49 protein-coding genes and 2 pseudogenes (1 of these 51 running past the window's edge) are annotated in these 57,671 nt (G+C 56.4%); 26 read left to right on the forward strand and 25 right to left on the reverse strand.

Annotation, left to right across the window (positions count from 1 at the left end):
- Positions 1–210, forward strand: a 210-nt coding sequence (locus GSQ80_RS23015) for a hypothetical protein (RefSeq protein ID WP_216850242.1), incomplete at its 5' end; no start/stop codon positions are given.
- A gap of 549 nt (positions 211–759) precedes the next feature.
- Here GSQ80_RS23015 and GSQ80_RS09250 read toward each other — a convergent pair.
- Positions 760–954, reverse strand: a complete 195-nt coding sequence (locus tag GSQ80_RS09250; protein WP_158787387.1) for a hypothetical protein — start codon at positions 952–954, stop codon at positions 760–762.
- Between the two features lie 462 nt (positions 955–1,416).
- On the opposite strand from GSQ80_RS09250, the gene GSQ80_RS09255 reads away from it, so the two are divergent.
- Positions 1,417–2,367, forward strand: coding sequence for an ArdC family protein (locus GSQ80_RS09255; protein WP_158787388.1), 951 nt, complete (start codon positions 1,417–1,419; stop codon positions 2,365–2,367).
- 240 nt (positions 2,368–2,607) lie between these two features.
- Here the strand turns inward: GSQ80_RS09255 and GSQ80_RS09260 are convergent, their stop codons facing one another.
- The gene (locus tag GSQ80_RS09260; RefSeq protein WP_254059548.1) at positions 2,608–3,219 is read right to left on the reverse strand and encodes an SOS response-associated peptidase; all 612 of its coding nucleotides are present in this window, start codon (positions 3,217–3,219) and stop codon (positions 2,608–2,610) included.
- Between the two features lie 411 nt (positions 3,220–3,630).
- Here GSQ80_RS09260 and GSQ80_RS09265 point away from each other — a divergent pair, with 411 nt between their 5' ends.
- On the forward strand, positions 3,631–3,918 hold the full coding sequence (locus GSQ80_RS09265) for a hypothetical protein (RefSeq protein WP_158787389.1): 288 nt from the start codon (positions 3,631–3,633) through the stop codon (positions 3,916–3,918).
- A 13-nt stretch (positions 3,919–3,931) separates the two neighbouring features.
- On the opposite strand, the gene xth is transcribed toward GSQ80_RS09265, so the two are convergent.
- A complete protein-coding gene (xth, locus tag GSQ80_RS09270; protein WP_158787390.1) occupies positions 3,932–4,696 on the reverse strand; it encodes an exodeoxyribonuclease III in 765 nt (254 codons plus the stop codon).
- Between the two features lie 22 nt (positions 4,697–4,718).
- Positions 4,719–5,084, reverse strand: a complete 366-nt coding sequence (locus GSQ80_RS09275) for a response regulator (RefSeq protein ID WP_158787391.1) — start codon at positions 5,082–5,084, stop codon at positions 4,719–4,721.
- A gap of 401 nt (positions 5,085–5,485) precedes the next feature.
- Here GSQ80_RS09275 and GSQ80_RS09280 point away from each other — a divergent pair, with 401 nt between their 5' ends.
- Positions 5,486–7,576: an ATP-binding protein gene (locus GSQ80_RS09280; protein ID WP_158787392.1), complete on the forward strand. Its 2,091-nt coding sequence runs from the start codon at positions 5,486–5,488 to the stop codon at positions 7,574–7,576.
- Positions 7,577–7,706: 130 nt separating this feature from the next.
- Positions 7,707–9,191 carry a hypothetical protein gene (locus tag GSQ80_RS09285; RefSeq protein ID WP_158787393.1) on the forward strand — a complete coding sequence of 495 codons (1,485 nt, stop codon included), beginning with the start codon at positions 7,707–7,709 and terminating at the stop codon, positions 9,189–9,191.
- Between the two features lie 204 nt (positions 9,192–9,395).
- Here the strand turns inward: GSQ80_RS09285 and GSQ80_RS09290 are convergent, their stop codons facing one another.
- The gene (locus GSQ80_RS09290; protein WP_158787394.1) at positions 9,396–10,529 is read right to left on the reverse strand and encodes an alpha/beta fold hydrolase; all 1,134 of its coding nucleotides are present in this window, start codon (positions 10,527–10,529) and stop codon (positions 9,396–9,398) included.
- A gap of 321 nt (positions 10,530–10,850) precedes the next feature.
- On the opposite strand from GSQ80_RS09290, the pseudogene GSQ80_RS09295 reads away from it, so the two are divergent.
- The 6 genes and pseudogenes from GSQ80_RS09295 (at position 10,851) to GSQ80_RS09320 (ending at position 17,080) form a co-directional block, all read left to right on the forward strand.
- A pseudogene (locus GSQ80_RS09295) lies at positions 10,851–12,006 on the forward strand (IS3 family transposase).
- A gap of 497 nt (positions 12,007–12,503) precedes the next feature.
- Positions 12,504–12,749 carry a hypothetical protein gene (locus tag GSQ80_RS09300; protein WP_216850244.1) on the forward strand — a complete coding sequence of 82 codons (246 nt, stop codon included), beginning with the start codon at positions 12,504–12,506 and terminating at the stop codon, positions 12,747–12,749.
- Between the two features lie 203 nt (positions 12,750–12,952).
- On the forward strand, positions 12,953–13,318 hold the full coding sequence (locus GSQ80_RS09305) for a hypothetical protein (RefSeq protein ID WP_158787395.1): 366 nt from the start codon (positions 12,953–12,955) through the stop codon (positions 13,316–13,318).
- A 233-nt stretch (positions 13,319–13,551) separates the two neighbouring features.
- Positions 13,552–14,487 (forward strand): Ku protein, encoded by a 936-nt coding sequence (locus GSQ80_RS09310; protein WP_158787396.1) that lies wholly within the window; start codon positions 13,552–13,554, stop codon positions 14,485–14,487.
- Between the two features lie 253 nt (positions 14,488–14,740).
- Positions 14,741–16,807, forward strand: coding sequence for a cation:proton antiporter (locus tag GSQ80_RS09315; RefSeq protein WP_158787397.1), 2,067 nt, complete (start codon positions 14,741–14,743; stop codon positions 16,805–16,807).
- A gap of 84 nt (positions 16,808–16,891) precedes the next feature.
- Complete coding sequence (locus tag GSQ80_RS09320) at positions 16,892–17,080, forward strand: hypothetical protein (protein WP_158787398.1); 189 nt, start codon at positions 16,892–16,894, stop codon at positions 17,078–17,080.
- Positions 17,081–17,511: 431 nt separating this feature from the next.
- Here GSQ80_RS09320 and GSQ80_RS09325 read toward each other — a convergent pair whose 3' ends face one another.
- From GSQ80_RS09325 to GSQ80_RS09335, 3 genes are all read right to left on the reverse strand, one after another.
- On the reverse strand, positions 17,512–18,231 hold the full coding sequence (locus GSQ80_RS09325) for a DUF3341 domain-containing protein (RefSeq protein ID WP_158787399.1): 720 nt from the start codon (positions 18,229–18,231) through the stop codon (positions 17,512–17,514).
- 37 nt (positions 18,232–18,268) lie between these two features.
- The gene (locus tag GSQ80_RS09330) at positions 18,269–18,658 is read right to left on the reverse strand and encodes a BON domain-containing protein (protein ID WP_158787400.1); all 390 of its coding nucleotides are present in this window, start codon (positions 18,656–18,658) and stop codon (positions 18,269–18,271) included.
- A gap of 215 nt (positions 18,659–18,873) precedes the next feature.
- Positions 18,874–20,991, reverse strand: a complete 2,118-nt coding sequence (locus GSQ80_RS09335) for a catalase (protein WP_174241330.1) — start codon at positions 20,989–20,991, stop codon at positions 18,874–18,876.
- Between the two features lie 386 nt (positions 20,992–21,377).
- Here GSQ80_RS09335 and GSQ80_RS09340 point away from each other — a divergent pair, with 386 nt between their 5' ends.
- From GSQ80_RS09340 to GSQ80_RS09350, 3 genes are all read left to right on the forward strand, one after another.
- A complete protein-coding gene (locus GSQ80_RS09340) occupies positions 21,378–21,839 on the forward strand; it encodes a low affinity iron permease family protein (RefSeq protein ID WP_158787401.1) in 462 nt (153 codons plus the stop codon).
- 107 nt (positions 21,840–21,946) lie between these two features.
- Positions 21,947–22,744: a transporter gene (locus tag GSQ80_RS09345; RefSeq protein WP_158787402.1), complete on the forward strand. Its 798-nt coding sequence runs from the start codon at positions 21,947–21,949 to the stop codon at positions 22,742–22,744.
- A 176-nt stretch (positions 22,745–22,920) separates the two neighbouring features.
- Positions 22,921–23,679, forward strand: coding sequence for a sensor histidine kinase (locus tag GSQ80_RS09350; protein WP_158787403.1), 759 nt, complete (start codon positions 22,921–22,923; stop codon positions 23,677–23,679).
- A gap of 127 nt (positions 23,680–23,806) precedes the next feature.
- On the opposite strand, the gene GSQ80_RS09355 is transcribed toward GSQ80_RS09350, so the two are convergent.
- A complete protein-coding gene (locus GSQ80_RS09355; protein WP_158787404.1) occupies positions 23,807–26,107 on the reverse strand; it encodes a PAS domain S-box protein in 2,301 nt (766 codons plus the stop codon).
- A gap of 490 nt (positions 26,108–26,597) precedes the next feature.
- On the reverse strand, positions 26,598–27,605 hold the full coding sequence (locus GSQ80_RS09360) for an SDR family oxidoreductase (RefSeq protein ID WP_158787405.1): 1,008 nt from the start codon (positions 27,603–27,605) through the stop codon (positions 26,598–26,600).
- A 46-nt stretch (positions 27,606–27,651) separates the two neighbouring features.
- Here GSQ80_RS09360 and GSQ80_RS09365 point away from each other — a divergent pair, with 46 nt between their 5' ends.
- From GSQ80_RS09365 to GSQ80_RS09385, 5 genes are all read left to right on the forward strand, one after another.
- Entirely contained in the window at positions 27,652–28,491 is an 840-nt protein-coding gene (locus tag GSQ80_RS09365) for a PIG-L deacetylase family protein (protein WP_158787406.1), read from the forward strand.
- Complete coding sequence (locus GSQ80_RS09370; RefSeq protein WP_158787407.1) at positions 28,488–29,063, forward strand: SAM-dependent methyltransferase; 576 nt, start codon at positions 28,488–28,490, stop codon at positions 29,061–29,063. The genes GSQ80_RS09365 and GSQ80_RS09370 overlap by 4 nt, the downstream gene beginning before the upstream one ends.
- Positions 29,060–29,776: a glycosyltransferase family 2 protein gene (locus tag GSQ80_RS09375; protein ID WP_158787408.1), complete on the forward strand. Its 717-nt coding sequence runs from the start codon at positions 29,060–29,062 to the stop codon at positions 29,774–29,776. Before GSQ80_RS09370 ends, GSQ80_RS09375 begins: the two co-directional genes overlap by 4 nt.
- On the forward strand, positions 29,766–30,698 hold the full coding sequence (locus GSQ80_RS09380; RefSeq protein ID WP_158787409.1) for a hypothetical protein: 933 nt from the start codon (positions 29,766–29,768) through the stop codon (positions 30,696–30,698). The genes GSQ80_RS09375 and GSQ80_RS09380 overlap by 11 nt, the downstream gene beginning before the upstream one ends.
- A gap of 75 nt (positions 30,699–30,773) precedes the next feature.
- Entirely contained in the window at positions 30,774–31,982 is a 1,209-nt protein-coding gene (locus GSQ80_RS09385; RefSeq protein ID WP_158787410.1) for a Gfo/Idh/MocA family protein, read from the forward strand.
- A gap of 50 nt (positions 31,983–32,032) precedes the next feature.
- Here the strand turns inward: GSQ80_RS09385 and GSQ80_RS09390 are convergent, their stop codons facing one another.
- The 5 genes from GSQ80_RS09390 to GSQ80_RS09410 form a co-directional block, all read right to left on the reverse strand.
- Positions 32,033–32,761, reverse strand: a complete 729-nt coding sequence (locus GSQ80_RS09390; protein WP_158787411.1) for a zinc-binding dehydrogenase — start codon at positions 32,759–32,761, stop codon at positions 32,033–32,035.
- Positions 32,688–33,173 (reverse strand): alcohol dehydrogenase catalytic domain-containing protein, encoded by a 486-nt coding sequence (locus GSQ80_RS09395; RefSeq protein WP_254059549.1) that lies wholly within the window; start codon positions 33,171–33,173, stop codon positions 32,688–32,690. Before GSQ80_RS09395 ends, GSQ80_RS09390 begins: the two co-directional genes overlap by 74 nt.
- A 39-nt stretch (positions 33,174–33,212) precedes the next feature.
- The gene (locus tag GSQ80_RS09400) at positions 33,213–33,857 is read right to left on the reverse strand and encodes an SRPBCC family protein (RefSeq protein WP_158787413.1); all 645 of its coding nucleotides are present in this window, start codon (positions 33,855–33,857) and stop codon (positions 33,213–33,215) included.
- A gap of 35 nt (positions 33,858–33,892) precedes the next feature.
- Positions 33,893–34,684 carry an SDR family oxidoreductase gene (locus tag GSQ80_RS09405; RefSeq protein ID WP_158787414.1) on the reverse strand — a complete coding sequence of 264 codons (792 nt, stop codon included), beginning with the start codon at positions 34,682–34,684 and terminating at the stop codon, positions 33,893–33,895.
- Between the two features lie 1,289 nt (positions 34,685–35,973).
- Entirely contained in the window at positions 35,974–37,185 is a 1,212-nt protein-coding gene (locus GSQ80_RS09410; RefSeq protein WP_158787415.1) for an ATP-binding protein, read from the reverse strand.
- A gap of 140 nt (positions 37,186–37,325) precedes the next feature.
- On the opposite strand from GSQ80_RS09410, the gene GSQ80_RS09415 reads away from it, so the two are divergent.
- A complete protein-coding gene (locus tag GSQ80_RS09415; RefSeq protein WP_158787416.1) occupies positions 37,326–37,469 on the forward strand; it encodes a DUF3309 family protein in 144 nt (47 codons plus the stop codon).
- 574 nt (positions 37,470–38,043) lie between these two features.
- Here the strand turns inward: GSQ80_RS09415 and GSQ80_RS09420 are convergent.
- Both GSQ80_RS09420 and GSQ80_RS09425 read right to left on the reverse strand, forming a co-directional pair.
- Positions 38,044–41,712: a M1 family aminopeptidase gene (locus GSQ80_RS09420; protein ID WP_158787417.1), complete on the reverse strand. Its 3,669-nt coding sequence runs from the start codon at positions 41,710–41,712 to the stop codon at positions 38,044–38,046.
- A 57-nt stretch (positions 41,713–41,769) separates the two neighbouring features.
- Positions 41,770–42,774: an ABC transporter ATP-binding protein gene (locus GSQ80_RS09425; RefSeq protein WP_254059550.1), complete on the reverse strand. Its 1,005-nt coding sequence runs from the start codon at positions 42,772–42,774 to the stop codon at positions 41,770–41,772.
- Between the two features lie 75 nt (positions 42,775–42,849).
- Here GSQ80_RS09425 and GSQ80_RS09430 point away from each other — a divergent pair.
- Positions 42,850–43,988 (forward strand): annotated as a pseudogene (locus GSQ80_RS09430) (IS30 family transposase).
- Here GSQ80_RS09430 and GSQ80_RS09435 read toward each other — a convergent pair.
- The 5 genes from GSQ80_RS09435 to GSQ80_RS23285 form a co-directional block, all read right to left on the reverse strand.
- A complete protein-coding gene (locus GSQ80_RS09435; RefSeq protein ID WP_158787418.1) occupies positions 43,971–46,277 on the reverse strand; it encodes a xanthine dehydrogenase family protein molybdopterin-binding subunit in 2,307 nt (768 codons plus the stop codon). The pseudogene GSQ80_RS09430 and the gene GSQ80_RS09435 overlap by 18 nt on opposite strands.
- Positions 46,274–47,260, reverse strand: coding sequence for a xanthine dehydrogenase family protein subunit M (locus tag GSQ80_RS09440; protein ID WP_158787419.1), 987 nt, complete (start codon positions 47,258–47,260; stop codon positions 46,274–46,276). The genes GSQ80_RS09435 and GSQ80_RS09440 overlap by 4 nt, the downstream gene beginning before the upstream one ends.
- Positions 47,257–47,760, reverse strand: a complete 504-nt coding sequence (locus tag GSQ80_RS09445; protein ID WP_158787420.1) for a 2Fe-2S iron-sulfur cluster-binding protein — start codon at positions 47,758–47,760, stop codon at positions 47,257–47,259. Before GSQ80_RS09445 ends, GSQ80_RS09440 begins: the two co-directional genes overlap by 4 nt.
- 439 nt (positions 47,761–48,199) lie before the next feature.
- The gene (locus GSQ80_RS09450) at positions 48,200–49,381 is read right to left on the reverse strand and encodes a DUF885 domain-containing protein (protein WP_254059551.1); all 1,182 of its coding nucleotides are present in this window, start codon (positions 49,379–49,381) and stop codon (positions 48,200–48,202) included.
- Positions 49,357–49,983, reverse strand: coding sequence for a hypothetical protein (locus GSQ80_RS23285; protein ID WP_254059552.1), 627 nt, complete (start codon positions 49,981–49,983; stop codon positions 49,357–49,359). The genes GSQ80_RS09450 and GSQ80_RS23285 overlap by 25 nt, the downstream gene beginning before the upstream one ends.
- Before the next feature lie 569 nt (positions 49,984–50,552).
- Between GSQ80_RS23285 and GSQ80_RS23290 the strand changes: the two genes are divergently transcribed.
- Entirely contained in the window at positions 50,553–52,592 is a 2,040-nt protein-coding gene (locus GSQ80_RS23290; protein ID WP_254059553.1) for a PP2C family protein-serine/threonine phosphatase, read from the forward strand.
- 496 nt (positions 52,593–53,088) lie between these two features.
- Positions 53,089–53,763, forward strand: coding sequence for an HAD family hydrolase (locus GSQ80_RS09460; protein ID WP_158787421.1), 675 nt, complete (start codon positions 53,089–53,091; stop codon positions 53,761–53,763).
- 121 nt (positions 53,764–53,884) lie between these two features.
- On the opposite strand, the gene GSQ80_RS09465 is transcribed toward GSQ80_RS09460, so the two are convergent.
- Genes GSQ80_RS09465 through GSQ80_RS09475 form a run of 3 tightly spaced genes read right to left on the reverse strand, consistent with a single transcriptional unit; the run spans position 53,885 to position 55,402 of the window.
- Positions 53,885–54,319, reverse strand: a complete 435-nt coding sequence (locus GSQ80_RS09465; protein WP_158787422.1) for a hypothetical protein — start codon at positions 54,317–54,319, stop codon at positions 53,885–53,887.
- Between the two features lie 3 nt (positions 54,320–54,322).
- Positions 54,323–54,667, reverse strand: coding sequence for a DUF3147 family protein (locus GSQ80_RS09470; RefSeq protein ID WP_216850246.1), 345 nt, complete (start codon positions 54,665–54,667; stop codon positions 54,323–54,325).
- A 12-nt stretch (positions 54,668–54,679) separates the two neighbouring features.
- On the reverse strand, positions 54,680–55,402 hold the full coding sequence (locus tag GSQ80_RS09475; protein WP_158787423.1) for an inorganic diphosphatase: 723 nt from the start codon (positions 55,400–55,402) through the stop codon (positions 54,680–54,682).
- Positions 55,403–55,430: 28 nt separating this feature from the next.
- Here GSQ80_RS09475 and GSQ80_RS09480 point away from each other — a divergent pair, with 28 nt between their 5' ends.
- The 3 genes in view from GSQ80_RS09480 to GSQ80_RS09490 are tightly spaced (each overlapping or abutting the next) and all read left to right on the forward strand, a layout consistent with a single transcriptional unit that may run on beyond the window.
- Positions 55,431–56,933 carry a CHASE3 domain-containing protein gene (locus tag GSQ80_RS09480; RefSeq protein WP_158787424.1) on the forward strand — a complete coding sequence of 501 codons (1,503 nt, stop codon included), beginning with the start codon at positions 55,431–55,433 and terminating at the stop codon, positions 56,931–56,933.
- On the forward strand, positions 56,893–57,315 hold the full coding sequence (locus tag GSQ80_RS09485; protein WP_158787425.1) for a response regulator: 423 nt from the start codon (positions 56,893–56,895) through the stop codon (positions 57,313–57,315). Before GSQ80_RS09480 ends, GSQ80_RS09485 begins: the two co-directional genes overlap by 41 nt.
- Positions 57,300–57,671, forward strand: partial view of a hybrid sensor histidine kinase/response regulator gene (locus GSQ80_RS09490; RefSeq protein ID WP_158787426.1) — the beginning only. 1,503 nt of this gene lie beyond the right edge of the window; the window shows 372 of its 1,875 coding nt (coding positions 1–372); the start codon lies at positions 57,300–57,302; its stop codon lies beyond the right edge, outside the window. The genes GSQ80_RS09485 and GSQ80_RS09490 overlap by 16 nt, the downstream gene beginning before the upstream one ends.

Consider the following 57,671-nt stretch of genomic DNA (forward strand, 5'->3'; position numbering starts at 1 on the left):
GCGCAGCATTATGGGGATGAACGTCATCAGTTCCTGATAAATGGAGTCCACGGACGCGACTCATCGATCATATTGGGCGGATCCTTCCATGGAACGATTGACTTCGGGAGCGAGGCGCTCGTAGCGTCGGGATATGACGGTAAGACGGAAGGTGCTGAGGATGTTTTCATAGCGATTCTCCACGAAAATCTTCAGGACGATCACTCTTAGAAAACAAACGGCGGATTAGTCCAAATGCGCCAGTGTCCGCTTATCCTACCCCTGCTTTATGAGGTTCCGGGACACTGGCCGACTTGTCGCTACCTTACCCACGGTATCCCTCGCCCGCTCTAATCCGCACTCACTTCGAGGTCTGGCCTTATTGGCGGGAAACGAGGATGCGGACAACTCGTTGGGAGGCATCTAAACACGCCAGTGGCTACCAAGAAAAAACCGCCTGTGATGACGGAGTGCGAGGCGAAGGTGCGTGGACGTTGGCTCCCATGCACCCTCTACGAAGCGCTTACAGAACGCAATGAGATCATGCGCTGCAAATATTGTCATGGCCCAGTGCAAGCGCTCAAGGAATCGAGCCTCGGAGCCCGAGCCCACATCGAACACCTTCAACGGCACAGCGGCTGCCGATTCCCGGTGAGGACGTTCAGTGGAGTCGAATCAAAACATCCTCTCGCCTTGAAGTAAGGCGAAGCGCCGTGAAGATCGCTGCTACCGATGACTGGAACCAGTATTTCGGCCATCATGGAGCGTTGTAACGGCTGGTCACGGCCTCTTGGTAAGGCTCTCGCGCCAGTCGCCCGAATAGCCGAACAGGGGCGCTTGCTCGCTCTCCGTAAACCAGAAATCGGTGAACGCGGCGACGTTCGGTGACTTGAACCAATGAGCTATCCCATCAGCGTCCACGGCCCACCAATGAGCGGTTTTCGGAGCGGCTTTCCAGTCAACACCGTCGTGCATAAATAGCCTTCAAATGACGATAGTACCGGAGTGTTCGTGCAGACACTCTGCACAGGGAGGATGTTTCCTCCCCCGTTGCAGCCGCTGGCGCGTCTTCCACGCCCCACCTCCGCGGGACGTTCCTTCCCGCACGCCCTCCCCGGACCGACCGGCGCTGCGCGTTAGAAAACGTGAACAGACCTTTGCTAGTGGGCCCTGCCCCCCGCGCGCCGACAAGGGGATCCCCAATCTTCCGCGCTTGCCACCCCATCGGGCAGAAAACGCCCGCCGTGGACCCGTCTGCGTTTGTGCAGACCTCCGCTCACGCTCCGCCCTTTCCGTTCCGCCTTTGGCTCTCTTCAAGGGTGGGGAGACCCCTCCCCTTGCACCTTGCTACCCCCGCCTTCGCCAGGTGGCGTTCGGCATGTACATGCCGCATTCCAACGCGGACGTGCAGCAGCCAAACCCAAGGAGGAAGCACCCATGAAGACCACCACCCTCACCCCCATCAGCGAAAACCCTAAACAGCCGCAGCAACGGCAGACCGCCAAGGACATCATCGCCGCTAACATCCATAGCCTCATCGAGCAGCTGGAAGCGGGACACTCCGAGGCGCTCACCGCCTACCTCGACGCCATGAGCCGTTTTCATCACTACAGCTTTGGAAACATTCTCGAGATCGCACGGCAACGGCCGACCGCGACTCGCGTTGCTGGCTTTTACGCATGGACCCAGCTAGGCCGGAAGGTGAAGAAAGGCGAGAAGGGAATTCGGATTCTAGCACCGATCGTCGGCACCAAGCGCAAGAAGGACGAGGAAGCCGAGAAGGACATCAATCGGCAAAACACCCGCGTCTTGATCGGATTCCGCAACGCCTATGTCTTCGACGTGGAGCAGACCGAAGGTGCAGAGCTTCCCGCCTTACGGGAGATCACCGGAACGGTGGGCGAGAACCGCGATCGACTGATCTCCTTCATCGAAGGGCAGGGGATTGAGCTTTCCCTCAGCGAGAAGATCGCTCCCGCGCTGGGCATGAGCTATGGCGGCAAGATAGTGATTCTTCCCGGACAGTCCGAGGCTGAGGAATTTTCAACGCTGGTCCATGAACTCGCGCATGAGATGTTGCACAAGGCTGAGCGCAGGGCGGCCACGACCAAGGTAGTCCGCGAGACCGAGGCCGAGGCCATCGCCTTTGTGATCGGTAAGGCCGTAGGGCTCGAAACGGGTTCCGCCAGTGCAGATTATATCCAGCTTTATCAAGGCAACGCTTCGCTCCTGGCTGAGAGCCTGGAGGTCATCCAGCAGACCTCCGGAATCATCCTTGCCGCCTTGCAGCCGGCCAGCGCAGAACAAGCAGCGACGCCCGATGCAGAACGGGAAAAAGGTGGCTTAATGCGGACCAACCTTGGCATCCTCAAACACGCCGGAAGCTGACACCACAGCCGGTAACTTAAGATCGAGAAGTTCCCTCGACCCTTCCACTCTGGCCCCGGATTCGTTCGGGACCGCTTTGTCTCTCGACACGGCGTACAAACTGCGCCGGGAGACACCCCTTCGGTTTCTCCCAACCCCTCTTCCCGCTGTGCCGTCGGTGCCCCCGCTCGCCGGTGCGCTGCAGCAACGCTTTCCCTCTTCCTGCACCTTCTCCCTTCACTGCGCAGCGAACGCGCATTCCTACAAAGGCAACTGTCCAGATTCGGCGGCTCGCTCGGCCTGTTCCAACAGTTCGGGTCCGTTGTTGCGAACATTGTTCACTTTTGGGTTCGCCTCACGCATCTCCATTGCTTCTGATTCAAACGGCCGCAGCAGATCGAGCGGCAATCGTTCTGTCTCTTCCCGATCTAGCCAGCGGTCATAGTCTTTCGAGTGCAGGATGACGGGCATGCGAGGATGAATCTGTGACATTAACTCATTTGCCTCGGTAGTCACGATGGCGTACGACTGCAGCCAATGGCCCTCTCCGTCCTTCCAGCCATCCCAAATGCCGGCGAACGCAAACAAGCTACCGGTCGTCAGCTCGAATGCGTAGGGCTGCTTGGGAGGCTTACCCTCCTTCGGCCACTCATAGAATGCGTTCACCGGAATGAGACAGCGCCGCTTCTTCATCGGCTCCCGCCAGGTGCGCGACGTAGCGATCGTTTCCGCGCGGGCGTTGATGGTGGAAAGTCCCTTGATCTCTTTCAGGTCTTTTGTAAAGAACGGGACAAGCCCCCACCGGCCGAGAATCAACTCCCGTTCGCCGGTCTCCCGGCTTTGACGGATGATGGGCTGATGCGTAGTGGGCAACGTTATAGTCCGCCGCCGGCATCGGTAGATCTTGCGGGGATGGGCTTGCGTGAAAGTGCTCGGCAATCTTTTGCTTGTCACTTCGCCTTACGTATCGTCCACACATGGCTAAACTTCACCACAAAGCGCGCATGTTTGCACATGGTCTGCGAACGCGTCCCACTCAGGAATTCCCACAAACGCAGAATTGCGCAGATCGCTGAAATCCTTCGGCTCGAGGAATGTATTGTCTCGAGGCGGGGCTTCGGCGAATTGCTCAAGCAGCCGGCTTCCGGCTTCACAAAAGGAGACCCGCACCATTCGGCCTTCGCGCGGGATCGCATTGTGGGCCATCAATACCTCCGGAGGAGCCGCGCTCCAGCAGATATTCTATTCTGACATATTCGCCTATTCTTCGCCTATACTTTCGCCATGAAGCAGATTGGAACACAGTGGAAAACCGATTGGCCAAAGATGGGGCCATCGATCCTCATCGCTACTGCCCTGATTGTCGCAATCCGTACGGCGAAATGGGCAGCGAAGGCCGCGGGGGATCCGCTGTGCTCCAACGTGGATGGTGATCTTGATCGGGAGGTCAGCTATGCGGCGAGTATCACCATCCGCGTCATGCACGAGCTTATGAAGAAGCATGAAGGCCTCTTTCCAGGAAAGAAAGAGCCGATCTTCGATGGCACGTACGATGAAGACGTGGCCGAGTAGCTTGATCGAATCGTCAGTCCAAGGTCAGAACGATCGGGGTGTGATCGGAGGGCTTCGGCAGGGATCGTGGACCCTTATCGATCTCGCATGACCTCAACCGCCCGACCAGTTTAGGTGATAACAAGAAATGATCGATGCGAATGCCTCGATTATGTTCAAACGCCTGGCGGAAGTAATCCCAGAAGGTAAACTGCCCCTTATCGTCCGGATGTAAGGAGCGAAAGGCATCGACGTATCCCATATCCTGAAACGCTCGATACCGTGCACGAGGTTCGGGTTGAAACAGCGCATCCTTGATCCATGAAGCCGGTTTGTGACAGTCGATGTCCTCGGGGATCACGTTGAAATCGCCGCCTACGACCGTCGGAATATCGCTAGCCAGCCAGCGCTTCATCTGCCCCCGAAGCCGATCCATCCAATCCAGTTTGTATTCGAACTTTTCTGTGCCGATCGGATTGCCGTTTGGTAGATAGATGTTCACAACGCGGACATCTCGAATGATGACCTCGAGGAAGCGCGCGTGGGTGTCCACCTCGAGTCCGGCCAAACTCTTGCTCACTGCCTTGATCGGCGAGCGCGATAGAATCGCAACGCCGTTATAGGCCTTTTGGGTGACTGCAATGCTTTCATAGCCCAAACCGCGAAACGTCTCGGAAGGGAATTCAACTCCCTTCAGTTCTTGCAGAAGCAAGACGTCTGGGGAATGCTCTTCAAGCCAGTTCTTAACCTGGTCCAGTCGTGACTTAATCGAATTGACGTTCCAGCTTGCGATCTTCATGACTTAACAACCGCTCCGACGTTCATTTCCGAAGTTTGGCGAGAAGATCTGCAGGATGAACAGGTTTTGCCAAGAGGTCGAAGTCATATCCTTGTTCGCGCGCTTTTTGAAGTAAATCCGCGGTTGCCGCTTGCCCTGAAAAGAGCAGAATTTTGCAGTCGGGCTGTGCTTTCCGAAAGAGGATCGCTAGCTCAACGCCGGTCATTTCGGGCATCATCACATCGCTAATACGGAGGTCGGGAGCCATGTGCGCGCGAGCGGCTAGCGCCTTCTCCGGGTGGTCAAAAGCGTGTGCCTCAAAACCCGCCCGATTAAGAATGGCGGCGAGGGTTTGGGAGATCACCGGCTCATCATCGACGACAAAAATTACGTGACTCGAGTCGGGCACGCGCGCTCCTTTAGTAGGTCCAGCATAGTCTATCTGCCTGCGGAACTGCTTTTCCGGGTAGCCCCCAAAAGGGACTCAACCTTCTTAGGGCGCCTTTTCGCAAACAAAGCGCGACCCTACCAGTCACCATTCCCGGGGAGAATACGTATGTACTAGCCCTGACAAACCTACATGTGCTGTTCTACGAATCGGCGAGGACCGGGATGCACTGATGAGATTTCTCGCCAAAATGCGGGGTTATCTTCTGTGCACGTTCGCAGTATCCCGAATCGAAAAATTCGCATCAAACTGCTGGATCTGGCCAAGGTCCCTCGTTCGCGGGAAAGAAGCGCTCTGAGCAACAAATGTACGAGAGGAGGCTAGGGGAGCGGATTCTGCAAAAAACGAGTGTGGATCAATCAATGGAGAACCCGGACGTCCCATCGGAAGCGCACCTTAAGACGCTGCTGATGCGCGGTGATGGAGAGATGGCCTCCCGCATGCGCAGTTTGGATTGGAATCAGCTTCCTGCTGGTCCTGTGTCGTCCTGGCCTGAAGAACTAAGAAACGCCGTCAGTCTTTGCTTGGCCAGTCGGCACCCTATCGAAATTTGGTGGGGACCAGAATATCTCCGCTTCTACAATGACGCATATCGCCCAATCCTGGGCGCGACCAAGCATCCGCAGTTCATCGGGCGACCGGGACAGGAGATGTGGGCGGAAATCTGGCATGTGGTCGAACCGCTTCTCCGTTCGGTGCGGGAGACGGAGGAAGCAATTTACCAGGAGGACCTGCAACTTTTTGTGACCCGCAACGGGTACCTGGAAGAGGCGTATTTCTCGTTTTCCTACGGTCCGATTTTCCGAGGCGGCGAGGTTGCAGGAATATTCAGTCCTTGCACCGAGACCACGGCCTACGTGCTTCAGCGCAGAAGGCTGAGCCTCTTGCGGAGGGTGGCTGGGTTGAGTCCGGCCGCGAGCCTGGAGAAAGCGGCTTTAGACTGCATCCATCTGCTATCTGAGAGTGCTTTAGACGTGTCGTTCGCAGCGATCTACCTTTGTGACTCAGAGAGTGAGCCATGCACTCTCATTTCACAGACCGGCCTTGATGGCCCGTCATACTTGCCGAACGAGATCAACCCCGAAAGGGCTCTTGCCGGTAGATATTTTGACGTTCTGCGCAGCCGAAACGCTGTAGTAATGGGTGACCTTCCGCTCTCTCTCGGGGCCCTCAACGGCGGAGCATGGCATGAGCAGCTGCATACGGCCATCTTGCTGCCGTTACGAGGTGCCGCAGATTCCTCTATCGTCGGAGTCCTCCTGGCCGGACTCAGCTCTCGCCTTCCTTACAACGAAGAGTACAGGGTTTTCTTCGATCTTCTGGCAGAGCACATTTCGACTGTACTTTCTAGGACCTCGGCACTCCTCGAGGAGCGCAGACAAGCCGAGCTGTTCTCGTCGATGTTCAATAACGCGCCAGCATTCATTGCCGTTCTGCACGGGGCCGAACATGTCTTTCAGTTCGCAAATCCGCCATATATGCAGCTGGTTGGTAACCGCGATCTGTTAGGGAAATCGGTTGCAGACGCTCTTCCAGAGGTTCGTGAGCAAGGATTCGTGGATTTGCTTAATGGCGTTTTCAGGACTGGACTACCGTATCGCGGTGACTCTATAAAAATCGATCTGCGGCGCGCTGAAGGAGAATCTCTCGAAAGCAGATTCGTCACCTTCGTTTATCAACCTACCAAGGACAAGAATGGCCAGGTTGATGGCATCTTCGTGCTCGGGATGGATGTGTCGGCTACCGTCGCAGCTCAGGAGGCGTTACGAAGGTCAGAAAAGCTCAGCGCAGCCGGCAGGCTTGCGGCAACGATCGCCCACGAGGTCAACAATCCGCTGGAAGCCATGACCAATCTCTTATTCCTCGCACAAGAGGGCGTTAGCTCAGAAAGCGCAATCTACCTCACAATGGCCGAGGAAGAGCTCAGCAGAATTGCGCACATTACCAAACAGACACTGGCTTTTTACAGAGAGTCTTCAGATCCGGTTCGTTTCGATCTGAGTGACACGGTCGAGTCGATCGCGGTTTTTTATCGGAAGCAGGCACAGCGGGCCCATGTCGAATTGCACGCCCATCTGGAGGGTGGTTCCACGATCCTCGCAGTTGAGGGCGAAATTAAGCAGGTCCTATCTAACTTGATCGCGAATTCCCTCGACGCTCTCGCGGGCCGCTCAGGCTCGATCTCGATTCGAACACGCACGCGAGGAGGTCAAGTGCGCCTCGCGGTCTCAGATACCGGGAGCGGCATACCGGACAACGTGTTGAATCGCATTTGGGAGCCTTTCTTTACTACGAAAGCGGCGGTAGGTACGGGTCTTGGACTTTGGGTTACGCGCGATCTTGTGGAGAAACATCACGGAACCTTGCGGGTACGCACGCGGACTACGGGGCCATGGCGTGGCACACTCTTCCTGATTAACTTCCGGCGCGCACCGGATGCCAGTGAGGTGTAGGTCTGGTTGAGAGGGAGAACGCGCAGGGCCGCACAACGGGCTCGCTTGCGCTTGTAACGAAACGATCTTGTGCCGCACGGGATGGCAATGCGCTAAACTGTCGTGCATCCCTGTTAGTCGTACCCAATCAATGGACGAACCCGATCTGAAGATCCGTCTGTCAATCGCAGCACTTTGCGGAGCCCTCGGCGTCGCCAGCGGTTACGCGATCTTTCTGAAGTACGATGAGATCTGGGCGCAGCCGTGGCGCTACTTCGCGGCGCTTATTGGTGCGGCCGCCGTTTCGTACGTCATCGACTTGATTCGCGACGTTATCCGCGACGGCGAGATAGAACCCGAAACCCATCCGATCGTCCGCTCTCTGGAAACCTTTGTCGTGGTTCTTTTGTTCGAGCTCTTCATCGGCGGATTCGACGCGGGTCTCGAGCGAGGCTTGGGCGATATCCTGAAGATCGGCGTCTCTTTGCTTGGGGACGACGCTGCAACGGTTGAAGGCACTCGCTGGACCATTGGTCTGGTGTCGGGCATGTGGATCTTTGTTGGCGCACAGTTGACTTGCTGGCTCAGCCTGCAGATTCGGCTCGATGAAGACGAGCCGACCGCTCGCCACGTGATGAGAAGCGCACGTTGGGGGACCATTGGCGGCGTGGTCATCGCGCCGGCCCTCATCTTTCTCTATATTCTGGGTGGCCGGACCCTTGTCGCGCTGCAGGACTTCAAGACGAACGCACCGGCCGCAAGCGGACCGTATGTCAGTTTCGTGACGTGGTTTCAGTCGTCGAACAACAATTTTTATCTGATTCTGCTCGACCTGCCCACCGAGCTTCTGCGCCTCGCCGGGAAACGGGGTCTGCCCTTCTTCTGGTGCTGCTACGCGGGCCTAGTCGTCGTCCTGCTGATCCTTGTCCCCTTACGAGAGCACAGAGCAGTTCGTAAGAACTTCAGTGGCTTCTTCAACATTGTTATCTTCGGCGTCTTGTACTGCATCTTCAACCCGATTGTTCGATCAATATGGGCCGTTCTCGTGCAGCTCAACCAGCACAAGTCCTGGCCGGACGTGTTCGGGGCGGTGTTGCTAGGGGCAGCGGTCTGGGGAATACCCGGGCTCCTACTTGGTGGCCTCGTGCCCCTGCTGAAACGTGCCGGCCGTAACCCGCAAAGCTGGGCTTTCATCGGATACGGAGCCGCAGCTCTTCTTATTCTTGCGAGCATTCTGACGGGGGCAAGATGGCCTATCATTCCGGCACTGGTTGCGTTGCTCTCGGGTCTACTCTTCCAGCGGGGCATGCCCGTCAAGCAGTTCTGGCCGTTTGCTGCGCTGTGCGTCGCGATCGGGATATCGGGTGCAACATCAGTTTCGCAAAGGTTTACCTTCAGCGGTGTGCTGATAAAGCTTCATCATATTGACGAACTGACGCTCAGGCCCCCCGACGCGTCGCACCGTGTGGCACAGGCTTCTCCCAAAGCTTGCGAGGATTCCGAAAAAGCAGAGAAGGACGCCAAGGTTTTGGAGATTGCTATCACCGGTTCCGTCGGGTTCTGGACGACCGTGGGCTTGCTGGCCTGCTGGTCCTTGTATGAGCGCGAACATCCGGCGAAGAGTGAACAGGTGTGAATAACCCTATACCTTGCTACGTTGTATTTAGGGGCCATCAGACTCGAACTTGATCGCACTCCTTCTGCTGGGCCCAGGCGCTTATTCGGTCGAACGTCCCGAAAATCGCTTTTAGCTCTTGTTTTCAATGAATGTCGGTGTGAGCTGAGTGTTGCGTCGACCCATTGAGACCACCCGACTTTGCGTGAAGGTTTCGAAACCTCATTACACACCGACTTCAGGACGCCGATCGGCGGCCTCTTTGTGCATTAAGTACGGGCTGCCGATGAGCCACACACCCGATGCTGAACCGACAGCTGATGTCAGGGTTAGAGGCCGCACCTGTTCGATGAGCACCTTCAGGGTCACAGCCCATGAGGTCGCAGACTCTTCATGCCCCGTACCCGGAACCAGATAGAACTGCTTGCGCGGAGCCTTGATGCTGTCGAAATAGGCCTTGGCCAATACTGGAGCGGCGGTCAGGTCTTCCTGGCCTTGGATAATAAAAATTGGAATCGCAAAGGTGGTCCCTAGCGCTGGAAGATCGACCTTCGTAAACGGTCCGGACAAGGTTTCTCCCCAGAAATGCAAGAAGGAAAAGTCATCTGCTGCCTCGTACTGAGCCTGCTCCTCAGCCGAGGCGTAGTCGGGACTGATGACCATGGAATCTGGTGGAGCGGTCACCAGCTTGGCCTGGTAGATTCTTTCCCATTTTCGATATACGGGCCACTTGGCAACTAAATGCCACGGCGGAGGACCAATTGCTATCAGCGCAGTGATTGCCTGCTGATCGCCGGCCGCACCCGCCATTTCCAGCACACGCGCATAGCCGGCAGACAAATCTTCCTGCCAATTCACCATCTGGGCAACGCCCACATAAGCGTAGAAGAGGTCCGGTCTTGCATGGGCCATGTAAACACCGAGGACAGAACCCCAGGAGCCACCTAAAATAATGATCTTTTTCTGGTGAAGATGCGTGGTCAGGAATTCAGTAACTTCGATACCATCCTGGGCCATGCGCTCGACACTCATCGTCGGCTCGATGGATGGCCCATTCTTCGTGAAGGTTCTTCCAGCGCCCCGTTGGTCCCATTGCACCAGCGTGAAGGACTTGTCCCATCCTACGTACATCGAATCGGCGTACGGGCTCAACGCGTCTCCCGGACCACCATGCAGAAAGAGCACAACCGGGTTGCTGCGATCCTCGCCCTTAATTGTGATCCATTGCGGGACGCCGCCGATCTGGACGAACATCTGTTCGGAAATAGTCTCTGATGCACGGGCACGCGCCACTTGTCCTTCCAGACTGTGAGGAGGGGAAATCCAGGCGCCGAAGACTGGCCAAACCACGAAAAACATCCAGCATGATCTCATGATTCTCCTTACGCAAGCTCGAAAGGACTTGTTCCATAAGTCCACACCATCAATCACCTGCGCCCACGGACGACGCCCTCAGGTTTACCACTGGAATACCTGTCACGTCTACGATGCTCGACAAGTTGCCGATTGCATCTCGCCCGAATCGCCGCTCCTGGAAGTCATCCAAGAATGAGCAAGACACATACTTCTCATCATTTCATTTCTGCTCTCTCGGCAACCCACGAGGAGCACTGCTTGGAAATGGAGTGCCCGGCTTGAAATGTGCCAGTGGAGAAGAGAGACACTGGACAAGGAGAGCATATGGGACGAGGCAAGAAGTACCAGCCCGAGCAGGTGGTGAACCTGCTGCGGCAGATCGAAGTGGCCGTAGCGAACGGCAAGACGACGGCTTTGGCGTGTAAGGAAGCCGGTATCGTGGAGCAGACGTACTTCCGCTGGCGTAAGGAGTACGGTGGGCTTCAGGTGGACCAGGCGAAGCGGCTGAAAGAGTTGGAGCAGGAGAACTCCAAGCTGAAGCGTCTGGTTGCGAACCTGAGCCTGGACAACCTTGTGTTGAAGGACTTCGCCTCGGGAAACTTCTAAGCCCTGAGCGACGACGGATCGCATCAGACCATGCACAGCAGAAGCATGGGATGACGGAGCGCAGGGCATGCCGGCTGTCCAACCAGCCTCGCGGCACGCAGCGCTACCGTGCGATCCGGCGGGAAGACGAAGATGCACTCACGCAGGCGATCGTTCAGCTTGCCAGCCAGTACGGCCGTTATGGGTATCGCCGGATCACGGCGTTGCTGAAGCGGGCCGGCTGGCGGGTAGGCAAGGATCGCGTGGAGCGTATCTGGCGTCGCGAGGGCTAAAGGTTCCACAGAAGCAGAAGCCACGGGGCAGGCTGTGGCTCAACGATGGATCGTGCGTGCGGCTAAGACCGGAGCGGCGGAACCATGTATGGAGCTACGACTTCGTCAGTGCGCGGACGCATGATGGCCGCAGCGTACGGCTTCTCAATCTGATCGACGAACACACGCGCGAAAGCTTGCTGGTGCGTGCGGAACGCCGCTGGTCAAGCGCCAGGGTCATCTCAGCACTGGCCGATGTGATGGTGATGAAGGGAGTGCCGGAACACCTTCGCTCGGACAATGGGCCGGAGTTCGTCGCGAAAGACCTACGGAAATGGCTGGCCAAGACAGGAGCAAAGACGTTGTACATCGAACCCGGTTCGCCGTGGGAGAACGGCTACTGCGAGAGCTTCAACTCCAAGCTCAGGGACGAGTTCCTGAACGGTGAGATCTTCTACTCGATGAAAGAACTGCGCGTGCTGGCCGAACGCTGGCGCGTCCACTACAACACGATCCGGCCACACTCCTCGCTGGGCTACAGGTCACCGGCACCGGAAGCATGGCTGACATCCAACACCCCCGACGGCGGCTACTTGAACTCAGAAATAGCTGCGTTACACTAACTCATCCAACGGCACAAAAGATCGGGCACTCCACCGTACGTTCCGTTTTATACTGAAGCAGCCTGAGGTCTGATCCAAGTTCCACTGTCGCCACCCCGCGTCCCGATGACTGCGCGTCGGGTTGGGCCTTCATAAGGCCGGCCGAAAACTGGCAGCGTCGACTTCTCCCTCTGACCCCATCCCGTCACAGAGCCACCAACGGCTCACTCAAAGTGCGAATAGAAACACGGTGGAGAGGCAACAGCAACAGGCAACATCAACCGCAAAGACCAACACGCTATTAAGGAAAACGACCAAAGCAAATACCCCTTGACACAAATCGACCTGCTCATAGAAATCCGACTTTCGAGGAGTATGCTGAGCGGGTTCAAGAATTTGAGGGCGTCCGAATGTCTAGATACCTCCTTGCTTTCCTCGTGCTTGCGGGTCTCTCTGCTCACGCCCAATCCTCCACCTTGAATCACGGTCCTGATTGCAGCGCAGGATGGCCAACGATTATGGCTCAATCGGTGCTGAAGAACGCGGGACTTCTGACGAACGAGGAGATGGATTTTGAGAAGACGAAAACGGTCCGCTTAGCATCCGAGAGAGTCGGCAAAGACCTTTGGCACCAGGTCTACTTAGTGAAATTCTTCAAGAAATCGGGCGGCGGTCTGGAGGCGGTTGCGATTCACGATGCGTCCATGGAGGAGTGCTCTATGACAGAAGTGCGGGTCTTGGTGATCTCAAGGCACCTCAAGTAGCAAGCGGGCCCCCGTAGAAGCCTAGACTGGGTCTGCTGCTCTCGCCGATGCGCGCAAAACGGGGTTTCATCCAAGTTCGGCCCACTTGGACGAGTGGCGCGCCGTAGTTGCTCAAAACCGACTTTCGGGGCACGCGCGGAATATTGGTCAACGCAAGCGCGTTTATCGTTATCTGAGGAGCCACCAAGCTGTTTAGGAGAAACATGATGATTTCGGTTCTACATATCGGTTTACCTCTTGTGCCGCCCTGGCTGACGCCGGAAGAAGGCAAAGAGATTGCAGTCCGATTAGCAGGCATACGCCAGCGCATGGAGGTGGCCGGATTCCGGTACGACATCCTGCATGCATCACCGGACACAGGGCTAGCCGCGTTCCGCGAAAGACTGCGGGCCGAGCGGGTCGACGCCGTACTCATCGGCGGTGGCGTGGCCGGCGATCCCAAGCTGGCTTCCTTCAAGCAAGACATCATCAATGCTGCTCGATACGAGGCGCCGCAGGCGAAGGTGTTGGAGTTCGACCATGCACTAGACGTACCGGGCCAGGTCGGACGAGCACTCGGCATGCTCTAACGGATCGGCGACGCGCGGAGCCCCATTTCAGTAACCCGGTGAACTCCACCGGGTGCCCCATCCATGCTCGCGCATTTGTGGCATGGGTGGGCCGCCACAGAGGCACCAGGCCCACATAGAACCCTTCGCGAACCTTTGGCGTTCTTCGTGAGACGGCACGGGGATTGCTTTGTGTGTTCTTTGAGCATCTTGCGTCGCCTTGCCGGAATCAAAGCAGTAAACAGAGGTGCAACGTGGCGCGTCCTTATTGGTCAGGTCAACTACAGATATCTTTGGTCTCCTTCGGGGTGAGTCTCTACAGCGCAACCGAAACGAAAGAGAAAATTGCGTTTCACCAGATCAGCCGAAGCACTGGCGAACGTGTCCGCCATCAGAAGGTTCTGAATAGCTCCGTCGAACGTGGCAACGACGCGCCGGGCTCAGTTGTGCGGGCAGACGAAATCGTCAAAGGCTATGAATATAGCCGGGGGCAGTATGTCATCGTCGAACCCACCGAGTTGGAAAACCTACGCGTTCCGTCGAAGCGCGTTATTGAAGTGACGCAATTCATTCAAATGGCAGAACTCAATCCGGAATACATTGAAAAGCCCTACTTCGTGGTGCCGCAGAACGACGCTCAGGCGGAAGCGTTCGCCGTCGTCAGACGGGCTCTACTCAACGCAGGCAAGGCCGCGATTGGCAAGGTGTCCTTCTCCGGTCGCGAAAACATTGTGGCCGTGCTGCCAGCAGGACAGGACCTTCGCGGCATGATGGCATATACGCTGCGCTACCAAAACGAGCTGAAGAATCAGAATGACTTCTTCCGGGACATCAAGCCGGTCGAGATCAATGAAGAAATGCTTGAGTTGGCCGAGTCCCTGATAAAGAAAAAGTCGACCAGATTTGACATCAGCAAGTTCGAGGATGGCTACGAGTTAGCCCTGAAGGAACTTGTCACGGCCAAGATAAATCACCTGCCGGTTCCGAAGGACGAGGCGCCTACCAGATCCGGTGGCAAAGTAATCGGACTCATGGATGCACTGCGAAAAAGCATTGGTGTAAAGGACGCTGCTTCGCCAAAATCGGCAAAGAAGCCGCCTGCACGGGTCACCGCCAAAGAGATTGGTCGGCAGGGAATTGGCTTGGTAAAGCCGGCTTTGAGATCGACAGCGCGCCGAAAGTCTGCATAGCTATCGGCTCGCCTCGGACGAACCGGCTACATAGCTACTCCGGTGATGAAGCTATAGGCCCAGCCCAACCTAATGGGAGCTAGATGTAATTTGACCGGCGCGGTCTTTCTCCTCTGAGTCACTGGCACCATGTAGGATCGAACGATCCCAGACTTGAACATTGAAGGGCGTACCTACGTTGCATGGACTGACAGAAAATGATGTACTTCTCTCGTTGGTGGCGTTCGCAATTCTTTTGCTCGCAACACGGGCCATGGCGGAGCTTGCTCGCCGTTTGGATCAGCCTGAGGTCCTCGGGGAACTTTTAGGGGGGTTTCTCATCGGCCCCTCCGCTCTAGGTGCCATATTCCCGACCTTCTTCCATCATGTCTTCGGTCAAGTCGTGGTGTCTCAAGGAATGTCTCTTCTCTCATGGATTGGGGCAATTTTATTGCTTCTGATTGCCGGAATTGAGGCAGATCTAGTTATCCTTCGTGAGAAGGCTGTCCCTGGATTTCTTGCTGCCGCTGGCGCGATTGGTTCTTCGTTAATCGTCACCACGTTGGTTGCGGTGAAGCTGATGCACCGGACGCCGCAAAGTGGCTTTTGCTTAGGCCTGGTGTACTCCGTTACTGCCGTCAGTGTTGTCGCGAAATTGCTGATCGAACGTGGAACGCTGCGAAGAGGCTACGCACAGGTGATGCTAGCCGCAGGTATCGCGAGCGAGGTGCTCGTTTGGCCGCTGATCTCAGTGGTGTCATCGCTTCACAGTGGAGGGAATGCCTGGGCCGCCGGTCTGAGATCGGCTGCTTTGGCCATCGCATTCTTTGCGTTCATGCTGACACTCGGTCGCAAATTTACCTTTTGGGCGATGCGGCGGGTCACGGATGTGACAGGGATTGTGAATGGAGAACTGTCGCTCATCCTGCTTTTGGTGAGTTTGTCGGCCATTGCGACTGCCGCGGCCGGTCTACATCCTCTACTCGGAGCGTTTGTCTTCGGTGTCTTACTGAGCCGTGCTCCGAGGGCAACGGTAGCTCTTAAGGACAGAATCCAGGCCCTGACCGTTTCATTCTTCGCGCCGATCTTCTTTGGACTGGCTGGTATGCGCGTCAATCTCTTTGACCTTCACGGAGTTCAATCGATCGAAGGCATCCTCTTGTTGCTCCTCGCGGTTGGGTCGCTGAAGGTCTTCTTTGGCTTCGTAGGTGCCAAAGCTGGCCGTATGACCGTCTGGGAGTCCGCTTCGATCGGTGTCGGTCTCAATCTGAAAGGTGGCTCCGATGTGGTGGTCGCCATCGTCGGAACAGAGTTAGGGTTGTTGTCTTCCGATCTTTATACGATGTACGCCGTGGTCGCCATCCTAACCGTGCTGATTACGCCTCCCGTATTGGCTAAACTGTCCGCGAAAGCCATTCCTGATGAACTCGAGATCGAACGCCTGAATCATGAGGAGGCTCGAAGGCGAGCCTACTTCGCAGATATGGAGAGAATTCTCATCCCACGCGTTCCAGAACTCAAACCAGAGCTAATCGTCAGCCTGATCGAGCAGATCGCAAAGGCGAAGAGTCAACAGCGTGAAATCTTCGATATTACCGAGCTATCAACCCACCTTGACGAAGCGAGCGAAACAGCCCAAAGCGCGGAGGCGGAACAAGTTTTGCGATGGCTTACTCGCGCTGTGAAGCATGAACACGTTGGATTGGAACAGCGACTCATCGCCAAGGACCCTCTAGAAGCTGTCTTCGAAGCTGCGAAAAACCAACAAGTCATCTTTATCGGGAGCACTGCGGTTCGCGATAGTACGTCCAGCCTTAGCTTCGGGCCGATGCACGATGCATTAGTACGCGACGCCGCGTGCGACGTGCTGGTGACGGTACACACGGGGACGGTCCTTCCGTTGCCGAAACGAATCCTTGTGCCCGTCAATGGGCTGGAGCACTCGCTGGCAGCCGCAGATGTAGCGGCATACATCGCTACCGCAAACAATGCGGAGCTCGTCTTGTTCAACGTTGCGCATACGCGCGAAGAAGCGATGTTCTGGAAAGGCGGGGGACAACGAGATGTACTTCAGCGAGGCTATACGGTGGTACGAGAGGCTGAGTTCAGAGTGGCTCGACTTGGGGCTTGGGTTAACACTCGAGTTCGATTAGGGCCAGACCCCGCGCTGACCATTCTTGAGGAACTGAAGCGCCGGCCATACAGCATGATAGTTATGGGCGCGATAGGGCGCACTGCGGATGGGGGACTCGCACTTGGTAGTACCATCGAGCACCTTATGCGCGAGGCGACCGTACCGCGGCTCCTTCTTGTTTCGCGGAACACAGACGGAAGCGAATGAGAATCTCGCATTCATTTGTCCCAAAGGCGTTGACACACTCGGACTGTTTTGCATCATAAAAGCCAAGACAGTTAAGGAGGCCATATGGCTGCAGAAGTGCAGATCGAGACAAGAAGTACTTTGAGTAAAGTGGTTTTGTACGCCACGATCATTTCCGGGGCTGTAGCAGCTTATCTGATGTACAGGCGAGGTGAATCCGTATTCTCAATCGCGCGGAAGACTGTAACCAACCCCGTCGGATCGTTTGTTTCGGAAGTCAAGAATGTCGTCTAGTTTGGTTCAATATGGAAAAGCAAGAACGCAGCAGCCACGAAGCATTTCCCTTGCCTGCAGTGTGACTTTGAGGCTTGTGGCCATATTCGCGGCAAGCTTCTTAGCTTTAGGCTTATCCGGTTGTTTGGTGGTGGGATATTCAACTGGCAGAGGCTGGTTCGTATGGCCCGGAAGCCTGGTTTTTATTGTCGTGGCCATACTAGTAGTTTTCTTAGTACGCCGTCGGTAATGATTCAGACCACGAGGAAACTCGGGATTGAAGCTCTTAGGACTTTCGTTAGCGCAGTGGTCTCAGTCATAACCAGAAATTTGCTTCATTGCTCCAAGCGGAAAGCAGTCTTCGAGCCCCGGCGGAACGCTCGGAACGACGCTCACTCGGTTCGGAGCCAGATGGGGCCTACCTCAATGAGATAAGCCCCACCCGGACGAAATTAATACTTGGACGTGGTGTGAGTGCCTCTGACTAAGTCATCGTCTTCAACGATCCTTTCATCGTCCAAACTACGACCAGTGATCGGACCCTCTCCAACACCGTGGGAGGATTCAAACACATCGTCACGATCGTGAACAACTTTAGCGTCACCCTCCGATATGTTGCCGAAGGTGCCGCGACCGCCGGCCGTATCCTTCGAGCCCGCTTCACTCGTAGAGGAAATGTCGGTCGCTCCTGTTTCTTTGAGAGCGGTCTTGGCTATCTCCACCTGTTCTGATGTGTCACAGTGGACCGAAAGCAACGTTCCGCCGTCTTTCACCGCGCCCTCATAACGCTTTGCTTCGTATTCGGGAATACCCATTCCCACCAGTGCGCCGACGAAGCCGCCGACCGCTCCCCCGATACCGAGGCCAGCAAGCGATGCCATGATGGGGCCGGCCGCGATCAGTGGGCCAACACCAGGTATGGCTAGTGCCCCAATCCCGGCCAGCAGGCCTAGAGAACCGCCGATAACGCCGCCAGCCGTAACGCCGGTAGCGGTTCCTTCGGGGGCTTTAGTGTGCTTTTCATGAGCGAAGGCGCGTGTGCTCTCGTCGTCTGGGAGCAGAACAGAGATAGCCGCGTCCGTGAAACCTTTGGAAAGCAAATGATCAACAGCCGCTTCTGCGGTGCTGGGAGTTGCGTAGAGTCCGAATACGGCAGTATTTTTGCTTGACATAAAATTCTCCTCGCTGCTCATGGCAGCAGAACGGCTCTTACTGTTTAACGGTTAGTTCGTTCGTGAGTTTATCGGCAGAAACTACGCTCGTTGCGTCCGACGCGACTTTCTGTTTTTCATCCTCTGACGAAACGGGCCCTTTGAGCGTCACGGCGCCATTCACCGTGATGATCTTGACGTTATGAGCGTAGGTGGAAAGGGACTTGTCAGCGATGATAGCTTTACGGATTTGAGCGGTAGTCTGCAGATCAGAGTTGGCGTTCGATTGGGCGTCTGCAGTGCTTTGCTGATTCTTGTTTTGACCAGAGTTATCTGGTGCGGTTTGGTTTGTTGACTGGGTCACAGTCGCAAACGAATAGGAGGGAACGATCACGAGAGAAGCCGCCAGCAACATACAGGCCGAGACGGTGGAGCGAGTAGCTTTCATGGATGGCAAACCTTTCTGACGGGGGCACGCTTTCTGGAATGCCGCTGTAAATGCGACTCAAATTGACGATCGCTCTCACCGCGGCACATCCTGAGATGAGGGGGCCGGTATGCGAGTTGTTCTGATGAAAAAAATAGAGCCCCTCCTTGCGGAGGGGCTTCGCCGTAATATTCGAGGCACAAAATATGCCAATGGAACCGATATTCACATGATTCCTAGTAAATGGTTCGGACGGAAGGCTCTCTTTCCCATATGCGACCCATTGCGGCCCGAGTGAGAAAGTCATCTATTGGCGCACCCTTTTTGTTTGCAGAAACGACGCCCTTGTCTGCCAACACTCCCGCTTTGTCAAGCAAAGGCTGGGCGTCCGGTGTAGCACCGATCACCTTCAAGTGGGAAAAAGCGTCATGTACAAAAGCCACGGCCGCGGCTTCACTAGAAAGAGCGGCGGCGCCTTCCGGCGACAGGGCGAGGAAGATGCAGTCGAAAAGAACCGACGGCCCCCCCGCTAACTGGAAATCAGCCTCAATAACCGCACCATTTTTTGCGATTGCCCCACCTATTTTCGGGGCGATCATCTTAAGATCTGCGCCGGCCTTTTTCGCGCCTTTACGAAGATTGGCGACGACCGTTGCTTCAGAACCGTCCGCAATCAGGCAGCCGATCAGCTTGCCTTCTAACGACTTCTTCGCCTTTTTGAGAATGCTGAGGGCAGGGGACTCAGGAAGATCTTCGCGGGCCGGAACAGTCGTGGCGACCTTTTCGATCTTCCCCTTTATTCCTAGGCCATTGGCAACTCGCTGAGCGATCCCATTATCAACATTTGCAAGTTGGCCAAGTACCCGCAATCGGACTGCCTCCGTTTCCACTTTGCTCAACTCAAAGATGAATGCCGAAACGATGTGGTTCTGCTCGGTTTCAGTCTGCGAGAAGAAGAACTGGCGAGCCTGGCTGAAGTGGTCCGCGAAGAGTTCAGGACGCACTCTCAGCTTATCCCCTTCAACATGCTCCTTGGCCGAAGTGAATCCAGTGCGTGGATCCTCCCGAGCGGTGTTCTGCTCCAAAGAACTTGGGGAATATGAAACTCGTCCTGGAGGAGTCTGGAATTGCATATGACCGTCGCGCTGAAAGTTCATCATGGGGCACTTCGGGGCGTTGATCGGAAGCTGCGCGAAGTTAGGACCTCCAAGACGGGAAAGCTGCGTATCCAGATATGAGAAATTTCGTCCCTGGAGCAGGGGATCGTTGGAGAAATCGATACCCGCAACAACGTTCTGCGTCATGAAGGCAACTTGCTCTGTCTCAGAGAAGTAATTTGTGGGGTTACGATCGAGAACCATTCGTCCGATGACGCGAAGCGGCACCTGCTCTTCCGGGATTAGCTTGGTCGCATCGAGGACATCAAACTCAAACTTATCGACGAAGCGTTCGTCGAACAGTTGCACCGCCAGCTCCCACTCTGGAAATTTACCTTCATTGATCGAATTCCAAAGGTCACGGCGGTGGTAGTCAGGATCTCCGCCATTGATCTTCAGAGCCTCATCCCAGATGACTGATTGTAGGCCCGCCTTCGGCCGCCAATGAAACTTGACGAAAGTAGTCTTCCCAGCCGCGTTAATCAACCTAAAAGTGTGAACACCAAATCCCTCCATGTTTTTAAACGCGCGCGGGATCGCCCTGTCCGACATGATCCACATGAGCATGTGCGTGCTCTCTGGGGTCAGGGAGACGAAATCCCAGAACGTGTCGTGGGCGGTCTGAGCCTGCGGGAATCCGCGATCCGGCTCTTGCTTGGCTGCATGAATGAGGTCAGGAAATTTGATTGCATCCTGGATGAAGAAAACAGGTATGTTGTTTCCAACCAAGTCCCAGTTTCCTTCTTGGGTATAGAGTTTGACCGCGAACCCGCGAACGTCTCGTGCCAGATCCGGTGAGCCGGCATTTCCGGCAACGGTAGAGAATCGAGCGAACACGGGAACCTTTTCGCCCACCTGACTCAGCACGCGCGCTTTGGAATACTTTTCAAGAGAATCGGTCAGCTCAAAATACCCGTGGGCTGCGGCACCCCGTGCATGCACAATGCGCTCCGGAATGCGCTCATGGTCGAAGTGATTAATCTTTTCACGCAGCACAAAGTCTTCAAGGAGTACCGGACCTGGACGCGCCGTATTCGATAACTTGAGCGAGTTCTCGTCATCAGAGATCGCCTGTCCCTGCTGGGTAGTGAGTTGGGCATGGGTTCCGCCACTGAATTGATGAAATTCCCCGCCGTTACCGGTGCCCTCGCTCGTCTTTTTGGCCACGGTTGACTTTAGAGCTGGTTGTTTTTTCACTGTGATCCCCTTTGGACCGGATAGCTCAGAGCCAAAGACGGCTGCCGATCAAAATCCAGTAGTCCATGAGATGCGAAGGACACATAGTATGTCTGGCGATCCCGAACTCCACATTTTCGGGTTCACCTGGACGGTACTCATAATGAGCCCGTCAGAATCACCGATACGCCCCGCGCGAACTGTTGGACGTTTAGGCAGTTGCTACCAACCGCTTCGTGAAGTTTCCATCCCGAGAGAGAAAATAAAGCTCGAAACGGGGCCCGAGTGAGTGCCGCCTGGAAACAGATGTTCTTCCCAAGATCCTCCAAGTCGCAGTCCCTAGCGAAGGGTCCGGCAACCTAGTCGGGCTCACGTTCATCTCATTGCTCGACAAAGGGTGGACCAGCATGAATGACAAGAACGCAAAGGACTTGCACACTCGAGCTCTGGCCGAATCGAAGCAGTTTGCCACGAAGAACTCGAATCACGACGCCTTCGGCACCTTCGCCGCCAAGGCTTCGGGATGGCTCGGTTCAAAGTGGGCCTTTCTAGGCGCGATCCTCATTATCATTGCCTGGGCATGTTGCGGTCCGCTGTTCCATTATTCCGATACCTGGCAACTCGTCATCAACACCGGCACAACCATCGTCACCTTCCTCATGGTCTTTCTCATACAAAACACGCAGAATAGGGATGCAAAGGCGATCAACCTGAAGTTGAATGAGCTGATCTACGCAACGGCAGCAGCAGGCGATCAGATGCTAGATATCGAGAAGCTGAGCGACGAAGAACTGGATACTATGCAGGCACGATATGAGCAAATTCGTGCTGAGTGCATTCGTCGTGAAGGCGCCACGCCTAAGCACTGATTACGCGCGTCGGCTGAAGATGCGGTAGCAAACGTCCACTCGCCGCGAACCCTGAAGACGATCTCTCTCATTGCCTTCCGTTGTTGCTCCACTGAGAATCTCATTCGATGCCCCCGGCTATCTGCACTCTTTTATTGCTCCTCACGGTGCTCGGCAGCTCAAACTCGCTGTATGCTCAGCTGCCTTTCTATACCGACGACCCTAGTGTCACGGCGCGCGGGAAATGGCACCTCGAGTTCTTCAATGAATACGACGCCCTTCAACTTCAGTACCCAAACCTCCGTCAGAACACCTCCAATCTAAAAATCAACTATGGCCTACGACACAACCTGGAGTTGGACTTGGACGCTCCGTACATCTACATCCAGCGCTCCGCCGGGAAGGAGCCCTCCAACGGTGTCGGCGACACAAACCTGGGAGTGAAGTGGAATTTCCTGAAGGAATCAGAGGGCAGCCGGCATCCAGCGCTTAGCGCGAGTTTCTACACGGAGTTCCCGACCGGAGACGCCAGCCAGCAACTTGGTTCTGGACTGACCGACTATGCCCTTAACGTGATCTTGCAAAAATCCCTATCGAAAGAAACCAGGATCAATGGAAACGTTGGGATTCTCTTCGCGGGCAATACCAGCACCGGCGTAATCGGAACCGAGAACACGCGTGGGCAGGTCTACACATACGGCCTTTCGCTACTGCACGACCTCAACGATCGCCTATCGCTGGGAGGTGAGATTTACGGCGCGTATACGGATAGCGGCGATCTGGGCAGAAGCCAGCTGCAGGGAATGTTTGGCGGCCAGTATAACGTCCGCAAGAACGTTGCCCTGTGTTTCGGTCTCCTCGGAGGCGTTTACATCGCAAGCCCGCGAATCGGCGGACAGATCGGCGTATCGGTCGACTTTCCCTGAGAGGAGTGCACTAACATCGCTCGTGCATTGAGAAGCGAACAACCTGCTTTCATCCAACAGATTCCACGGGTGATGCATCTCACACGCCAAGCTGTTCGCTGGACCACACGGTCTTATGTCGGTACAAGGCCAAAACGTCTTTTCCAGAGCTTGTAAGCCTTGAATAGGGGGTAGCTATGGAATCGGACATTGTTCGAGATTTGCGCTCGAAGCTTGATATATCGGCGGAGGCACTACGGAAGGCGGGAGAGCAGGCATTGGCGGGGCGGTTCGCTCTCGAAGTGATGCATGAAATCCGCAACCCACTCGAGGCCGTGGGCTACCTGATCCACCTTGCGCACGAGGAAGATGACCCGCTTACTGTACGCGAACACCTGCGTCAGGCGAACGAGCAGATGGCAACCGTACATCAAATCGCAGCCCAAACATTAAGTTTGGCTCGGATCCTACCTGCACCAATGGAGACAGACTTGGTCGAGGTCGCCGAAGCCGCTATCCGCATTCATCATCGACGCATTACCGCTCAGAAGATCCATCTCGTGCGCGACTTCTCTGAAGAAACATCTGCCGAAATCTACACGGGAGAAATACTGCAGGTGATCTCTAATCTATTGGCGAATGCCCTCGACGCTGTTCCCGACGGCGGAACTATTTCTTTTCGCCTCAGAAAGCGCGGCGCCCATGTGCAGTTGCTCGTTGCCGATAATGGCCAGGGTATGGGACCCGAACAGGTTGCGCGCTTGTTCGAGCCGTTTTTCACGACCAAGGAAAACAGAGGGACCGGTCTGGGACTGGCGCTGTCGAAGAAAATTGTCGAACGACATGCCGGGACAATCTCAGCCCGTAGCAGCGCATTGCCGCGCAGAAACGGAACCACGTTCAGAATTTCATTGCCAGTCAGACGTCCTGCCGACGCCGTTACGTCTGCAGATTAGCTTGCGTGCATTCTTAGGGTCGTTCAACTTCATACAACGTAGGCTTTCGATAACTCAACTTCTAATGAACAGAAAAGGATTTCACCAGCTCTGACGCGATTCTCAAGCACTGTCCATTGACCCGATTTCACGCGCATTGTGCGACTTCGTACGGCGTTCGTAGGGGTATAAATATCCGGATTGTTGTGCCGTGGTTTTCCGCGTCATTTTGGCTCGTGATGCTTATTTGTCCTCCATGGCCCTCGATAAACTGCTTCGCAACAAATAGCCCAATTCCAGTCCCAACCGTGGTACGGGTCGTAAAGAAGGCCTCAAATACCCTGGGAAGATCCTCCGATGCGATGCCCACGCCATCGTCCGAAATGATCATTCCAATTCCACTCCCAGGTTTCTCGGTGTCCTCTACGACGACGGATAGATTGCCTCCGGTCGGCATAGCGTAGATGGAGTTCGCCAATAGATTAGAGATAACCTGCATCATTTCTCCTCGCCGCAGTGTCACGCTACGCGAAGATCGGAACGAGGTGCTGATCTTGATGCCGGCCGAGTCGCATCGCGGCTCGTAGATCGTGACTGCATGCTGCGCTATCTCACACAAAGATGCCAAAGTCGCCGCGGCGTGTTCGCGATAGTACCCGAGCGTCTGCTTCGCGATATGGGACACGCGACCAAGTTCACCTTCGGCGGTGGAAAGGTAGTTGAGGCCGTCTTCGTCGCTGATCTTCGAACGAAGTAGGTAGAGCAAATTCATGACTGCTTCTAGAGGATTATTGATCTCATGCGCGATCGTCGCTGCCATACGACCCGTAGCCGCAATCTTCTCCGCCTGCAGGAGAGATCGCTCCATCCGTTTGCGGTCGGAAATATCACGGAGAATCTTGGAAGCTCCAATAATGTTGCCTTCTTCATCCTTCACTGGCGAGATCGTGAGCGAGACATCCAGCAGGCCGCCGTCTTTCTTCATGCGCACTGTCTCGAAATGCTCTAAACGACGTCCAGCGCGAATCTGTTCAATGATGGTCTTCTCGTCGGAGTGAAGATGCTCCGGAATAAGCTTCAGAATGGACGCGCCGATCATCTCCTCTGCAGAGTACCCGAAGACCCGTGTGGCGGCAGCGTTCCAACTCGTTATGATTCCGTTCAGGTTCTTACTGAGGATGACATCCTGAGATGTGTCAACGATTGCCGCAAGCCGCCGGAGCGACTCCTGAGCTTTTTTCCGCTCGGTCACATCGATTCCGACTACGATGACCCCCGACACGCGTCCGTCGGCCTCGCGTAACGGCTGATACACAAAGTCAACATAGCGCACATCTGGGGGAAGATCTGTGTCGGCTTGGATTTCAAATCGAAGGCCATTACCAACAAAGGGTTCGCCTTGGAAGACCTTATCGAGGATTTCGATGTGACCCTGTTTGACAGCCTCCGGAAGGACAACGCGCACGGGTTTGTTCAGGACATCGCGTTGATTTACGAGGCGCAGGTAGCGAGGATTGACCATGCTGAAGACGTGGTCAGGTCCTTGTAACAGGGCAAAGAAGACTGGGGCTTGCTGAAGCGCTTCGAACGCTCTAGTTCTCTCTTGCAGTGCGACCTGTTCAGCGAGCTTTCGCTCCGTGATGTCGCGGAAAACCAGAACTACACCGGTTAGTTTCCCATCATCATTCCAAATCGGTGCGCCGCTATCATCAATCGCGGTTTCGCCCCCATCCTTTCGTATCAGGATGGTGTGATTGGCAAGACCAACAATCGTCCCGAGACGGCGCACCTTCGCCGCAGGGCTCTCTACTGGCTCCCTCAGACACTCATCAACGATGTGGAACACGTTGCTCAAGTGCTGACCTCGTGCCTCGGCGATGTTCCAACCTGTCAGGCTTTCGGCGACGTGGTTCATGTCGGTGATGGAAGCATGTTCATCGGTCACGATGACGGCGTCCCCGATACTTTGCAAAATTCTGGAAGCGCGAGCTTCGCTCTCCGCCAGCTTGCGAACCGCGACGACCTCGCCTGTTACATCGTGGAGAGCGCCAAAGAGGCCGGCGATCGCTCCGTCTTGGAAGATGGGATTGAACGAGTAGTTCAGGTATGCGTCCCTGACGCCATCTAACGTTGGTAGGGGGACTAGGAGTTTCTCGTGGAAGACGGTCTTACCCGTTGCAAGCGCCTCCTCCAAAAGGGGTCCAACGACTGGCCAGGACTCGCTATAGACCTCGCGGGCTGATTTTCCCAGAGCTGAGGGGTGACGCGGGCCAGGAATCGGACGGTATGCGTCGTTATAGATCAAGATCAGCTGAGGTCCCCACATGGTCCTTGCGGGCGAGGACGAGGCTAGAGTCAGATTGACAATGGTGAGAAGTTCCTTGGACCAGGTATCGATTGGGCCCAGTGAAGTAGAGCTCCAGTCGTAACTGCGCACCAGATCTGCCATTTCTCCGGTGCCGATAATACGACTTTCAGACTGCTCCACCGTTCAGTTCTCCTGACGCAAGAGCCTATCGTAGCTGAGATCCGCAAGTAGTGTCTGCACGGTGTCAGCATTGCAGTCTGATAATGCCTGTATTTCGGCAAATCTGCCTTTCCTGATGGAATTTGCGCTCGAAGTCGGTCAGCCCTATCCTTAGGAGGAGCTTCGATCGAACATCGAAGCGTTTGCCGGTGCACCTCCTCCGTAGACCAAATCACCCCCAGACGGCCGCCGGGATCCAGAATAGCTTGGTGTTTTCGAAGCTTCAGCCCTGGGGAACGGAGGAAGCGATCTGCTTGAAACGCATGGCAGTTCCTGCGATACGGCCCCTGCGATACGGCCTTTTTGGCAAGTCAAGCCAAATCGACAACGCCGACTTGGACAACCCTCCCACGGAAACGCGTCCCCGTGACCACTGCGAAAGGGATCCATCCAACTTAAGGGCAGTGCCAGTCTACGGCTGACCCATTCCACCCCCGGCACCATAAATGTTGCCGGTTGTGTAGCTGGCATCATTGGCCGCGAGCTGAACGTAAATGCTGGCGAGCTCTGCAGGCTGCCCCGCGCGTCGCAGGGGATAGGTTTGCCCGAAGTGAATGAGGTGATCCTGCGTGGCACCACCGGAAACCTGGAGCGGCGTCCAGATGGGGCCGGGAGCAACGCCATTGACACGGATGCCCTTGGGACCAAACTGCTTGGCGAGGGACTTGACGTAATTCATGGTGGCGGCTTTGGTCTGAGCGTAGTCGTACAAATTGGCCGCCGGATCATAGGCCTGCTCGGAGGTCGTTGCGATGATGGAGGAGCCGGGTTGCAGGTGAGGGAGGGCTGCCTTGATGATCCAGAAGGGCGCGTAGATGTTGGTCTTCATCGTTGCGTCGAAGGCTTCCGTCGTGAGCTGGAGGATGTCCTCGCACTGCTGCTGACGGCCAGCGTTGCACACGACGATGTCGAGGCCCCCGAGTGCGGCTGCTGACTTGCGGACCAGCTCCTCGCAGTACTTTTCGTCGCGCAGATCGCCTGGCATGGGGATGGCCTTGCGCCCCGCCGCTTCGATCAGCTGAATTACCTCGCGGGCGTCCGAATCTTCGGTGGGGTAGTAGCTGATGACAACGTCGGCGCCTTCGCGAGCGTAGGCAATAGCGGCTGCGCGTCCCATGCCGGAGTCGCCGCCGGTGATGAGGGCCTTGCGTCCCAGCAGTCGGCCGGAGCCTTTGTAGCTGGTCTCGCCGTGATCCGGACGAGGATTCATCTTGCTGGCGAGGCCTGGCCACGGCTGCGATTGGCCGGGGTAGGGAGGCTTGGGATATTTTGTGGTGGGGTCGACGAACGGTGCGGCAGTGGAGGCGCTGGATGTCTGCGCGGATGCGGAAGGGACTGCCGCGGTTAGTGCAGCGCCTGCCATGCCTGCGCTTAGGTTGGCGACAAGGTTGCGTCGCGAAATCGTTTTATCAGAAGTCATCGTAGATCTCTTTTTTGCAGTGGGATGGAGAGTGCACCAGGACATCGTGCATTCTGAAATCTTGATGTTCGGACACCAGGCGCGGACTAAGAATTGCTTCGCGCGGTGGGCCGTCGATGCCGTCAAAGAAACTAAGAGAATTTGTCATCCCACTGTTGCAACACGGCTCCTGGACGCATTTCTGCATCTGATTCTCGTTATGGTCGTCCCGTTGTTCAGTGAAACCGAGTGGAAGCGCCGGCTGAACGGCCTCCCCGCCTGGCAGCCGGACTGCGCGCCGACCCTCGTCGTGGTTCCGCATCCAGATGATGAAACGCTGGCCGTCGGTGGAGTGATCGCGGCATTGCGAATGATGGGTGCAGACATTACTATCGTCGCGGTTACGGACGGCGAGCATGCCTATACGGAGAACGAAGGACTAGCCGAGCTCCGGAAGAAGGAACAAACGCGTGCGCTGGAAAAGCTGGGAGTGGCTGAGCACAAAATCGTGCGGTTGGGGTTGACCGACAGTGGCGTAGCGACTCAAGAGGGTGATTTGGTGGCTCGGCTCGGCACGTTGATTTCCGCCGAGACCCAGGTGTTTGCCCCTTGGGCTGGAGACTTTCATCCTGACCATGAGGCATGCGCGCGAGCGGCTGCGTCGGTGGCTCACAAGGTCGGAGCAAAGCTGATTTCCTACTTCTTTTGGACATGGCATCGAGGAACGGTCGCGACGGTGGAGGGTTTGGCATTGAGGATGTTTCCACTCAATGAAGACATGATGGAGGCGAAGCTTGGGGCGCTGGCGTGTCACGCGTCGCAGCTCAGACATGAGCCGGAGCCAGAGATTCTTCCGGAGAATTTGCTGTGGCCGGCGCGTATGCCCTTTGAGGTGTTTGTCCTGTGAATGCTTCGACCACCAGCGCGGAATTCTTCGAGCAGAAGTATCGCGAGAACGCGGACCCGTGGGATTTTGCGCGGAGTGAGTACGAGCGATCGCGTTACGGCGCGATCATTTCCGCGTTAGGGGAACGGCGATATGAGCGGGCGTTTGAGCCCGGGTGCTCGGTGGGCGAGTTGACGTGGCGGCTGGCGTCGCATTGCGAACTCGTGGATGCCATGGATATATCCGCGACTGCGATTGATCGAGCAAAACTTCGATGCTCCGGGTTATCCAACGTAACCCTGCATGCGGGCGGTCTCCCGCATCACATTCCAGACGGGTTCTTCGACCTAATCGTATTTTCTGAGATTGGTTATTACTTCGACGAGGCTCGTCTGCGGGAGTTGGGCAAATCGCTGGTGAACCGTATTTCATCGTCCGGAACACTGTTGGCTGCGCATTGGCTGGGCACGTCGAAAGACCATGTATTGAGCGGCAATCGTGTGCACAAAGTTCTCGGCGGGCTAAGTGAATTGCGGCTGAGTTGCTCGGAGCGTTACGAGAAATTTCGGTTGGATCGGTGGGATCGGATATGACCAATATGTGGCACATCAGCGTTTTGATTCCTGCGAGAGACGAAGAAGATTTGCTGCCGCGCTGCCTCCGATCCGTGTTGGAGGCCCGGGCTGCGCTGGAAGGGAGAGCGACTTGCGACGTGATTATCGCAGTGGATCGCTCGATCGACAGCAGTTTCGAGATTGCGCAGACGATCCTGGACGGTGCCGGCTCCGTCATTCGTAGCGAAGCAGGCATTGTGGGGATTGCGCGCGCGATGGCTGCCAAAGAGGCGCTCAAACGACGCACGCTCGGTGCTTCGACGTTGTGGCTGGCGAACACGGATGCGGACTGTTGGGTTCCGAGCACGTGGCTCACTGATCAACTGGAAATCGCGATTGCAGGGATTGAGGCTGTAGCTGGCACCATCGATGTCGACTCGTTCGAGGAACATGATCTTTGCGTGCCGCAACGCTTTCGAGAGACGTACCTGCTTCATTCGGACGGAACGCATCCGCATGTGCATGGCGCGAACCTGGGCGTTCGTGCGGATGCGTATCTGCGTGCGGGTGGATGGGCAGACCTGCGGACGGCGGAGGATCACGATCTTTGGGCGCGGCTGCGGGCGAGCGGTGCCCGCATGTTTTCGCCGAGCCATCTACGCGTGGTGACGAGTGGCAGGCGCGTTGGACGCGCGCCGATGGGGTTCGCGGGCGCACTGGCTGCGCATAACGAGGTGGCGCTTGACGCGTGACGCGCTGATCGCTCGAGTGCGGGAAGTGATCGCCAAGCCTGTGCCTTTATCGGGTAGCGGAAAGACGGCGGAACGGCATCGGCGACTATTTGAGGTGGGGCGTGAGGATGTCTCGCTGGCGCGACTGGTGGAGGCGCATTGGGACGCGGTCGCGATTCTTGCCGAGGCGGGGCGTGACGCCGAACAGGGCGTCCTGTACGGCGTTTGGGCTGCTGAGGCTCCTGACAAGGTGCTGCGGATGGAGGGGCTTGTTCTCTCTGGGGCGAAGCCGTTTTGCAGTGGCGCCGGGATCGTGGATCGCGCCTTGGTCACGGTGAAGGAGCCCGAGGCGCGACTGGTGGATGTCGACCTGCGAGGACGAGTTGGTGAGATACACTTCGACGACGGTGCATGGAAGACGAGCGCGTTTTCTGAGACGAAGACTTCCTTGGCAACCCTCGATGCGGTTGCTGTGAAGGAAGCGGACGTCATCGGCGAGGCCGGATTCTATCTTTGGCGCCCTGGCTTCTGGCACGGGGCCTGCGGTCCGGCAGCGTGCTGGGCAGGTGGGGCGGCGGGGCTCGTGCAATGGGCCTTCAAGCAAACGCGTGACGATGCGCACACGCAGGCGCATCTTGGGGCGATGAGCGCGGCGGTGTGGTCGATGGAGGCTGTGCTGCGCGTCGCGGGCGATGAGATCGACGATGCGTGGGATGCGATTGACAGCGCGCAGATACGGGCGCTGCGGGTGCGGCATCTCGTCGAGCAGGGTTGCACGGACGTGATCCGCAGGCTGGCAAGGGCGTACGGGCCGCATCCGCTGGCAATGGACGAGGCAATTTCCAGGCGATACCAGGAGCTCGATTTGTATGTGCGGCAATGCCACGCTGAGCGGGATCTCGAAGCGCTGGGACGGGTGCTTCGTGCGGTCAAACAAACGTAGAGAATCTTGCTCGGGAATTGGGCCGGGGCCGATCGTGCGAACGACGCGAATCTGTGCGAACGCATCTGACAGTGTATGACTGATAGCTCTATCTCCCGCCGTCTATTTCTTCGCTCCGCTGCCGCGGCCACGACGCTCGCCACGACTAGTCTTGCGCAGTCGAGTTCTGCACTTCCCAATGCGCAGGACGCGGTGCAGCTTCCACAAATCCATGGACCGTCAGAGCAGGACGAAAAAGCGCCGGGACCTTTTCTGGCGGGGGACGAGCGGATTGGGTTCGCGATCGTCGGGCTTGGAAGACTGTCGATTGACCAGATCCTGCCGGCCTTCGGCGGTTCCAAGTACGCGAAGCCTGTGGCGCTGGTGAGCGGCGACCGCGGTAAGGCTATGAAGCTCGCCGCGCAGTATGGAATCAAGCCGGCGAGTGTCTACGATTATGCAAACTTTGAGCGCTTGCGGGAGAACCCGGAGGTCAAGGTTATCTACATTGTTTTGCCGAATTCGATGCACGCTGAGTATGTTCTTCGCGGAGCAAAAACCGGGAAACACATTCTGTGCGAAAAGCCCATGGCGACCAGCAGCCGCGAGGCCGAACAGATGATCGTTGCATGCGGCCACGCAAAGGTAAAGTTGATGATTGCGTATCGGCAGCAGTACGAGCCGCATAACGAGGCGCTGCGGAAGTTGGTGCAGCAAGGAAAGCTTGGAGAGCTCAGAGGGTTTGTCGCTTCGAACTCGCAGCGGCAGGGCGATCCTACGCAGTGGCGATTGAAGAAGGCGCTGGCAGGTGGCGGCTGTCTTCCGGATGTCGGGCTTTACTGTCTCAACGCGTCGCGATTTCTTTCCGAGCAGGAGCCCGTCGAGGTGCTTGCGACGATTAATCAACCTAAGGACGATCCGCGATTCAAGGAGGTGGAGGCGTCGTGTAGCTTTGCGTTGAAGTTTCTAAGCGGGTATATCGCGACCTGCACCACGAGCTACGACGTGCACAAGAGCGCACTTTTGCGCATGGAAGGGACGACCGCCTGGGCTGAGCTTTCACCCGCGTTTGGGTACCACGGCAACAAACTCACGTGGTCTCATTTGCAAGACGGCGGAGAGATTCAGATGACGCCGCAGATTGAGGAGAAAGACCAGTTTGCGCTGGAAATGGACCACTTTTGCGAATGCATCCTGGAAGACAAAACGCCACGCACGCCGGGAGAAGAGGGATTGCGGGATCACCGAATCATGGAAGCGATTTATGAGTCTGCGGCGAGCGGGCGGGCGGTTAAGCTCGCTTAGTCCGCCGGACCAAGCGAGCCCGACGCGCAATGATTACTGCCAGGGATCGATCACGATTTTCGTGACGTTTTCCTTCTTGTCACGCCACACCTTGTACATCTCGGGCGCCTGGTCGAGCGTGATGCGGTGGAGATGATGTAGCTCGGATCGATCTGATTCTTCTCGATGCGCTCCAGCAACGGCTTCATGTAGTTGTGCATATTGGTCTGGCCCATCTTCATCGTGATGCCTTTACCGAAGGCTGCGCCGAAGGGCACCTTGTCTAACAAACCGCCGTACACGCCGGGAATGGAAAGCGTGCCGCTCTTCCGAACGGCCTGGATGGCCTGGCGCAGAACGACGGGGCGATCGGTCTCGAACATGACGGCCGTTTTGATTTTGTCGTAGATGCCCTGCAACTGCGAGGAGTGTCCTTCGAGGCCCACGGCATCGATACAGCTATCGGGTCCGATACCGCCGGTGAGGTCCTTCAGGGCGGTCAGGACTTTGACGTCATCTTCCGCGTAGTCGACTGTAATGGCGCCAATGGAGCGTGCCAGGGCGAGGCGTTCCGGCACGCGGTCGATGGCGATGACGCGCGCGGCGCCGAGCATGAACGCGCTCGCAATCGCGAACTGGCCGACGGGTCCGCAACCCCAGACGGCAACCGTATCGCCGGGAAGGATTTGCGCGTTCTCGGCGGCCATGTAGCCGGTTGGAAAAATGTCAGAGAGGAAGAGCACTTTCTCGTCGGGCAGGTCCGTCTCGAGCTTCAACGGGCCGACGTTGGCGAAGGGCACGCGCGTACTGCGCCTGCCCGCCCGCGTAGCCACCCATCATGTGCGAGTAGCCGAAGAGGCCGGAGCCAGAATAGCCGTACGCGGCTTCCATGAGATGTGCGTTTGGATTCGTGTTGTCGCACGCTGACCAGATCTTCTTTTTGCAGAACAGGCAGTTGCCACACGCGATGGTAAACGGAACGACGACGCGATCTCCGCGCTTGAGATTGTGGACGTCCTTACCGACTTCTTCGACTATCCCCATGAACTCATGCCCCATGATGTCGCCGGCCTCCATGGTCGGAATGAAGCCGTCATAGAGGTGGAGGTCCGAACCGCAGATTGCGGTGCGTGTGATTTTAATAATGGCGTCGTGCGGGTTGACCAATTCAGGGTCTGGAACCGTTAGTGTTTCGACTTTACTTGTACCCATCCAACAGAGAGCTTTCATTTTGACACCGTTTCTCGCGGACTAAACCGCGGTTGCGCCTGGAGGCGTTGGAATGGTTTCGCCGTAGAGAGATCGCTTCATCTTGCCGACAACCCCGCGGTCGCCGTGCGGTGCGGTCTGCGAGTTCGGAATCTCGCCCGTCTCCGCGAGCGCTTTGAAGTGGCGAAGATTTTCGATGACGCCTTGCTTGGGATTGCGGCCGGTGAGGGTCTCCCACGCGCTGGCGAGCTTGCCGATGCGGAACTCCATCAACACGGTCACGAAGGTTCCGCGATCTGCCGGAGCAGGTTCGAAGATCACCTCGCCTGCCTCGTTGATGTCGCCATCGAGCGACCGCCAGACAATTCGCTTCCCGGGTTCGTCGGCGACGATCTCGGCGTTCCAGGTGATGGTCTTGTCGCCATCTTTCATCGTCCAGCGCGATGTGTTGACGCCAGTAATGACGACCTCTTCGATCTGTTCCTGCCATAAGGGGGTGTTCTCGTTGGCACGCCACAGGGCATAAAGATCGTCCGGGGAACCTTGGATGAGCGCAGTCGTTCTGGCCCATAGTTTTCCATCTTTGTCCTCGGGAGGAGCGAGGTAGTGTCCGTCCTGCAGGATCGCCGCGCCCGAGGACGCGGGTAGCGATTCTGCATTGGGTTTTTCGTTGAGTGCTGTTGACATGGACTCCCTTTCTGAGGTTGCACTGGATTGTCTAACTACTTTTCGCTGGCTGGCTTGACCATTTTTTCGTGCATTGCGCCCTTGACGGAGCCGGGCACAACGTTCGCGAGCATACCTTCCACCTTGGTCTTCAACGATGCGGAATAGACATGGTCTTTCCCATTGAAGAGAGCTTCGAGGCCTTGGTGCGCCACCTCGTCCGGCTCACTTTCTTTCTTGCCATCCTGGCCCACGGATGTGTCGTCCATACCGGCGCGATGGAAGAAGTCGGTGTCGGTTGGGCCGGGCTGAAGCGCCGTAACCGTGATGCCGGAATCGCGGAGCTCATAGCGCACGCTGTGAGCGAAGGAAAGAACAAAGGCCTTGGTGGCTGCGTACACTGCCTCGCGAGGAGCTACCATCTCACCGGCGATGGAGGCGGTGAAAAGAATTCTTCCGTCATCGCGTTTCTTCATGTGACGAACGACGTACTTAGCGAGCTGGACGGTGCCGGCGCAGTTGAGTTCGACCATGTTGAGTTCTTCGTCGAGGTCGGTGTCGGAGAATTCTCCGCCGACACCAACACCAGCATTGATACAAGCAACGGCGAGGGGTCGGCCAGTGCTTTCGATGGCTTCCCAAAGGGTTTCAACGCCTTCGCGCGTGGCGAGATCCGCCTGGATTTCGATGACGTCTACGTCGAGTTCGTCGAGTTGTGCGGCCGCGTCGGCCAGGCGTTCGCCCGCGGAACAGACCACGAGATCATATCCGCGAGAGGCTAATTCTTTTGTGAGGGAGAGGCCTATCCCACTGGAGGCCCCGGTTACTAAGGCAAGTTGATTTGCCATGGATGTTGCTCCAAATCCTGTATGCTCGCGATCGCGCCACGCCATAGGATGCCGCTTCGCGAATTCGCGCAAACACTGTTGCGCTAGATTGATCCGATCGAAGTTATTGGGGTTAGCATGAAACACCGTGGAAAACGGTCAAATGAAGGCGCAAAACTTCCATCTTCCCCTGCACTGGCGCGGTTCTAACGGAGGGTCTTCGGACGAGCAGTCAATCGTGTTTAATTCGATCTATTGGGTCCGCCCCAAGAGCGGAAGATTTCGCAGTTCCGGAGAGGTAGCTGGGACCGCCACCCGCGAGATCATATGCGTCGTTCAATAGTCATGGCATTCGTGAATCGCTGGACACGAACCGGAAACGCGCAAAGGAAGTTGCGAGCAAGGATCGACGACCTAGCGATACCGGGCTGAATAACTTCACGTTTTGGGTCAATTTCAATATTTCGAAAACCGATTCCGGTCTGTTTGCGTTCTATAGAGAGCTACAGCGTCAGATACGCCTGATGTCACATCTACACCGTTTTAGCGGCTTTCTTTCGCGTCGGGTTTAGGGCTGATTCGGCGCTACTTTTCATCTTGACGAGTCGATTAGCGCTCAGGCTATCGCACGGTGCCACTTTAGATTCCTCAACCTTATGTCTTCGGGCGCAGATCATTTAGTGATGCTCTTGGAAAGGCGCTTCATGTCAGACTCCATCGAGTCTTTGTTCCCTTGTCCAAGTCCAAAATGTTCCGAATATATGTTTTTGCCATATCAAAGCACTCTGGGAGTATTTCGAGGTCGATTCTCCCCAGCATAGAATGCTTGGCCAATAAAGTTTCTGAGCCAACGATGCGCGCGTGGGTCCGCGGTATCTGCCTATGCGATTCGTCCGGCAACGATCTCCGACCAAGTCCGAAATGAGCTCCTACGTTATGACTTTTCCAATGGCGAACGGCAACCGAGCGTGCAAATTGAATTCCATGCCAGATATAACCCGTCCTAGCCTTTATCTCAGACCTCCGCCGTGGGCGCAATCGAGCGCGTATTAGTATCATCTAAATTTTGGCACGCAGAAGACGGACTAGCGTGCTACGTATCAGTGTCCGCCGCCGCGGACTTGGGGTAGGGCAGATAGTCGGCAAACGAAACCTTGACGCCAGTTTGTCTTCTACTTGACGAGCAGCCATTCTCGAGTTCGGGCAAGTGTGCAAATGGTTTGGATCTCTGGCAGACTTGTTTGGCTACTTAAGCATTGGATGTGGACATGGCAAATCCCGCATGCTCGGGTAGATATCGCTAAGTACACTTATTTCGTTTGCGTGATTGAAAAAAAGCCCGTCACGTTAGCCGGAAGCGCACGGATCCATTGCGAAAAAAACGGGTCTTCGAAGCGCAGCTGCACGCCGCCTTTGAATTGTTGTTCGCGAAGGATATCTTTGTCAGTGAGCAAGTCAAGCGACCGCTTGACTGTAGACGCCCCTTTACCGATAAATTCAGCAACCTTTTGGCTCTGCAAACGCAATCCGTCTTCTTCTATCACGGCAATCAGAGCCTTTTGCTGGATCGAAGTCAGGCCTGCCCAGGTTTGCGTATAGAAAGGGTCGTATTGCCTGACAAGGAGATTCATTGACTCTCTGACGACAATAGAACTTAGGACAGGGGTTGGCCTGGCTGGACGGGAGCGTAGTTTGTTCCAACATGCATGCGCGAGCATCTGGACGTTATACGGCACATTTTCCGCGAGTTCGAGAATCTTCTGTATTGGCGTGGGAGATTCAATTCGAAATCCGCTTCCCTGAAACTTAGCCGTTAGAAATGCTTCGAAGTCTAGCGTGGGAACCGGACCGAGAAAGCGCACCGTGCCAAGCCGGTAAAATGGTCTGGCAACGTCCATAGTCATTGCAGTGAGCATGCGCGTCTTGGAACCGGCGAAGACATAGCCGACACGCTTGTGCCGCTGTATGGCTGCGCGGATCTGGGATTCAGCCTGGGGCCCGCCCATCTCGATAATTTTTTGGAATTCGTCAATGATAAGACCAACTGGCCGGTTCTTCGGCTGCGCCGTCGCGAGAGTTTCGAGTCCGTTCAGTGCATCGACCAAGAGCGCTGCGTGACCCTGTGGATTGGACGTAACACTTAGGCCAAGCTTGGCGCTCCAGGAGTCTTGAGTGACATTGAAGGTCAGCTCTGGCCGTAGGCGCGAGAAGAAAGAGCGCATTTGCTCGCCGACACGTTCGACCGGGCCCTTCAAATGTTTGGCGGCGTCAGCGATGAGGTTTGTTACCAAGAGATCAAGGGAAGGGTAACTCTCTGCGTCGAAGCGCAATACGACAGCCCGGGTCTGTCCTAATCGGTCTTCAGCGGCCTTGAGAATTGAGGTCTTGCCGAAGCGTCGGGGCCCGATAAGAAACAATTTAGCTCCCTGGTCCACGGTCTGGACCACCTCGGCGACCTCGCTGTGACGGTCGACGAGTTCCCCTGTCCCAAGTTCGCGCCCAAATTCAAAAGGGTTATTCATCACACTTTCTTGTATCACACCTTTTAGTGTGACGCAAAAAGGTGTGACATTATGGGCCTCGTTATTTGGCCGATGGTATCCCGGCACCTCATTTCCGCATCACAACCAGAGACAATAGTTACTCTAACCTTGGAGAATATATGCTGATCGTTCTTGTGATCTTGATTTTGGTGTTCGGTTTTGGCGGCTATCGCATGGGGCCGGGCCTCGGTTATTACGGCGGTGGGGGCCTCAGCCTCATCCTAACCATTGTGCTTATTCTCCTTTTGCTTAAGGTCATCTAGCGAAGTATGCGAAGCGCCTGATATGGCGGCGTTCGGCTTCCATCTATTGGGTACGCGATGTTGCCGAAAACACCGTTTTGGGGAATGTGCGAAAGCGCTTCCCCAAAGCCGCTAATCGCAGAGACTATTTGTTCTCGCGACTTGGCCTTTTCTCGCCCACCCATAATCGCGAACCCTTTGTGAGACTAGTGAGCAAAACCTAGAAGTGGGCAGTATCCGCGAAGCTCCAGCAGGTCCGATTTTGGCAAGTTCGCCCGACTGTTTCTGTAGGCGCTGTTCAGCAGAAGCCGATTACGCGGACAGGTGACCTTCAAAGGCCCGGCTTCTTCGTGAGGTCGGGTTTTCGGCAACTTCGGTCAGTTGCCCATAACGCCGTTTTTTGGAACGAGGTGAGAGTTCGATCCCAGATTTCAGCTCTTACTTGGCCGTTTTCAAACCGTAGCGGGCGGCTGTGCACGCAGTCCGAATTTCATCAGGCGTGCCCTCGATCTTTCAGGCCTTTAGCCCGAAGCGATGTTGCGAGGTGTTATTGAAGCGCTGAACCGACGTTAAGTCGGGTTTATTCTCTGCGCGGTCAGGGCTTGGTGACGTCGATGGAGTTGTCGTCGGGGATGCGATCGATGAGCTTGTTGATGGGGTCGATGCCGGCGCGGGTTGGAAGCTCGTCGACGATGATCTCGAAGGTGTTCTTCTCCTGGGTGATCTTTTCCTTCTTGAGGTAGAGGGGTTTTTCGTGGTCCTTCTTGCCGGAGAAGACGCCGATGTCGATGTAGTCGGCGAGGGGCATGGGAGTTTCGTTTCCGGAACCGTCTGATTTGAACTTCTTGGCCTGGACGGTCAGGGTGACTTTGTATTTCTCATCGGGCGTCTGGACGTAGGTGGCGGTGAGGGCCTTGTTGTCGTAGAGGACGATGTTCTCGAAGGCGTCGGTGATGTAATACTGGTATTCGGGCGGGGTGGCGGCGCGGAGGGCTGCGACGAATTGGCGAGTGTCGGGGTAGGGAACTTCCTGCGTGGTGTGGGCGTTGGGATACTGGTACTGCATGAGGAAGTTGTGGAGTGCGAGGTTGAGCTTATCTTCGCCGATGTAGTCGGAGAGGCCGTACATGACGAGCGAACCCTTTTGATACCAGACGTAGGTTTCGTTCTGGACGAGGGCGAGGGGGTTCTCGTGGCGGATCTCGCCGGAGCGGCCGCGTAGGTAGCCGTCAAGCTCGTGGGCGAGGAACTTGTGCATGTTGTCGGCGCCGTACTTTTTCTCCATGACGCGGAGGGCGGAATATTCTGCAAGGGATTCGGACATCATGTTCGAGCCTTCGACATTGCCGCCGATCACCTGGTGTCCCCACCATTGGTGGGCTAACTCATGGGCGGTGACGAAGTAGCAGTAGTCAATGTCTTCCGGCTTTTCGGTGCGATCGATGAAGCCGATTCCCTCGGAGAAGGGAACGGTGTTGGCCAGCGATTCCGCGAAGGTGCGGTAGCGGGGATACTCGATGATCCGATACTGCTTGAATTGGTAGGGACCGTAGTTTTTCTCGTAATACGCGAGGCCTGCCTTGGACGCCGCGATCATATCGGCGATGTCATAGGGGTGAGTGGGGATGTGGTAGACCTCGATGTTGATGGGGCCATTGACGCCCTGGTATACGTCGCGGGTGACGTCGTAGCGGCCTGAGTTGTAGCTGAACCATGATGCCATCGGTACGTCGCCCATGTCGTAAGTGAAGTAGTGGCGGCCGTTCTGGTGCCAATCTTTCTGGAGATATCCGGGCGAGATGGCGATCTGCGGCTTGCCCTCGTTGTCTGAGTCCGAGGTGCTGACCGTGGTCTTGTACTTGATGTAATCCTGGCTGATGAGCTGACCCCAGGCGTCGCCGCGAGGAGGCAGGAGGGTGAGGTCGCCGAGATGTTGTTCGCGGCGGCGGCGGGGATCTTGGAGTTCTACTCCCGTGTCGTACCCGATCGTGGGGAAATACGCTTGATCGAAGAACGTGCCAGAGTAAGCCATCTCGGGCATTTCATGTCCATCCCGGAAGCCGCGACTGGTGTGGGCTACGTTGAAGGTCATGTCCACCGTCTCGCCGGGAGCGACGGGGGTATCGAACTGGTAGATCGTGTACATGTTGTGCGAGCTAACCGATACAACATGAAATGGCCGGTTGAACTTCACGTTACTCACAGAGGGTTCAATGTTAATGGCGCCAAAAGCCCCGGGATGTGCGTCGGAAATATGCACCTGCGAGATGGGGACGGGGTACTTGTTCATCAGGACGAAGTGACCGGTGCCCGAGAACGATCGCCGCTCCGGGAAGATATCCACGTTGGTATCCGCAGCGACAAGTTTGAGCTGAAGCTGGTGCATGTACTTCTTATTTTCGCGCTCATATTGAGCCTGGATCGCTCGGCCTTCGCGGGCATTGATATAGGCGTTGAGCACATGAGCGTTGTAATAGAACCAGAGGCCGCTGCCGATGGTGACCAGGAGAAAGAAGACGCCTGCGGGCAGAAGTTTCGGGGCGCGTTGGCGGGCTAGCTGGAAACGGGAGGACCAGCTGTCTTCGGAACCACGGCGGGCCAGCGCTATCGAGAGGACGCCGAGGACGCACATGAAGCCGAGCCAATATCCTGTTGACCAGATGAGCGCCTGGACAAAGTGTCCATAACGATTCATGTCCGAGTAGGTGACGGACGTGGTGTTGGTGGGCAGATAGAGCGTGTTCTCCCAGCCAAAGTTTTGCAGGATGGGTGTGGTGACGAAGATCAGGATGACGATGCCGATGCCGATGAATTTGTTCGAGACGATGGTCTGAATGAAGAGGGAGAGGAGGATGAAGATGACGATCTGGGAAAACATGACCAGGTAGAGTTCCTGCGCGTACTGCAAGAGCTCGTAGTGATGGTAGCCGGCGACGGTTTGCATGAGGATGCCGCAGAGGCCAGCGACAGTGAGCATGGCGAGCTCGACGGTGCAGAGGGCTGTGAACTTCGAGAGCCAGTCGGTGGTTTCGCTCATGGGGAGAGCGTCGTGAATGCCGTCGAAGTGGGTGTCGCGCTCGCGCCAGATGAGTTCGGAGGCATAGAACGTGGAGACGATGTAGAGGAAGAGGGCGGCGCCACCTTCCACGGCTTGGAGCATGAGGTACGTTACTGGCCAGACGTTGGTGCCGGCCAATCGTCCTGCGTAATGGCCATTGACCGTGGCGAGGGCAATCATCAGTACGAGGATTCCCCAGAACGGGATTTCTTTGATGATGTTCGATACACGAATGCGGGTGAGGGACATGAACTGCGCGAAAGAAGTTTTGAAGCCGAAGAACTGATGGACGAGAGGCAGTGGAACGGCGACGAGTGAGCGTCGTGGCTTGGAGGCTTCTTCCTGTTCGCGCTGCAGGTTGGCTCGCTTGCCACTTGCTTTAGAAGTGAGCGTCTCGACCGACATGGGGAAGAGTACCCAAACGGCGAGCAGGCTTAGAAGACCGATGCCGATCCACAGGAGTCGGTTATAGAGGAATGGCCCCGCCCACGGAAACAACAGGCTGTTTTTCTCGACAACAGTCCAATAGCGGGCGATCTGGTCACTGTAGACGAACCCGATTGGATCGAAGACAGACCACCAGAAATGGTCCAGCGTTCTTGTACCCAGGATGATGTTCGCGCCAATGTAGTACAGGATGAAGACAGCGGCGCCCTGCAGATAGACGATGAAGATTTTGCGTGAAAGTGCGGCTACGAGGAAGAAGAGCGAGCCGAAGAAGAAGATCTGAACGACCGAGACGGAGAAGAACGGCTGGAGGTACCAGGAGAGATGGTTAGCGGCAATGCGTGTGTGGTCGGCCCAGGGTGCGAACGTGCCGACGAACCCGCCAAAGAGCATGCCGGAGAAGGCGAAGACGGTGGTGACAAACGAACCAGCCCAGCGGCCGCCGAGGTAAGCGAACTTTGAGATCGGCTTGGTGAACAGAATCTGGATGGTATCGCGTTGGAAATCGCGCAGGATGGAGGTACCGAAGATGGCGGCGATGACGATGACGCCGAAGAAGCTGGCGCCGATGTAATTATAGGTGTTAGCGTAAGGACCGTTGAGCAGGACCTTGCCGTTCGCGTTGCCGATAGGCCCAAAACTTTCGCTCGCGACGCAGAAGAACTCGAACATAAACCAGAGCGCGAAGTAGACGTACGTAGAGACGCTCTTGGCTCGGAATTTGAGCTCGAATGTAAAGAATTCCCAGAACTGTGCCATGTAAACCCTTCCGTTTCGCTAGACGCTGTGAGTGTGTTTGCCGGTTAATTCGCGGGGCTAGTTCACTGCTGCAGCGTTGGCGGCGTGTTTGGTTAGGTTGAGGAAGTAGACGTCCTCGAGGCCGGAGTCGACGGGCTTGAAGTCGGCACCGGGATTGGAGTCGGCATAGATGCGGACTTCGTGGAGGCCACCCACGAGGTGGGTGGAGATGACATTGAAGGAGGCTTCGAGGGCGCGAAGCTCGTCGTCGGTGGAGACAACCTTGGAGAAGATTTTGCCGTTCAGCGCATCGAGCGCGGAGGCGGGGCTGCCTTCGAGGAGGACTTCTCCGCTGGCGATGATGGCCATGCGGGGACAGAGCTCGCGTACGTCGTCGACGATGTGGGTGGAGAGGATGACGGTGACGTTGGAGCCGATGGAGCTGAGGAGATTGAGGAAGCGATTGCGCTCGGCGGGGTCGAGGCCGGCGGTGGGCTCGTCGACGATGATGAGTTTTGGGTTGGCGAGGAGCGCCTGCGCGATGCCAAAGCGCTGCTTCATGCCGCCGGAGTAGGTGCTGAGGGACTTCTTGCGGGCGGCCCAGAGATTGGTCTGGTTGAGCAGCGCATCGACCATCTGGTTACGCTCCGTCTTGTTGGAGATGCCCTTCATGATGGCGAGGTGGTGCAGCATGTCGAGCGCGGACATCTTAGGGTAGACGCCGAACTCCTGGGGCAGGTAGCCGAGGACTTTGCGGACGGCGTTCTTGTCCTTGAGGACGTCGATGCCGTCGAGCGTGACGGTGCCGGAGTCGGGGTCTTGCAAGGTGGCGACGGTGCGCATGAGGGAGGACTTGCCGGCGCCGTTGGGGCCGAGGAGGCCGAACATCTCGTTGCCGATGGTGAGGGAGAGATTCTTGAGTGCCTTGACGCCGTTGGGGTAGGTCTTGGATAGACCAGTGATAGTGAGTGCCACGCGCGGGTGCCCTCCGATGCGGGTGAAAGCTGGATGATTACAGTAGCCGGAGAATATCACGGCCGCTGTGGGGACGGGAGCGGCGAGGCCGCGGCTAAACGGACGCACAGGAATCCAACCTCCTTCAAAGTCGGGCGGTCTCAACGGGTGGATGCAACACTATCTGATTTGGAGGTGGTGTTGATGAGACAAGGAAGGCGGCATGGGCTTTCTGTGGAGCAGAAGGCCGAGATATGGCAGCGTTGGAAGGTGGGCGAGTCGTTGCATGAGATTGGACGGGCCTTTGGCAAGGATCATGGCTCGATCCCTTTCCCGTTAGCGCAGCACGGCGGGATCGCTCCGGCCGTCCGCCGCCGCTCGGAGCGAACGCTCACCCTGGCCGAGCGGGAAGAGATCTCACGAGGGATGGTTTCCGGCTCGTCGATTCGCGAGATCGCCAGAGGACTTCAACGAGCTGCGTCGACGGTAAGTCGGGAGGTGGTACGTCACGGCGGCCGTCCAGCGTATCGAGCCAGTGAAGCCGATCAGCGGGCATGGAAGTTGGCTCTGCGACCTAAGGCCTGCCAGCTTGCAAGGCACCGGAAGCTGCGGCTGATCGTGACCAGTAAACTGATCCAGAACTGGTCGCCACAACAGATTTCTGGGTAGCTGAAGAGACGGTATCCCAGCAACGAGAGTATGCGCGTGTCCCACGAGACCCTCTACCGCAGTTTATCCATCCAGGCTCGAGGAGTGCTGAAAACGGAGCTGATTCAGCATCTTCGGTCCAAGCGATTCATCCGTCGCTCAGTACATGCTCGAGCTAGGCCACTCCCAGGGTCAGATCGATGCCATCTCTATCCGCAAGCGGCCAGCAGAGATCGAAGATCGCGCCATCCCCGGTCACTGGGAGGGCGACTTGCTCGCAGGCAGCAAGAACACTCACATCGCAACTCTGGTCGAACGGCATTCGCGTTTCGTCATCCTGGTCAAGGTGCCCAGCAAGGACACGGCGACCGTCGTCGATGCGCTGAGCCGGCAGGTTCGTAAACTCCCCGCGTCGCTGCGGCGGTCACTGACTGGGATCGAGGACTAGAGCTGGCCAGTCACAAAAACTTCACCATCGCCACCAAGGTCAACGTCTACTTCTGCGATACGCAGAGCCCATGGCAGCGCGGCTCCAACGAAAACACCAACGGTTTGCTACGACAGTACTTCCCGAAGAAAACCGACTTGTCCGGCTACTCCCAGGCCGACCTCGATAAAGTGGCACGGCACTCAATCAACGCCCAAGGAAAACGTTGGATTTTAAACTGCTCGAGCCGCTACAGCATTTTATCTAAGGTTATCGGGAGGTCTCGCACCCGCGTGCCCGTAGCATTGTACACAGCGTTTGCAACTGCCGCACCGACACCGGTGATGCCAATCTCTCCAACTCCGTGCGCTCCCATAGGAGCGTGGGGATCGGGGATGTCTGTCCAGATCAGGTCAATCTCGGGAACGTCCATCTGCACTGGCACATGGTACTCGGCAAGGCTCGGGTTCATAATGCGACCCTTGCGCTCGTCGAACTGAGTTTCCTCCATTAGCGCCAGGCCTAGGCCCATCACGATGCCGCCTCGGAACTGACTGGCCGCGGTCTTCGGATTAAGAATGCGGCCGCAGTCAAACGAGCCAAGGAAGCGAGTCACACGAGTCTCGCCGGTCACCCCACTGACGCGCGCCTCGCAGAACATCGCTCCATGCGAGTGCATCGACCAATGCGTAAATTCGAGTGGTGGAGGCGCTGTCCCTTCCACCGTGATCTGCTCCCGCCCTATCCGCGCCATCAGGGACACATAGCTTTCGCGGCGATCGGGCTTGTGAATGTCGCACAGGTATCCGTCTCGGCCAATCACATCCTCTGAATCGAGCCCGGATAGGACTGACTCCTTACCGGCAAGCTTAAGCAGCTCGGTGATAAGAGCGTCATGCGCGGCCGTCACCGCTGCACCAATCGATGCCGTTTGCTGGGAACCTCCGGCAAGGACCACACCGGGCAAGTGCGAATCTCCGTACTCGACGGTCACGCATTGCAGGGCTAGGCCGAGGCGGTCGGCAGTCACCATGGTCTGCGTGGTAGCGGTGCCCATACCCATCTCGTGCGCCGCGATCGAGACGGTCGCGCGCCCACGGTTCGTCAAGGTGATGCGCGCCACGCCGCCCGGCATCCGGTAGTATGGATAAGTGGCCGTGGCACATCCCAGGCCTACGAGCCACTCACCCTCGCGGCGAGCTCCCGGTTTCGGGTTGCGCTGGTTCCACCCAAACCTTTCCGCTCCGGCAACATACGCTTCCACGATGTGGCGCGAGGAGAATGGAACCCCGGAGGTTGGGTCCTTATCCGGCTCATTACGGATCCTCAGCTCGATCGGATCCATGCCGAGGTTCACCGCTAACTCATCAAGGGCGCTCTCCAATGCGAAGGTCCCAACCGCCTCGCCAGGAGCCCGCATGAACGTATTTCCGACCATATCCATCCTGGCCGCTTCGACCTGGAGTCGGAAGGTTCCCGATTTGTAGGCTGACTTCGCAGGAAGCATGAAAGGCTCCGGCATATTGTTATGCCTTCCCATGCCAACCACACCCGTCTGGATCAGGGCATCGAACCGGCCATCCGCCTGCGCCCCGATCGCAACGCGTTGTTCCGTAAGCGTGCGGCCACCCACGATGCGGTAAACCCCTTCGCGCGAGAGCACAATGCGGACAGGTCGCCCGGCCAACCTGGACGCCGCCGCCGCCAGCACCTGGTACTGCCAAAGCGTCTTGCTTCCAAACCCGCCGCCGACATACGGAGACGTGACGTGCACCTGCTCTTCTTCAATATCAAATACCTGCGCTAACGACCAGGCGGTGTGCGTCACACATTGAGACGCATCGTGCACAATCAGTTCATCGCCGTCCCAGGCCACGGTTGCGCCGTGTAACTCAATCGGGTTGTGATTGTGCCGCGGAGTCCGGTAGACGACGTCAACTTTATGCGGCGCTGCTGCCAACGCAGCCTCAGCGTCGCCGATCTCGAGCAGCAAAGGCTCGCCTTGAAAGACTCCCTGCTCGGAACTGGCCTTCGCAACTTCAAAAGTGGTTACCGATGGCTCCGCCTCGTACGCAACGCGGATGAGCGACTTGGCGTAATCAGCCTGCTCCTGGCTCTCCGCAAGCACCACCGCAATAGGCTCGCCGTTCCAGTGGATACGCTCGTCCTGCATGATGGGCAAATCGTCGCCCCCGGCAGCTTTTGCATTTGACCCAAACAAAGGGACCCTTGTCATCCTCGGCGCATTCAGATGGGTCATCACCAGCACAACCCCAGGGGCGGCAGCAGCTTCGGCCGTGTGAAGCTCACGGATCCGCCCCTTGGCAATCGTGCTGTAGTTCAGCGCAGCGTAGACCATGCGTTCCAGCGGGAACTCGGCTGCAAATCGGGCTGTGCCGCTGACCTTCTGCGGCCCGTCGAGACGCGACACCGGGGTGCCGATCAGCCCATGCTTTTGCCGGATTAGTGGATCGGGAGTCGCGCCAGGCATCCACTTATCCGGAGCAACCTGAACAGCCTTCTTCATCACCGCATGTGCAGCTTCTTTGATGCTCATAAGCGATCTCCTGCCAACTCCGCTAGCACGGCCACGATCGTGCGCTTGGCAACCTCTATCTTGAATGCGTTATGACGCAACGGTTGTGCGTCTGCCAGTTCTGCTTCCGCCGCCGCCCGGAAGCTTTCCTCGTTGGCTGGACGTCCCGTCAGCGCGGCCTCCAGTCTCAATGCTCGCCATGGCTTGGCCGCGACCCCGCCTAACGCAACCCGCACACCCTTTACTACTCCGTCGTCGACCTCCATAGCGGCCGCAACGGACACCAGCGCAAACGCATAGCTCGCCCTGTCGCGAACCTTGCGATACGTTGAACGTTGCGCGAACGACAGCGCAGGTAGCTCTACTGCCGTGATCAATTCCCCGGGGCTTAAGCTTGTTTCCACCTCCGGATGATTCCCGGGAAGTAAATGCAGGTCAGCGAAGGCGATCGTCCGCTCCCCCTGCGATCCCGTCACATGCACTACCGCGTCCAGCATCGCCAAAGCAACGCACATATCCGATGGATGAGTCGCGACACACGAAGACGACGCCCCCAGAATGGCGTGGATCCGGTTGAACCCGTCGATGGCGTCACATCCCTGTCCCGGCCCGCGTTTGTTGCAGCGGGATCCGTCATCATCGTAGAAATAGGTGCAGCGCGTCCGTTGCAAAAGGTTTCCACCCACCGTCGCCATGTTGCGTATCTGTCCCGAAGCACCGGCAAGGATCGCGCGGGCAAGCAGCGGATAGCGGGTCCGGACCCCTCTATGTTCTGCAACCGCGGTGTTCTTTGCAGCAGCGCCGATCAGCATGCCGCCGTCTTCGCGGTCTGTGATCGCGCTCGAGAGGCCGGTCACGTCCACGAGCACCGATGGACGCTCCAGGGTCTCGCGCATCAGGTCAACAAGATTCGTGCCGCCGCCGAGGAATTTCGCATGGGCTTGGCCGCCCTGCCGGACAGCTTCGGCGACATCGGTTGCGCGGACATACGTGAAATTGTTCATTTGCTCGTCTCCGCAAATTCCGTGATGGCCTCGACGATGCCGTTATAGGCGCCACACCGGCAGAGGTTACCGCTCATTCGCTCGCGCAGCTCGTCCCTTGTGAGGGCAATCGAACGGCTGGAAAGGTCCTCGGTCACGAGGCTAGGAACCCCGCGTTGAACTTCGCGAAGCATGCCGATGGCCGAGCAGATCTGTCCGGGAGTGCAGTACCCGCATTGAAAACCATCATGCTCGATGAAGGCGTGCTGGAGCCGGTGCAACGAACCTTCGACTGTTAGGCCCTCGATCGTAGTGACGGAACGGCCTTCGTATTGGACCGCCAGCGCAAGGCAGGAAAGGATGCGTTCTCCATCCGCCAACACAGTGCAGGCCCCACACGCTCCCTGGTTACAGCCCACTTTGGTTCCGGGCAGGTCTAAATGGTCACGAAGGAGGTCGAGCAGCGATACCCGCGCATCACTTGGCAGGTCGACGGACAATCCGTTGATGTTGACTGACATGCGATGAACCTCAACGCCTTCTAAATCGGCTGTACGATAGGACGCAGAAAATCATCCTGGGGGTGTAGGTGATTGGCCAAAACCGGCCCCCTCAGAATCCAGCGCTCAGGCACAACGGATGGAGGCGAGTGCCTGCGAAGTCTGGTGGTCTCAATGGGTCGATGCAACACCAGCTCAGACCCACACGCATTGATAACAAAAGCTAGAACGCTGGATAGTGTTAGATCAGGCCGAACCCTTACCCTGGCTAGCTTTCGTCGAGTCGGTCAAATAGATCAATTCTTCAGGTTAAGCATTCGTGGACCAGCCGTTTAGATATAGTCTTGCGTCGACCCATTGAGACCGCCCCGTTTTCAGGGAACAAGAGCCGATCCTGGCGATAAGTCGACAGTTCGATATGATCTTTCAGTCAGAGATGAGAACCGCACGCTCGGTTGGTTTACGGGATAGCCTTCTCTTCTGGCACGAACTTCTCCATCACAGCCTTCTCCATGAGGCCGGGGGGCAGCAGGCCCTGCGCCAGAATGAAGTCGTGGAAGCGCATCAGGTTGAATTTGGGTCCGAGTGCCGTCTCGGTTTTTTGGCGGAGCTCCAAGAGGCGGGTGTATCCATAAAAATAGCTGGTTGCCTGTCCCGGGGCGCGGAACGTGAAGCGCTCTACCTCTTCGTTCGCGAGTGGCTCGCTCAGGCACACGTCGTGAGTGAGGATGGTCATCGCCTGCTCGGGCTGAATCTTTCCACTTTCCAGCTCAGGATCGAGGAACGCTCGGGCCGCACGCACCAGACGGCCCTGCAGGCTGATCAGTTGACCTTCCTTAGGCATGTAGGGCTGCACGATGTACTCCGAATAAAGGCCCCAACCCTCGACGTTCGTCGAGTTTCCAGCGTAGATAGCGCGTGCAAGTGAGACACCGTTTTCCACCATGGAATCGAACTGAAGTTCATGACCGGGCCGGGCTTCATGCGCGATGAGTGTCCAGCTTGCGGCTTCATAAGAAAAGTCGTCCAGCTTAGTCGCCGCCGCTTGGCCCGTTCCGGCCGGGATATTTAGAGGAAGAACAAAGACGCCGCGCTGTCCCGTGTTGTGCACGAGAGGCGGGGGGCGCATGTGCGGGGCCGGCTGCTGAACGCTTTCGGCCGCGGTTGCCACTTCGATGATCGCGGGACGGTCAGGCAGAGTGACGAGTTTGTGGTCACGAATGATCTGCTCGATGGCGTGCAGGTGATCGGTATACAAGGGTAGGATGTCTGCGCCTGCGATCTGGTTCTTCTTCAGCTGCGCGACGACATCGCGATAGTCAGCTGAGGGCCAGCTGTGCGCCTTGGCTATTTCTGCTGCAAGCGGCGCCATCTGCGCTTGTATGTCCGCGAAGGCTTTGTGCGCCATCGCCGTCAACTGAGCGGGAGGAATATCGACGCCTGCAGCCTCAAGCCTCAGCGCGTACTCTTCGGGCTGGAGGCCATTGCTGGCAGACGCTTTAGGCAGCACCGTCGCACGCTGCCAGGCGTCGTAGTCAGCCAGCTGCTTCTTTAGTGTTTCGAAGGGAGCTTCCCACCCTGTCAGGTTGTATTTCTTGAAAAGGTCAGCAATGCCGCTCACAATGGTCGCATTTCGCGCCAACTGTGTTTCCAGTTCGCGGCGTGATGGGTAGACCATGCCAGGCTTGGCCATTTGCTTTCGGTGCGCTCCATCATGGCCGTAGCCAGCGGACGGTACCCAGGAACCAGACCCGCATATTTCTTCAATCGGACGACTGCAGCCTGCCTTCTCTCGGGGGGCATCTGGTCGTCCAGCAGCATTTTCAGGCCACTGAAAACCCACGACGTCGGGTTGCGAAACCGGACACGGTGATTTTCCGTATAGTTGTCGGTCCGAATGCTCAACCTTTCGTTGTGAACAAGTATCTGAAGGTCCTCCGCGACGTTTGGGTCCTTCTCCCGTTTGATCTGCGCTTCAAACTCTTCGGCAAGAAGCGCAGCCTCTTTGTTTTCGGCGAACATATTGGCGAGCGTCGGCACGGACACATCTGTGTCGAACTGATCTAATCCGTTGCGCGTGCCCTCCTCGGGTGCGTATTTCATCTCGAGGTACAGAACCTTTTGCGTAAACGTGTTTGACCGCTGAATCCAGACTCTGCCATCGGGCGTCGCCGTTGAAACCGCCTGCGGATTACACAGGCCTGGCATTAGAAAAAGTGTGGCAGCTGCGATACGTCGGTTCATCCCCACGCTCCTGGAAAGGGCCGGTTGCATCTGGCTCTTCTTGGCGATTCTACAATTCGTAAATCCCGGCGAACACGATAAGTCCTCACAAACGTGCTTCTGTGACCAATGGCGTTCGGTTGCCGTATCGTCTGTTATCGGCAGGTTGCCAATAACACTGGCGGTCTCAACGGTTCGACGCAACACTATATCTAAACGGCTGATCCACGAATGCTTACCCTGAAGAATTTATCTATTTGACCGATTCGGCCAAAGCTAACCAAGGTAAGGCTCCGGCCTGATCTAACCCTATTCAGCGTTTTTAGCTTTTGTTTTCAATGCGTGTGGGTCTGAGCTGAGTGCTGCATCAACCCATTGAGACCACCCTGTTTTGCGGGAATGACCTTGCGTCCGTAAGGTGTTCAGTGGGATGACGGGGCTTTCGTTGCCTGACGCCGCTAAACGAGGCGTCTGTTCTCGCCAACCGATACGATGCCTGAACATATGAGTACTGTAAGCCCAGAAGAATAGTGAGATCTACGGATCGGGTGGTTGGCGCAATGCGCGGTAATACCGGAACTTAACCCTGTATGCTGGACACCACCGGTCAACCAATCCAAATAGGGATCCGCATGACATTACACCAAATGTTTCGGCTGCTTCCGCTTTTTGCCATTTTCGCGGCGACGACCGCCTTTGTCCCACCGGCGGAAGCCCAGGGACCGACCTATCATCCTCCAATTGACCCACACAACGTCACTGCATCTAGTCTCAACCACCCGCTTGATCTCACCGCCAGCTGGCTCGTTCGTCAGGGCGATGATGCTGCCTACGCCTCGCCTGCGTTCGACGATTCGCAATGGACCGTCATTGACATTACCAAGCCGCTCGCGAGCTACGGAATCGTGCATCCCAACTTCGTTTGGTACCGCACCCATGTTCAGATCGCATCCGGCCAGCACAACTTGGCAATTCTCTTTCGTCAATTCGCTGGTTCGGAAGAGGTCTTCGTCAATGGTGTCCTCACCGGCCCGGTGACCGACTTTCCTGCCGGCGGGGGGCGCGTTGGACGCAACCCTGACCGGCGCGCCACGCTCCCCGACGACCTGATCGCTAGCGGAAAACTCACCATCGCCGTGCGCGCTCAGATTCAGGCAGCTGCAGCATCCCTTAATAGTGCGCCTGGCTTCGGCCCATATACAACGTTCTCGCTCGGGGACGCCTCCGTGCTCTCCGAGCGTACCGCGCTCTTCAACTTTCGTGCCTTCACTTCTAACGCCGTCAACACGGCTCTTACGGGTTTAATTTTGTTTATCGCGATCGCGCTGGCTCTTACGTTGCGCGACGAGCGGGAATATCTCGCCCTCTGCCTTTTCTTAGCTACCCTATTTCTTACCGATGCCATTGGGATCTGGCAGGATTCTCATCTACTCTCCTACAGCCGTTGGTCACTGCTCCCTGTTCAGGTTCTTTCTCTTATCGGCATCATCGCAGGCATCGAGTTTGCCCGCATGATTCTGAGGCTCCCGCGCTCACGTTGGATCGTTGCTTACGAATGGCTTATCGGCTTCTGCATGATCGCCGGTATGGTGTTCAACATTGTCACGTATACCGCACAGATTCCTCCCAGGGCGGTTCTGTTCACTCTGGTCGCCCTGACCGCCGCTGTAATCGCTCCACTATATCTCGGGCTTCCGCTTTTCGCGTTATGGATATGGCGGCGCCAGCGCAACCTCGACGCTCTGCTACTTTCCATCCCCCTGCTGATCCAGGGCATGTTCCTCTACCTTCAGATCTCTCTTGCCGTTCTCTATTTCGCGCATCTGAGCAAGCATGCGTTTATCCCCCCGGCGTCCAGCGACATACTGTACTTCCGCTGGGACGAGCTGGCTCACTTCTTGTTCCTGCTTGCGCTGCTCGGATTCCTGATTCTGCGCACCGTACGGCTGGCGCGGGCTCGGGCGGAGTTGGCAGCGGAGCTGGCGGCAGCTCAGCACGTACAACAATTGCTGCTTTCGGGTTCCTCGAGCCCAACGCCTGGTTTCCAGGTAGAAACTGCCTTCCATCCGGCGAACCAAGTAGGCGGCGACTTCTTTCTGCTCTCACCGCTGGAAGATGGCTCGCTGTTCGTAATCGTGGGTGACGTGTCGGGCAAAGGGCTGACCGCCGCGATGCGCGTGGCTATGATCTTGGGCGTGCTGCGCCGGGAAACTTCGCGCGATCCGGCAGTGGCGCTGGCGAATTTGAATGATGCACTGCTCAGCCAATCTGAGATGGGTTTTACTACCGCGTGCTGCGTCCACCTTTTTCCCGATGGACGCTTCATCGCTGCAAACGCGGGCCACATCTCTCCCTACATCGGCGGTGCCGAGCTAGAGACCCCACCCGCTCTCCCCCTGGGCCTTGCATCGGACCAAGTGTATGACTTGGTCGTCGGACAGCTTGCTGCCAATGAATCCATGGTGCTGATGTCCGACGGCGTGCCGGAAGCTCGCAACAATGAGGGTGAACTCTACGGCTTTGAACGCTTGCCTAATCTCACACTCTTGCGGGCCCAGCAAATCGCCGATACCGCTGTTCGATTTGGTCAGGAAGACGACATCACGGTTCTCACCCTCGCCGTCGCTTAGAATGCCGACAGCTTGTTGGGACGCATCTTAACACTTCAGCGTTGACTGCGAAGAAAGCGCCTGTAATGACGGAGTGCGAGGTGAGGGTGCATGGGCGTTGGCTACTACGCACTATCTACGAAGCGCTCACAGAACGGGGGAGATCATGCGCTGCAAATATTGCCACGGCCCAGTGCAAGCGCTCAGGGAATTCAGCAACGTAGCCCGGGCCCACATCGAACACCTTCAAAGACACACCGGCTGCCGATTCCCGGTAGCACGTTCAGTGGAGTCGAGTCGGAGCATCCCCTAGCGTTGGAGTAAGTTGAGGCTTCGCAGAGATAGTTGCTACGCTCAGCTGCCGCTAAACAACAGATTTTTGCTTTTCTTCATAGACTGCGTCGCGGCTAGCCATATCAAGCGTCCGATAGGCCTACTTCGTCGGCGTACGAATATCCATCGCATCCAGTGTGTTGGTTTAGCGTCTTAATTCGGCATCTAATGGCTGGGAGACCCGATGATCGAAGCTCTTTTGTCTGACATAGATGGGACGTTGGTGGAGAGTAACTGGCTGCATGCCGAGGCCTGGCAAAAGGCCTTCGCGGCGATGGACATTCAGTTGGACAAGGAAGATGTGCGACGGCAGATCGGGAAGGGTGGGGATGAGTTAATTCCGGTATATGTGCCGTGGTGGAAGCGGAGGCAGGTGGAAGAGGCTTTGAAACGATATCGCAAGTTCATCTTTGAGCAGGACTTTTTGCCCAAAGTGAAGGCGTTGCCGGGGGCGAGGGATCTGTTGGTCAAGGGTAAGGCGTCGGGAATTCGGGTGGCACTCGCTAGCTCGGCCGATAAAGACGAGTTGCAAGCCTATAAGAGGATCGTGGGGATGGAGGAACTGGTGGAGAAGGAGACTTCGGCCAATGATGCGGACCGATCTAAGCCCCATCCGGATATCTTTGTAGCGGCACTGAAACGGCTGAAGCTTCCAGCCAAAAAGTGTATAGCGTTGGGCGATACGCCTTATGACGCTGAGGCAGCCGGTTTGGCCGGATTACGTACGATCGGGGTGTCCACCGGCGGTTGGTCGCGTATGGACCTGAGGGACGCAGGGTGTGTCGAGGTCTATGCGAGTGTATTGGAACTGCTGGAGCAGTTCGAGAAGAGCGCGTTCGTACGCGAGGGACTTCGATAGGACGCTCAAACTTCGCCTACGTTTCCCACGATCAACTCAAGGATCTCCTCAAATTATCGAGCCCTCGACGCGGCCGAAACCAACATGCTTACCGATGCAACACGGTTCCGAGCGACGACTTCTACTTCGTTAGCGCAGCATGCTTATCTCGGACCCACCAAACTATCCCCGACATCGTAACCCAGGCCAGCAACGCCCAGCCAAGCGTCACAGGCAGTGAATGCAAAGTCGATTCTTTCCAGACCACCAGCGCAAATCCAGCCAGCCCCCAAGTCCCTGCGGAAGCGCCTGCAGCCTCCACACTCGCCTGGCCTTGCCCTGAAGCCACACCCGTATTTCCCGCGGCGGCCTCGCGATCGATCTTATGTTTCTCCACCAGACTCAAACCCGCTGGAAATATCCCGGGAAAGGCGAGAAACAGACCGCCGATCACGGGTCCGCATTTGTCCGCAATGAGCGTCGCTACCACTGTAACCAGGCCGCCGAAGAGAAACCGCTGCGCATACTCCATCACCGTGGTTTCATGGAGGGAAGCTGTTTGAAGCTTTACTCGCATGTGTCACCGCCTCAACCATACAGCCCACAGCCCAGCCGCGGTCCCAAACCAAACCGTCAGCAGCCAGATAGTAGTCGCCATCGTCTTGGTCCGATACCTCATCAACACAAAACTTACTACGCTCGCGTATACGAAGAATGCAATCGCCCCAGCTAACATTGACCGCCCTTCGACGGCTACATATCCTGCTCCATGCTTGTGCATCGTCAGCACTAGCGTCGCCAGGGCGATCGTCGGCGCCGCTGCGAACACCCCACCAAAGCTCTCCGGTTTCAACAGGTCGCCCAGCACGGCAAACACGCTCACAACCACGCCGCCAATGACGAACCGCACCATCAGGTCGATCATGCCGTTATCTTCCTACTTGGCTCTTGCTGCTTTTCTCGCCTTCGCAATCGATGCCAGCGCTGTCTTCTCGCCCTTGATGCCAATCAGCTTGTACTTCTTACCCTGGAGCTTGTGATAGTTCACGAAGAACTCCTCGATCTCCTTCAGCGCCTGCTTTGGCATGTCCTTCAACCGCTTGAACTTCGCATACATATGCGTCGTCTCGGCCACCGCAACCAACCGGTCGTTCCTCACGGGCGCCATTTTCGGCGCAGTCTGCTCACCTTGAATTACCCCGATCAGTCGCCCCATAAGCGCGCAACCCGGAAACGCTGGCGCATCCATTAGCACCAGCACATCTAAAGGATCTCCATCGTCCGCCAGCGTCTGCGGCACAAAGCCAAAGTCATAAGGAAACGACATCCCCGAAGGCAGTGCGGCTTTCAAAACGAATATCTTCTGCTGCTCATCGAAGCTGTACTTGTTCCGACAACCCTTAGGCGTTTCGATGATGATCTGCAACAGCTTATCGCCACCCTCCGCGGTCCCGGTCGTGCTCTCATCTGACTTCTTCGTGAACGGTTTTAACTTCGTTGGATCCGCCAGTCCCTTGGCGGCGGCACTCTTCTTCTTTGACTGAGTCACGATATACCTCTGTGTTACAGGATTGTGAATTAGCTCGAATGGTTGCTCCGAAGCTACAGCAGCATACTTCTCGACGGTTCCTGGATCATTCCATGAAATCGGATTAGTCATTTCTCCTTTAAGGCGATACGTTGGAAAGATGTCAGAAATAGATCAAGATTCCGTGGCAGTGTCGAGACGAACGCTGATCCCCATTGTTCTAGCTTGCGCGATCTTATTTGTTGTCGGCAACGTATGGGTTGCTCTCAATTCTGTTCAAGACCTTGAACTTAGCCACAGGTGGGTGGACCACACGTGGGAAGTAATTGCCCAAGTCGAACGGACGATCGGTGCCGCAAAGGACGCCGAGACCGGGAGTCGGGGATACCTCTTAACCGGACAAAAGAACTTTTTGCAACCTTACGAGAAAGCAAAGGCTGAGCTCCCGGCAAGCCTCAATCGGTTCAAGCAACTCACTTCCGACAATCCGAGCCAACAGCGTCGGGCGGATGAGATGCGCCTTCTCATGGAGCATCGCCTAGAACTTTCAGAGCAGAACCACGCGATACGGGATGCTGCGAACGGCCGGCTAGACCCAATTCGCACAGACGAGGAAATGAACGCCGGGAAGGCGGACATGGATCGGATGCGTTTGATCGCTAACCAAATGGAGGATGAGGAGCGACGCCTACTTGCCGATCGAATACGGACAGCCAACGTCGCAGTCAAGAGAGTGCGATACACCCTTGGTGCGGCGAGTATCCTAGACCTAATCCTCATTTTGTTTATGTTTCGCTATTTTTCCCGAGAGCGTAGTCTGCGCCTCACCGCCGAACAGACGGCTCATGGCCTGGCTCTCTCCCGTCGGGAGGTTGAGCGCAAAGCAGAAGAAATCCAGATCTTAAATCAGAGCCTTGAACTTCGCGTGCAGCAAAGGACGGCCGAACTAGAAACGATCAACAAAGAGCTGGAGGCTTTTAGTTACTCGGTATCGCACGATTTGCGCGCTCCACTGAGGACGATCGACGGGTTCAGTCTCGCGCTCGAAGAGGATTATGCAGACGTAGTGGGCCCCGAAGGCAAAGACTATATCTTGCGCGTCCGAACTGGCGTTCAGCGCATGGGGAGCCTAATCGATTCACTCCTGCAACTTTCGCGCATCACCCGGGCCGATGTTGAACGCGCTGTTGTCGATCTGACGGCGCTTAGCGAAACTGTTGCCAGTCAAATTAGAGATCAAAATCCGGATCAAAACATCGAATTCACGATCGAGAAGGACTTGACGGTTCAAGCGGATGCAAAACTTCTCCGTGTTGCACTGGAAAACCTGTTCGGCAATGCAGTCAAATTTAGCTCAAAGAAGCCGGAATCCAGAGTGGACTTCGGCTGGGATCCAGAACAACTCGCTTGGTTTGTTAGAGATAACGGGGCTGGATTTGACATGCATTATAAGGATAAGCTGTTTGGTGCATTCAATCGCCTTCACGGAGACAAGGACTTTAAGGGGTCGGGAATCGGATTAGCCACAGTGGCACGAGTCGTGCGTCGGCACCATGGGAAAATTTGGGCGGACGCTAAAGAAGCAGAGGGAGCAACTTTTTGGTTTACCCTAGGAACTACGTATGACGGACCAGACAAAATTGATATTGCTAGTCGAAGATGATCCCGATCACGAAGCTCTCACCATTCGTGCCTTGAAAAAGTCCAATATGGCGAATGATATCCGAGTGGCCCGTGACGGCGAAGAAGCTGTCCAGCTACTCTGCGGACCAGACGCCATTAAGCCGCAGGTGGTCTTGCTCGACCTCAAACTACCGAAATTGGATGGCCTCGAGGTTCTGAAGCGAATTCGTGAATGCAACGAGACGCGAATGCTGCCCGTTGTCGTGCTGACCTCCTCAGACGAAGAGCGAGATGTGGTGCGGAGCTATCAGCTTGGTGTTAATAGCTATATCCGCAAACCGGTAAATTTTAGTGATTTTGCGGAAGCCACCCGCCAGCTTGGTATGTATTGGCTTGTCCTGAACGAATGTCCGCCAAACTAGATCGTCAAAATCTGACTATCCTGCTTGTCGAAGACAATCCTGACGACGCGGCGCTGCTCGAACGACATCTTCGGCGCCACGGTCTGTCACCATCGATTGTCAGAGTAGAGAATGCAGTGGCTATGCAAGAGGCACTGTCACGCGAAGCGTTACCTGACATTGTTTTGGGCGACTATAACCTGCCCAACTTCAGCGGGCCAGCAGCTCTTCAGCTTTTAAAGACTTCTGCGTTCGATATTCCCTTCATCATGCTGTCTGGTGCGGTCTCTGAACAGACCGCAGTGGACTCCATGCGTGCTGGCGCACAAGATTATGTCTCCAAAGAGAATCTCACGCGGCTCATTCCAGCGGTCGAG

Source organism: Granulicella sp. L46 (assembly GCF_009765785.1).
Lineage (GTDB): Bacteria > Acidobacteriota > Terriglobia > Terriglobales > Acidobacteriaceae > Granulicella.

Coding starts and splice junctions, on each gene's coding strand:
- GSQ80_RS09460 (WP_158787421.1), top strand. CDS start 53,089: ATGATCGAAGCTCTTTTGTCTGACATAGATGGGACGTTGGTGGAGAGT.
- GSQ80_RS09470 (WP_216850246.1), bottom strand. CDS start 54,667: ATGATCGACCTGATGGTGCGGTTCGTCATTGGCGGCGTGGTTGTGAGC.
- GSQ80_RS09350 (WP_158787403.1), top strand. CDS start 22,921: ATGGAATCGGACATTGTTCGAGATTTGCGCTCGAAGCTTGATATATCG.
- GSQ80_RS23290 (WP_254059553.1), top strand. CDS start 50,553: ATGCTGGACACCACCGGTCAACCAATCCAAATAGGGATCCGCATGACA.
- GSQ80_RS09265 (WP_158787389.1), top strand. CDS start 3,631: ATGAAGCAGATTGGAACACAGTGGAAAACCGATTGGCCAAAGATGGGG.
- GSQ80_RS09300 (WP_216850244.1), top strand. CDS start 12,504: ATGGCTCAATCGGTGCTGAAGAACGCGGGACTTCTGACGAACGAGGAG.
- GSQ80_RS09475 (WP_158787423.1), bottom strand. CDS start 55,402: ATGACTAATCCGATTTCATGGAATGATCCAGGAACCGTCGAGAAGTAT.
- GSQ80_RS09375 (WP_158787408.1), top strand. CDS start 29,060: ATGACCAATATGTGGCACATCAGCGTTTTGATTCCTGCGAGAGACGAA.
- GSQ80_RS09320 (WP_158787398.1), top strand. CDS start 16,892: ATGGCTGCAGAAGTGCAGATCGAGACAAGAAGTACTTTGAGTAAAGTG.
- GSQ80_RS09415 (WP_158787416.1), top strand. CDS start 37,326: ATGCTGATCGTTCTTGTGATCTTGATTTTGGTGTTCGGTTTTGGCGGC.
- GSQ80_RS09395 (WP_254059549.1), bottom strand. CDS start 33,173: ATGGGTACAAGTAAAGTCGAAACACTAACGGTTCCAGACCCTGAATTG.
- GSQ80_RS09290 (WP_158787394.1), bottom strand. CDS start 10,529: ATGTTTTTCGTGGTTTGGCCAGTCTTCGGCGCCTGGATTTCCCCTCCT.
- xth (WP_158787390.1), bottom strand. CDS start 4,696: ATGAAGATCGCAAGCTGGAACGTCAATTCGATTAAGTCACGACTGGAC.
- GSQ80_RS09340 (WP_158787401.1), top strand. CDS start 21,378: ATGAATGACAAGAACGCAAAGGACTTGCACACTCGAGCTCTGGCCGAA.
- GSQ80_RS09305 (WP_158787395.1), top strand. CDS start 12,953: ATGATGATTTCGGTTCTACATATCGGTTTACCTCTTGTGCCGCCCTGG.
- GSQ80_RS09330 (WP_158787400.1), bottom strand. CDS start 18,658: ATGAAAGCTACTCGCTCCACCGTCTCGGCCTGTATGTTGCTGGCGGCT.
- GSQ80_RS09465 (WP_158787422.1), bottom strand. CDS start 54,319: ATGCGAGTAAAGCTTCAAACAGCTTCCCTCCATGAAACCACGGTGATG.
- GSQ80_RS09315 (WP_158787397.1), top strand. CDS start 14,741: ATGGCGGAGCTTGCTCGCCGTTTGGATCAGCCTGAGGTCCTCGGGGAA.
- GSQ80_RS23285 (WP_254059552.1), bottom strand. CDS start 49,983: ATGAACCGACGTATCGCAGCTGCCACACTTTTTCTAATGCCAGGCCTG.
- GSQ80_RS09400 (WP_158787413.1), bottom strand. CDS start 33,857: ATGTCAACAGCACTCAACGAAAAACCCAATGCAGAATCGCTACCCGCG.
- GSQ80_RS09255 (WP_158787388.1), top strand. CDS start 1,417: ATGAAGACCACCACCCTCACCCCCATCAGCGAAAACCCTAAACAGCCG.
- GSQ80_RS09445 (WP_158787420.1), bottom strand. CDS start 47,760: ATGTCAGTCAACATCAACGGATTGTCCGTCGACCTGCCAAGTGATGCG.
- GSQ80_RS09485 (WP_158787425.1), top strand. CDS start 56,893: ATGACGGACCAGACAAAATTGATATTGCTAGTCGAAGATGATCCCGAT.
- GSQ80_RS09410 (WP_158787415.1), bottom strand. CDS start 37,185: ATGAATAACCCTTTTGAATTTGGGCGCGAACTTGGGACAGGGGAACTC.
- GSQ80_RS09480 (WP_158787424.1), top strand. CDS start 55,431: ATGTCAGAAATAGATCAAGATTCCGTGGCAGTGTCGAGACGAACGCTG.
- GSQ80_RS09355 (WP_158787404.1), bottom strand. CDS start 26,107: ATGGCAGATCTGGTGCGCAGTTACGACTGGAGCTCTACTTCACTGGGC.
- GSQ80_RS09440 (WP_158787419.1), bottom strand. CDS start 47,260: ATGAACAATTTCACGTATGTCCGCGCAACCGATGTCGCCGAAGCTGTC.
- GSQ80_RS09405 (WP_158787414.1), bottom strand. CDS start 34,684: ATGGCAAATCAACTTGCCTTAGTAACCGGGGCCTCCAGTGGGATAGGC.
- GSQ80_RS09250 (WP_158787387.1), bottom strand. CDS start 954: ATGCACGACGGTGTTGACTGGAAAGCCGCTCCGAAAACCGCTCATTGG.
- GSQ80_RS09325 (WP_158787399.1), bottom strand. CDS start 18,231: ATGTCAAGCAAAAATACTGCCGTATTCGGACTCTACGCAACTCCCAGC.
- GSQ80_RS09360 (WP_158787405.1), bottom strand. CDS start 27,605: ATGACTTCTGATAAAACGATTTCGCGACGCAACCTTGTCGCCAACCTA.
- GSQ80_RS09420 (WP_158787417.1), bottom strand. CDS start 41,712: ATGGCACAGTTCTGGGAATTCTTTACATTCGAGCTCAAATTCCGAGCC.
- GSQ80_RS09345 (WP_158787402.1), top strand. CDS start 21,947: ATGCCCCCGGCTATCTGCACTCTTTTATTGCTCCTCACGGTGCTCGGC.
- GSQ80_RS09385 (WP_158787410.1), top strand. CDS start 30,774: ATGACTGATAGCTCTATCTCCCGCCGTCTATTTCTTCGCTCCGCTGCC.
- GSQ80_RS09280 (WP_158787392.1), top strand. CDS start 5,486: ATGGAGAACCCGGACGTCCCATCGGAAGCGCACCTTAAGACGCTGCTG.
- GSQ80_RS09435 (WP_158787418.1), bottom strand. CDS start 46,277: ATGAGCATCAAAGAAGCTGCACATGCGGTGATGAAGAAGGCTGTTCAG.
- GSQ80_RS09285 (WP_158787393.1), top strand. CDS start 7,707: ATGGACGAACCCGATCTGAAGATCCGTCTGTCAATCGCAGCACTTTGC.